The organism is Rhodococcus sp. P4_B6 (assembly GCF_056402215.1).
In genome coordinates this window covers 1-45,095 of sequence record NZ_JBFUHV010000101.1, presented here as the reverse complement: position 1 = coordinate 45,095, position 45,095 = coordinate 1, and the positions used below count along the sequence as shown (strand labels likewise).

The following is a 45,095-nucleotide window of genomic DNA, read 5'->3' as shown; positions in this document are numbered from 1 at the left end:
AGATACCGCAGCACTTGACCGGACGCTGCCGTCCTCACAGGTACTGGGACCCGCGATCGAGTATGCGCTCGAGACAGTCGATCTCTCCTGGAGTGTCGGCGGATTCGCCATCGTCAGCGATGTCGGACTCCGTGTCCGGCGTGGCGAGTTTCTCACCGTTATCGGGCCCAACGGGGCCGGCAAGAGCACGTTGATGAATCTCCTGTCAGGGGTGTATCGCCCCTCATCGGGTTCAGTCCACTTCGATGGTCAGGACATCACCAGAATGGGAGCCGCACACCGTGTCCGGCGCGGCTTGGGACGGACGTTCCAGACGTCGAGCCTGTTTGCTGGACTGACGGTCCTCGAGAACGCACGGTTGGCGGCCCAGGCTGCGCTGGGCGGGAGCATGAACCTGTGGGGCAGGCCATCGGCCCACGATCGAGCCACGGAGCGTGCACGAGAGCACCTCGAAGAGGTCGGCCTGCACGACATGGGCGGAAACATCGTGTCCGACCTACCGTACGGAGACAAGCGCAAGCTCGAGATAGCCCTCGCGTTGTGCGCGCGCCCGCGCGTGTTGCTCTTGGATGAACCGACGGCCGGTGTCTCCGCCGAGGATGTCCACGCGCTGATCGACGTCGTACGGGCGGTGCACGACACGGGCCGTACGGTGGTGATGGTCGAGCATCGAATGGATCTCGTTCTGGACGCGTCGGATCGTATTGCCGTCATGCAAGACGGCGGTCTTCTCCTGTGCGACGAGCCGAACGCAGTTATGTCCGATCCGCGGGTCCAAGCCGCCTACCTCGGGCCGGAGTTCTGATGTCCGACGGCGACGCTGCCCTGTCCGTGCGAGACCTTCAGGTGCACCGCGGGGAAGCACATGTTCTGGAAGGTGTGTCGTTCGAGGTACGTCCACGTCGTGTCACCGCACTACTCGGTCGCAACGGTGCTGGGAAGACGACAACGTTGATGACAATTCTCGGTTTGCTCGAGGGCAGCGGCAGCATCAGGCTCTACGGTGACGAGATCTTGGGCGTGCCCACCCACCACCTGGTCCGCCGAGGTATCGGATACGTGCCCGAGGACCGCGAGGTCTTCAGCACGTTGACTGTCGCCGAGAATCTTCGATTGGCTGCGCGGACACCGGAGGCGACCCAACGTCTGGATCTCGTGCACGAATTGTTCCCAGACTTGCTGCGTCGGAGCGCTCAGCGGGCGGGAGCGCTGTCCGGCGGCCAGCAGCAGATGGTGGCAATCGCGCGTGCCATCCTGAACCCGAACCGCTTGCTCCTCATCGACGAGCCGAGCAAGGGATTGGCGCCCATCGTGGTCGGCCAGGTAGTCGAGGCTCTGGCGAAGGCCGCCAGTGCCACCACAATCCTGCTCGTCGACCAGAACATCCGAGTCGCGCAGCGCCTGGCTACCGATGCGATCGTGCTGGACCACGGCGCAGTTGTTTTTACCGGTTCGATGGAGGATTTGGCCGCAGATGCGGACCTCACGCAGCGCTACCTCGGTGTCGCGCCGTCTTCCCGTGGCAGCAACACGATCGGGACCGAAAAGGGGTCTGCACAATGACAACTCTTATCGTCCTCACTGCTACGAGCCTCGGACTCGCGGGCCTGTATTTCCTCCTCTCTTCAGGGCTTTCCCTGATATTCGGCTTGATGGACGTCCTGAATGTTGCGCATGCCGCGATCTTTGGGGTGGGCGGATATGCGGCCTGGGTCGTCATGGACCGGTTCGACTTGATAGATTCCCTCGCTGCACGTTTCGCTGTCGCCATAGTTGTGGCGGTCATATTCGGATGCGTTCTAGGATATTTCGTAGAGCGGACGCTGATAGCGCGCAACTACGGTGATCACCTCACACAGATCCTCATCACGTTGGGGCTCGCATTCGTCATGGAGGGGCTCATCGGCGGTATTTTCTCGTATTCGCCGCAATCGATCGCACAGCCGGCCTGGTTCACCGACGTCACGGTGATCCTCGGTGGACGCATTCCCAACAGTAGAATCCTTATCTTCGGCATATCAGCCTTGGTGCTGGTGAGCTTGCTGTTCTTCATGAAGAAGAGCAAGTATGGGTTGATCATCCGCGCAGGTGTGGAGAACAGGCGGATGGTTCAGGCGCTGGGCATCGATGTCGCGCGGAGCTTCACCTTCGTGTTCGTACTGGGCGCTGCGTTGGCCTGCCTGGGTGGCGCGCTGGGCGCGGTCTACTTCACGGGAATTACCCCTGCCCTCGGTCCGAATCTGTTGATCTTCGCTTTCATCGTGGTGATTATCGGCGGACTCGGATCAATCGGCGGCACCGCCATCGCTGCCGCTCTCGTCGCCTTCACTCAGCAAATCGTGAACTTCTACGTGAGCACTGGGCTGGGCGACATCGCGGTCGTCGGTCTGCTTGCGGCTGTGCTCCTACTGCGCCCACAGGGCTTGCTCGGAAGGGTTGCGTCAGCATGATTCCGTTATCCAGTACCCAGACACGGTTGCCCGTCGACCGGAGTCCGGGAAAGCTGCACCCGAGGCGGATTTCCGTCGGGGCGCGAGTGGGCCTCACGGTCATTCTCGTTTTGGCTGCTCTACCGATGTTGGATGTTCCGATTCCGATCCTTCTCCCCGGACAGTTGTCGAGTTCCGGTTCTCTGCTCATCTTGTCGATCGGCCTTGTATTCGCTGGTGTCGCGATATCTTTCGATGTCGTATTCGGATACACCGGCCTGCTGAGCGCTGGTCATGCCCTGGTTTTCGCTCTGGGAATCTACGCAACCAACCTGCTGATGCACGCAGGCCTGGGGTATTTTTCCGCTGCAGCGCTTGCCATCGCGCTGTCCGGGCTGGTCAATACCGCGCTGGGAGCGATCGCCCTTCGCGTGAAGGCGGTCGCCTTCACGATGGTCACGCTGGCGTTCGGCGAGGCCTTCTACATTTTGCTCCTGGTTGATCCTGCGGGGATTTTCGGCGGCGAGGAGGGCCTGCCTGTTGCCTTCGAGCAGATCCCCGATCTGCTCGCCAGCGCCCGCGACGTCCGCTGGCTCTACTGGCTATCGCTCGCATTCGCCGTGGTCGCCTACCTTCTGGCCTGGATGGCGACGCGGTCTCGTTGTGGCCAGGTTTGGCAAGCGATCCGCGAGAACGAGGATCGGGTCGAAAGTCTCGGGTTGTTCTCGTACAGCTACAAGCTGGTTGCATATGCTTTCGGCGGCGTGATCGCGGCGGCGGGCGGGGCGGTGTATCTCTTGGTTGCGCGGGGCGCCAATCCGTCTAGCGCATCAGTGCATTTCAGTCTTGCATTGATCGTCATGGTGGTTTTGGGCGGCCGCGGCCGGATCTGGGGTGCAGCGATCGGTGGCCTCGTATACGGAATCCTCACTTTGAGGCTGCCCGAGCTTTCTACGTCCGGCGTGCTCGACGGCCTACCCGAATGGGCAAGTCGCACAGTGTCCGAACCGCTCGTCGTCCTCGGGTTTCTGTTCATCCTGATTGTGCTGTTTTTTCCGGATGGCATAGTCGGTCTTGTCGACCGTACCAACTCCTGGCTCCGGACAATGCGACCGCGGAACATGAATGAAAATGCGCGAATTCTGTCTCCGGATGAACGGATTGGAGCGGATGAGATCAGGAAGAAGCATTAGGAGAAGGCAGGTTCAGCGCCATCTTCCCGTCGTCCAATTTGCTCGCAGTCCCGAAAGGAACGCACATGGAATCACCGAACGTCTATCACTACGGAATTCTCGTCAGAGACATCGACAACGCAATCACGCTGTACGGGAATCTTTTTGGGCTTACCTTCCATGAGCCGACCGAAGTGCATCTCAATAGACTGGCCGATCCCGACGAACACGAGTTCGACCTGCGAGTTACATATTCTCAACAAGGACCCCCTTATATGGAACTGCTCGAAGCCAAGGGTGACGGAGTTTATTCCGCTGGTCACGGGGAGGGCCTGCATCACATCGGCATGTGGGACCCGAAAATCGATGAAAACAAGAAGCGGTATCTCGATTCAGGAGTGGAATCGGATGGCGAGGTTTTGAACCCCGATGGAACCACGTTTGCGTGGTACACGAACCCAAAGACTACCGGCGGGGTTCGCTTCGAGTTCGTCGATGAATCCGCAAGGGAAGATCTCGAGAAATGGATTCAAACCGGGATAATGGGGCCGGGAGGTTTCGTCGTCTGAGGCCAATGGCTTCCCCGATCGTGACGTAAACACGCTGGCTGGTCGAGCGCCGCCGAATTGGCCGATGCTCGACCAGGTCCRCACGGGCTCTCGGGTCCCGAGACCGGGGTCGTGGACCACGAGTTCTTCGTCCGCATTGGCTTCTTCGTCCGCATTGGCCCGGACTCCTCCTGGTTCACTTCGGATCGCCCTCGACTGCTTTCCGTTGCCGGCGGCGTCAGGTAGCCACGGTGATGAGGACCGCAACTCGCCTCACGTGGCCTCGGCCCATATGCGGGGTCACACGGAGAATCTTCCGTCGGACCGCTGAGAGTGGCGACGCGGTCCGGTGCCAATTGGACACGTGATCCTCGCGCTCGATTGCCGCGATGGGACGACAACCTGATGGCGATCCAAGTCGGGCGCGTGCGATGTTCGTACCCGTCGCAGCGCGCTGGGTCGCAGCGGAGGTGATCGTCGCCGTGTTCGGCCCCAAGACCACCGGCGCGCCGCTGGAAGACTGACGACCTTCACGACCATCCGGTAGCGGCGGATGGGAAACCAGACCCACGTCCCGATGGTTGATCCCACCCTGGTGTTCGCCGAAATCAATTGACGGCGATTGGTGCCGCCCCTTGCCCCGTCGCGACGACTGTAGAAACATTTCCGTAGGCGGACACCGACCCGCGACTCGAGGTCGCGCGGTGCCGGACTGCGACGTGCTCTCCCCGACCGCGCCGACGTGGTCGATCGGCGTGAGAGCGCCACGCGTGCGAATCCCGGTGATCGGTGGCCGACGCTACCGATCGGAGAAATCGTGACCAGCGAAACCAGACCAGCCTCGATGCAGCGCGAACCGGAGCTGGCCGCACAGACCGTCGTCCTCATCGGCGGCAGCGCAGGCATCGGGCTCGAGACAGCGCGACGCGCCCGGATGGAGGGTGCCGACGTCATCCTCACCGGGCGCAACCCCGACCGGCTCGAGGCCGCAGCGGCAGACGTCGGCACACAGCGCACCGCAGCGTTCGACGCCACCGACCCGCCAGCATTGCGGAGGTTCTTCGAGGACCTGCCGACAACCATCGACCATGTGCTGGTGACGGCCGGCGGCCCGCGTTACGCTCCCCTGCTCGAGATGGACGCGGACGAGGTGCGCCGGCAGCTCACCGAGCACATAGTGCTGGGGCTCGAGGTCGCGCGCAATGCGGCGAACAAGATGCGGCCCGGGGGCACGCTGCTGTTCATGGGCGGCACCGGCGGCCGGCGCATCGGTCACGGCCTGGGGATCGCCTCCGCCGCCACGGCCGCACTGCCCCCGTTCACGGCGGCCCTCGCTCTCGAGCTCGCGCCGGTTCGCGTCAACCTCATCGCCGCCGGCTTCGTCGACACCCCACTGTCGGCATCGCTGCTCGGTGATCGGCTCGACGAACGGCGGAACGAGTTGCGGACGAAGCTTCCGATCGGCCGGGTCGTCGGCCCTGCCGACGTCGCAGCCCTCGCCGTCCACATCATGAGCAACACGGCACTCACCGGCGCGACGTACGACATCGACGGCGGCCARCAATTCGTCTTCTGACCACCGCACGACGACAGACGCAGCGATTCGCACGACCTGTTCGATCGATCCCCGACACATCGCGAGAGGAAACCCATGAGCACCAACGAAGTTCACACCGATGAGGCAACCAGCACCACGAATGTCCCGACCGTCGACATGAAGCTGGAGGTCATCGTCCTCCCCATCTCGGACGTCGACCGCGCCACCGAGTTCTACACCAGACTCGGCTGGAGACAGGACGTCACACCGCCCGACTCCGGCGTCGTCCAGTTCACCCCGCCCGGCTCCGACGCCTCGATTCACTTCGGCGCAGACCTCACCACGGCCGCACCCGGTTCGGCCAAGGGATATCTCATCGTCTCCGACATCGAGGTCGCCCGTGACCAGCTGGTCGCTGCCGGCGTCGCGGTCAGCGTGTTCCACCGCGGCGCGGACGGGCCTGCAGACGGGCCGGACCCCGACCGCCGCAGCTACTCCTCCCTGGCGTCGTTCAGCGACCCCGACGGCAATTCCTGGCTGCTGCAGGAGGTCACCACCAGGCTTCCCGGGCGGATCGACACGGCCACCACGTCGTTCGGCTCCGCACGCGACCTGGCGACCGCGCTCCGCCGGGCGGCGGCCGCCCACGGCCGGCACGAAGAGCGCACCGGCGAGGAGGACCCGAACTGGCCCGACTGGTACGCCGAGTACATGGCCGCCGAGCAGTCCGGGGCGGAGCTACCCACGTGAGGAGCGGCGACCGGTAGCGGAGCGAGTGTCATTCTCCGGACAGGTCGGCCGAAAGGTCACGGACCTCGATGCCGGCGGGAATCTCGACCTCGGCGATCAACTCCGGCCGGTCGTCGAATTCGAGGCGAAGGGCCCGGCACATCGTGGCGTGCATGTCGTAGAGAGTGGTGATGTAGGTCAGCTGCAGAATTTCGGGATCCGTCAGATGGGCCTTCAGGACCGCGAACACCTCGTCCGGCACCCGGCCGCCGTCGTAGACGAGGCCGTCCGTGTAGGCCAGGACCGCCCGCTCGAGTGCGGAGAAGCAGTCGCTGACCTGCCAGTGCGGAAGGGCCGCGATCTTTTTCTCCGGCGCCCCGAGGGATCGCATCTGCTTGCAGTGCTGGGAGAAGACGAACTGGCTCCCGCGTGCGTACCCGGCCCTGGCCTGCCCCAGTTCACGCAACAGGGGGTCCAGGGCGACGTTCCGGTAGAGCGAGAATCCGCGGACGGCGTGCCGGAACACGTCCGGTGACTGGGCGAACACGGTCCACCAGTCGCCGGGGGTGGCGTGGATGGTGCCGTGATCGACGGCGGGATCCTTGTCGGGTCCGAACAGTCGGTCGTAGAAGAAGAGGATCTTCTCGTCGGTGACTTCGGCGCGGGGTACCTCACKGAGACGGGGCACGGCATTTCCTTTCGGGCGGTGGCGGTCAGGATGCGGTGGGTACGCGCCGGTCGGCGGCGGTCTTCGGTTCGTGCGAGACKTCGACTTCGGTGAAGATTCGCGTCCAGCAGGCGAATTCGAGCAGTACGCCGTCCGGGTCCTGGAAGTAGAACGAGCGCACGAAGGTGCCCGGGTGCACGTGCCGGGACACGCCGGCGGAGCTGTCGTCGTGGTTGAGGACCCGACTGACCTTGATTCCCTCGGCCTGCATGCGGGTGTAGTACTCGTCGAACTGTTCCGGGGGCACCGCGAACGCGACGTGATTCATCGACCCGACCGCACTCGCGAGTTCACCCTCGTCGGGGAGCCCCTTGGGGGCGGCGAGACCGGGCGCGGCCTCGGGGGAATCGGCCAGCCAGAAGAACGCGATGGTGTTGCCGTTGCCGCAGTCGAAGAAGAAGTGCTGGCCCAGATCCCCCGGCAGCTCGATGGTCTTGATCAGGGGCATGCCCAGGACGCCCGAGTAGAAATCAATGGTGCGTTGCATGTCCGAGCACACCAGCGCAAGGTGGTTGATACCCCGAAGTTCGTACTTGGAGTTCGGATTGCTCATGGCGGTCCTTCCGATGTGGTGAAGTCGTCGCGAGAAGCGAACAAAAATGACTTGACAGTCATGTCATCTATTGGGAGAGTTTGTCTGTGAGCAAGTCATCTGTCAATACCCCGTCCACGCCGGCCACTGTCGACACCCTGACCGCGCGTGGCCGCAAGACACGCGACGCACTGCTCGACGCCGCCCGGAAGGTGTTCGAGACGGTCGGATTCCCCGACACCCGGGTCGAACACATCGCCCAGGAGGCGAACGTCTCCTACGGCACCTTCTACCGCTACTTCGAGTCGAAGGAAGAAGTGTTCCGGGAGCTGAGCACTCGATTGTTCGAGGACATGCACCGCCGCGAGCCGACCGACGGCGACCTGTCTCCGGCGGAGAAACTGGTCGCGTCGAACCGCTCGTACTATCAGTCCTACCGCCGGAACGCCCCGCTGATGGCGATCGTCGAACAGGTCGCGACGTTCAACGACGAATTCCGCGAACTCCGTCACGAGCACCGCCGTCAGCTGATCGACCGGACCTCTCGCGCGATCGCACGCTGGCAGCAGGACGGACTGGTCACCGCCACTCTCGACCCGGTACTGGCGGCCCGCGCGATGGCCGCCATGGTCGACCACACCCTGTACCTATGGTTGATCCAGGGTGACGACGCCGACGAGGCGGCCCTGCTCGACACCCTCGACCAGATGTGCCTCGGCGCACTCGGTCTCGACCGGAACTGAGCGCCGCGCGCTCCCCCACCGAGAACCGTGCCGGGTCACGATCCCGACGGTGCGCTCCTGCACACCCCTCACCATCGACTGAGCAACGGCCGACCGATCGATCTCGTCGACTCGGCCGTTGTTCCGATCTCCCCGAAGGCACGCACAATGACAACGCACCCACCGTTCGCGTCCCCTACCACCGACACACCGCAGGGAGCGCTCGACGGCCTGCGGGTACTCGAACTGGGCACCCTCATCGCAGGCCCGTACTGCGGGCGCCTCCTCGGTGACATGGGCGCCGACGTCATCAAGATCGAAGCCCCCGATCGTCCCGACCCCCTGCGGGACTGGGGCCAGGCCGAGGGCGGTCACCAATACTTCTGGTCGGTGCACGCCCGCAACAAACGGTGCGTGAACCTCGACCTGCGCACCGAGGCCGGCCGGCGGATCTTCCTCGACCTCGTCGCCACCGCCGATGTCGTCGTCGAGAGCTTCCGGCCCGGCACCCTCGAGCGCTGGGGCGTCGGCTACGACGTCCTCCGGGAAATTTCCCCGCGGCTGGTCCTGGCCCGGGTCTCCGGATACGGCCAGACCGGTCCGTACGCCGCGCGTCCCGGATACGCGTCGGTGGCCGAGGGCATCAGCGGCTTGCGGCACCTCAACGGATTTCCCGGCCAGGCGCCCCCGCGGATCGCGCTCTCGCTCGGCGACAGCCTCGCCGGGATGTTCGCCTTCCAGGGTGTCCTCGCCGCGCTCATCGCGCGCGAACGCACCGGACGGGGACAGATCGTCGATGCCGCGCTCACCGAGGCCGCACTCGCCATCCAGGAGTCCACCGTTCCCGACTACCACAAGACCGGCCACGTCCGGCAACCCTCCGGCACCCGCCTCGACCGCGTCGCACCGTCCAATCTGTATCGGACGCAGGACGGGCTGTGGGTGATCATCGCGGCCAACCAGGACACGCTGTTCGCGCGTCTGTCCGCTGCGATGGGCCGCCCCGACCTCGCCACCGATCCGCGCTACGCCACCCACACCGCGCGCGGTGATCACCAGGACGAGCTCGACACCCTGATCGCCGAATGGGCGGCCGGCTTCCCCGCGGCGGAGCTGATCGAACTGCTGACCAAGTTCGAGGTGGTCACGGGCCCGGTCAACACGGTCGCCGAGGTGATGGCCGATCCCCAGTTCAACGCCCGCGAGATCTTCGTCGACCACGTCGACCCCTCCCTCGGGCCCGGCGACACCGGATTCGATCCGGAGCCGGTGAAGGGAGTCGGGGTGATCCCGAAACTCAGCGAGACCGCGGGCGGGGTTCGGTGGGGCGGGCCCAGCCGCCCGGGCACCCACACCGACGAGGTGCTCGCCGAAATCCTCGGCTACGACGCCGACCGGCTCGCCGCACTTCGCGAGCAGGGCACGATCTCGTGACCGCGACTCCACCCGAGGTCGACATCCGGGAGGTAGGGCCCCGCGACGGACTGCAGATCGAGAAGCCCATTCCCACCGCCGCCAAGCTGGAGCTGATCGACGCGCTCGCCGCGACCGGTGTCCGGCGCATCGAGGTCACGTCCTTCGTCTCCCCGCGGGCCGTCCCGGCGCTGGCCGACGCCGAGGCCGTCGCCGCCCGACTCGGCCGCTGGCCACACGTCACCTTCTCGGCGCTGGTCGCCGGACTCGGCGGCGTCGAGCGAGCACTCGCAGCGGGTCTGACCCGCCTCGAATACGTCGTCTCCGCGTCCGACGGGCACAGCCGGGCCAACGTCGGCCGCAACAGCGAGGAGTCGATCACGCTGATCACCCCCGTCGCCGAACTGATTCACCAGGCGGGCGGCACACTCGAAGTGATCGTCGCCATCGCGTTCGACTGCCCGTTCGACGGGCCCACCCCACCGGACCGCGTGGCCGACATCGCGCGTCGTGCAGTTCTTTCGGGTGCGGATGCGGTGTCCGTCGCCGACACCATCGGGACCGCGACGCCGCTGCGCACCACCGACGTGCTCACCCGGGTGCGCGCCGCCATCCCGGGCGTCGACCTCGGCCTGCACCTGCACGACACCCGCGGCCAAGGACTGGCGAACGCGTGGGCCGCATACACCTCGGGCATCCGCCAGTTCGACGCCTCCGTCGGCGGGCTCGGTGGGTGCCCCTTCGCGCCGGGTGCGAGCGGCAACATCGCCACCGAAGAACTGGTCTACATGTTCGAGGACGGCGGCATCACGACCGGCATCGACATCGACAGGGAACTCGACGCGGCTCGACTGGCCGAGCGCCTGCTCGGCAAATCCCTCACAAGCAGACTGCTCTCGGCCGGGGGCCGACCGGTTCCCACCGGCACCGCCTGCAATTGACCACCTCGCTGCCGACACCGCGACGGAACACTCCGCCGCTCCGCGCGCAGCACCACACGGAAGAGACGGATTTTCGCATGAACGAGCTGGCTGATCGCTTCTTCGCCGCCGTCGGTGACGGCGACGAAACGACACTGACCGAGCTGTACGCACCGGACGCTCGGATTTGGCACAACGACGACGGACGCGAACAGACGGTCGCCGAGAACCTGACGGTGCTGCGCTGGCTCTCGCGCACTCTCGAGGACCTGCGCTACGAGGACATCCGCCGCCACGAGTTGCCGGAGGGCTTTGCCCAGCAGCACGTCCTGCGCGCCACACTGCCCGGCCACGGACCGCTGGAGGTGCCTGCGTGCCTGTTCGTCCGCGTCGACGACGGCCGGATCACCCGTATCGACGAATACGTCGACTCCGCCGCCACCCTGCCCCTGCGCGCGCAGGCCGGCCGGCGACGGGAGCGCTGACATGCCCGAAACCCGTTCCGCCGTCCCGCTCCCCGAACTGTGCGCGCGGATGCGCTCGTTCATCGACGACAGCGTCATCCCCGCCGAACCCATCCTGGTGAACGAGGACGGCCCAGCTCACGTGGCAATCGCCGAATTGCGTGCGAGGGCCATGAAACTCGGTTTGTGGGCGCTCGGCCATCCCGCCGAACTCGGCGGTGGCGRTGTCCCGTTCCTCGACTTCGTGCATCTCAACGAGATCATCGGACGCTCGGAGTTCGGCCAGTTGGCCGTCGGCTCGGTGTCCATGCAGGACACCCTGATGCTGCACAAACACGGCACTCCCGAGCAACGGCAGCGATGGATTCCCCCGCTGGTCTCCGGGGAATTCCTGCCGTCCGTCGGGTTGACCGAACCGGACGCGGCGGGATCCGATCCCACCCTCATCGAGACACGCGCCGACCTCGACGGCGACACCTGGATCATCAATGGACACAAATGGTTCACCACCGGAGTCCAGGACGCCGGCTACTGCTCGGTCTTCGCCCGGACCGAACCCGATACCGCCCCGAGGCACGAGCGAATCAGCGCGATCATCGTGCCGACCGACACCCCCGGATTCGAGATCGTCCGGTCGATCCCGACGATGGGGCACGACCCGAGTGATCACTACGAGGTCCGGCTCACCGATGTGCGTGTCCCCGCCGCCAATCTCCTCGGCGAACGCGGCAAGGGCTTCGCGGTGGCCCAGGACCGGCTCGGCCCCGGCCGCATATTCCATTGCATGCGGTGGCTCGGGCAGGCTCAGCGCGCATACGAGTTGATGTGTGCCCGCGCGAACACCCGCTACACCCACGGCTCGCTGCTCGCGGAGAAGGGCGAGGTGCACCGCTATATCGCCGAATCCGCCGCCCAGATCCACGCCGCCCGGCTCATGACTCTCGATGCCGCTCGCGCGATGGACGCCGGGGAGGACGCCCGCGTACGCATCGGGCTGGTGAAATTCTGGGGCGCCCGCATGCTCCACGACGTCGTGGACCGGGCCATCCAGATTCACGGGGCGCTCGGCCTGACCGCCGATACCCCACTCGAGCGGATGTACCGGCAGGCGCGGTACGCCCGCATCTACGACGGTCCCGACGAAGTGCACCGCATGTCGACCGCCCGCCGGTTGCTGCGCGATCCCGAGGCTGCCCCATGGCGATGACCGACGCTCCCGTAGCCCTCGCGGACGGCATCCGCGCCGTCCTGACCGCCGCCTACGGCATGGACGCCACGGTCGGGGAACCCCGGCAGCTGACCGGCGGCGCCAGCCGGCAGGTGTGGGCCGTCGACGCCGACGGCCCGGACGGGCAACCCCTGCCCGTCGTGCTGCGCCGCGACCCGCCCGGGCACGGCGACGCCGCCCGGATGCGCGCGGAGGTGGCGTGCCTGCGGGCCACCGCCGCCGCGGGGGTTCCGGTGCCCACCGTCCTCGCTTCCGGGGACACCGCGCCCGGCATCGACGCCCCGTACCTGATCATGAACAAGGTGGAGGGCGAATCGCTCCCCCGGAAACTGCAGCGGGACCCCGCCTTCGACGAGGTGCGCAGCCGTCTCGCCGAGGACATGGGTTTCGTCCTCGGCCTGATCCACCGCACTCCCCTGGACTCTCTCGCCGTGCTCGACACCACCGACCCGGTGGACGCGCTCGAGGCCACCTACCGCGACCTCGGCGAACCCCGGCCCGCGGTCGAGGTGGGTCTGCGATGGTTGCGTGACCACCGTCCACCGTCGCGACCGCAGGCTTTGGTACACGGCGACTTCCGGATCGGAAACCTTCTCGTCGACGGAACCGGCATCCGCGGAGTGCTCGATTGGGAACTCGCCCACCTCGGTAACCCCGTCGAGGACCTCGGCTGGCTGTGCGTGCGGGCGTGGCGGTTCGGCGCGGATGAGCCCGTCGCCGGAATCGGCGCCCGCGACCAGCTCCTGGACGGCTACGAGAAGGCCACCGGGACGAGGCCGTCGTTGCCCGAACTGCACTGGTGGGAAACGTTCGGAACCGTGAGATGGTTGGTGCTGAGCAGGTTTCAGGCCGAACGTCACCTCGGCGGGGCCGAGCGGTCCCTCGAACTGGCGGCCATCGGACGCCGGGTCTGCGAATCCGAATACGACCTGCTCGACGTCCTCGGACTGCTCGACGACGCCGCAACCGCTCCCCCGCCGGCGCCACCCGGGCGCACCGTGCACGACAGGCCCAGTGTCCCGGAGATCCTCGACCTCGTGGCCGGCACTTTGGCCGACGACCTCGGACCGGCCCTCGACGGAACGCACGAGCGGGAGCGGTATCTCCTGCGGATCTGCGTCAACCTGTTGCGCACCGCGGGGCGTGAACTCGATGCCGGGAACGGCGCCGATTCCCTGCTCGACGGCGCCCTCGGTGCGCTCGGATGCGCGTCCGAGGCCGAGCTTGCCGCACGGATTCGCGCGGGGGCTCTCGACTACCTCGACGACGCCCGGCGGATTCGTCCGCCGGGCACTTCCCGTTTCGAGCCCACCACAGATCGTCAGTGGGAGGCGACCAGCTCCCGCGGATCCTCGTCGACCGAAGACACAGCCCGCCTGTGTCGGCGAGCGCCGGGGATCTTGCTCACCAGCGGCCCCAGCACCCACCGGATCACACTGATCAGCCCGTACGGGATCACGAAGATGAAGACGATCAACGCCGCACCGTACGTGATGCCCGCCGCCGACTGATTGATCTCCGCTGTCCACTGCGGCACGTACTGCACGAAGAACGCCCCGAACACCACACCGGGGACGGTGCCGAGGCCACCGATGACGATCATGGTGATGAAGGCGATCGCCAACGGGAGCCCGAATGCCTCGGGGCCGACGTACTGGACCACGAAGCTGTAGAGCACGCCGCCGATGCCGGCGAAGGCCGCGCTGAGCGCGAACACCGTCGTCTTCGTGCGGGTGGCCGGGACGCCGAGCGTGGTGGCGACGGCCTCGTAGTCCCGGATCCCGATCAGTGATCGACCGATCCGGCCGGTGGAGAGTCGCCGGACCACGAAGAAGGYGATCAGCGCCACCACCAGGCACAGGTAGTACACCCACTGGTCGCGTTCGAGTCCGCTGAATGCCGGGGGTTCGGCGCCGGCGATGTTAATTCCCGCCTGGCCGTCGGTGACGTGCTCGAACCGTTTGATCACCGCCGGGGTGACCAGTGCCAGCCCTAGAGTGGCGAGCGCCAACTGAAGTCCGTGGAGGCGCAGGGCGGGCAGGCCGAACAGGTACCCGATCACGAAACAGACCGCGAACGCGACCGGAAGGAGCAGCAGGTACGGGACGTCGTGATTCTCGACCAGCACGGCACTGAGGTACGCACCGACGGCGAAGAAGAAGCCGTGGCCGAGAGAGATCTGACCGGTGTTGCCGGTCAGCAGGTTCAGTCCCAGCCCGACCACCACGTACACCAGCACCATGGATCGATCGAAGTTGACGTACGGCGCCGACACCAACGGCGCCACCGCCGTCACGAGGAGCACCACCGCAACCGTCGCTCTCGCCAGCCACCGTGGTGGATCGAGTTCGGCGCGGGGACGGCGAAGCAGTTCGACGATTCTCATACTCGGGCCACCTTCCGTGCACCGAACAGACCCTCGGGTTTGAGGAGCAACACACCGAGGATCAGGGCCAACGCCACGGCCTGTTTGAAGTCGTGGCCGATCCAGGAAATGTAGGTGCCGGCAAGGTTTTCCGCGACACCCACGCACAACCCGCCGACGAGTGCACCGACCGGGCTGTCGAGGCCGCCGAGGACGGCGGCGGCGAAGGCGTAGATCAGCGAGGCGACGAGCATGTTCGGTTGCAGGAACAGCTGCGGCGCCGCGAGGGAGGCGGCGAGGGCTCCGATGGTCGCGGCGAGACCCCAGCCGATCATGAGCATCCGGCCGACGGGCACGCCGATCAGCTGCGCCGAGTCCGGGTTGTCTGCCGCCGCCCGCATCGCCCGCCCGACCTTCGTCCGCTGGAACAGGACGAACAGCAGCGCCGCGACCACGACGACGGCGGCGACGATGACCAGCGACTGCTGGGAAACCGCAACCGGACCGAGCGTGAGTACCGGCCCGGACACGATCGCCGGGAACTCCTTGCTCTGCACGCCCCAGATCCAGCCGGCGGCGCTGTTGAGCACCAGCATCAGGCCGAGGGTGATGATGACCAGCGGCATGTGGTTCGGCGACGATGCCAGCGGCCGGATCAGTACCCGTTCGGTGGCGGCTCCGCCGACGAAGGCGACCGCCATCGCGCCGAGGACGGCGAGGTACAGCGGCACACCCCATGCGTGGAACTGCCAGGCGAAGAACGCCGAGAACATCGCCATCTCGCCCTGCGCGAAGTTGACGATTCCCGATGCGCGGTAGACCAGGACGATGCTCAGCGCGAACGCGCCGTACAGGGCGCCCCACATGAGCCCGTCCACCAATTGTTGGAGAAATACATCCATGACCACTCTCCTGTGCTCAGTAGCCGAGGTAGGCGCGTCGCACCGACTCGTCGTGCGCCAATCCGGCGGCGGGGCGTTGGGCGACGACTCGGCCCGCGTCGACGAGAACCGCGGACGTGCCGATCTCGAGGGCGAGGTGCGCGTTCTGTTCGACCACGAGGATCGTGGTCTCGGTCTCCTGGCTGATCCGGCCGAGCGCACGGAAAACCTCCTGCGTGATGCGCGGGGCCAGGCCGAGGGACGGTTCGTCGAGCAGCAGCAGACGCGGCCCGGCCACCAGCGCGCGGGCGATCGCGAGCATTTGCTGTTCACCGCCGCTGAGCCCGCCCGCCTGCTGGTTACGTCGCTCGCGTAGTCGCGGGAAGAAGTCGTACCAGTGCTCGACGGCCCGGTCGGTGATCGCCGCCGACGTCGTGAATCCCCCGACGCGAAGGTTCTCCTCCACCGTCAGGGTGCCGAAGGTGCCGCGGCCCTGCGGAACATGGGCCACACCGAGCCGGGCGATCCGGTCGGTGCGCATGCCGGTGATGTCGCGGCCGTCGAGCCTGATGCACCCGCTGGTGCGGACCATCTGGCAGATCGATCGGAGGATGGTGGTCTTGCCTGCGCCGTTCGCGCCGAGTACCACGGTCACCTCCCCTGCCGGTACCTGGAAGTCGATGCCGTGCAGCACTTCCGCACGGCCGTATCGGGCATGCAGGTTTTCCACGGTGAGCAGGTTCATGCCGCACCGCCCAGGTACGCCTCGATGACCTCGGGGTGAGCAGCGACCTCTGCCGGGTCGCCCTCGGTGACCTTCTGCCCGAAGTTCAGTACCACCACCCGGTCGGAGATCGACATCACCATGGCCATGTGATGCTCGACGAGCAGCACCGAGAATCCTCGCTCGTCGCGCAACCGGCGGACCGTCTCGGCGAGTTCGAGGACCTCCTCGTGGATCAGTCCGTTCGCCGGTTCGTCGAGCATCAGCAGGCGAGGTCGTTGCATCAGTGCCCGTGCGAGCTCGACCCGTTTCAGGGTGCCGTAGGGCAGGTTGCCTGCCGGTTCGCGGCCGACGTGCGCGAGATTCATCGACTCGAGCAGAGCCCAGGCCTCGTCCCGTTCGCCTGCCTCCTCCCTGCGGGTGCGCGGCAGTCCGAGAGCGGTGGCGAGGAAGCCCGCCCGGGTGCGCGAGTAGGCCCCGGTGAGGATGTTGTCGAGCACCGAGATCGTCGGGAACAAGCCGATGTTCTGGAAGGTGCGCGCGATCCCGGCGTCGGCGACCCCGTCCGCCGACAGCGCGAGCAGGTCGGTGCCGCCGAACGTGATCTGTCCCGAATCCGGTTCGTAGAGTCTGCTGATGCAGTTGAACAAGGTGGTCTTCCCGGCGCCGTTCGGGCCGATCAGCCCGACGATCTGTCCGGGCTCGATCGTGAACGACGGTCCGTCGAGGGCGACGACTCCTCCGAACCGCAACCGGACGTCGCTGACTTTCAGCGTGGGCACATCCGGTGGCCGGGCGGTCATCGTTCGGCGCTGCGCGTGACCACAGCGTCGTAGTGCCAGCTGCCGTCGCGGAACGTCATCGGCGCCATCGACGTGATTGCGTACGGGTAGTCCGCGCTCGTGTCGAACGTGACGCCGTCGATGGACAGGTCGGTGGTGACCGCGTGCAGATTCCGGACGGAATCGAGCAGATCGGCGCGGGTGCACCCCTTCATCTGTTCGAGTGCGGCCACCAGCAGCTGAGCGGTGTTGTAACCGGTGGCGGCGATGGTGTCGGAGGACTTGAACGCGCCGGCGTGCCGATCGGCGAAAGCACGCCATTCCTGCACGCCCGCCACCTGGTCGTGGTCGGTGCTGCTGACGTCGTAGATCCAGTAGAACGAATGCACGCCCTCGGCGGCGTCGAGGCCCGCCGGTGCGAGGACGAAGTTGGTGTCGGTCGCGCCGGAGTAGATGTACGTCTCGGGCTTCCAGCTCAACTCGTGGGCCTTCTTCAGAGACTGCGTCACGAAGCCGGCGGTGGCGAAGTTGACGAACACGTCGGCCCCGGAGTTCGCGAGGTTGACCACCTGCGAGTCCACGGACGGTGTGGTCTGTTCGTACGACTGCTCGGCAACGATCTGCGTGCCGCTGCCGTCGAGGGCGGACTGCAGGGCGTCGAGACTGCCGTTGCCCAGACTGTCGTTCGAGTACAACACTGCGACCTTGCCTTGCGGGTGATCGCGAAGGATCTGTTTCGCCCGCTCGGCGACCTCCCAGCCGGTCTGCGGGTTCACCGCGCCGGCGACCACGGGCCGTTCGTCGAGGGTGGCGAGCAGTTCGTCGGTGCCGGTCATGGGGAACACCAGCGGGACGTTCTTCTGGGCGAGGTAGTCGACGACGGCGAGGGTCGAGGCGGTGCCGATCAGGTTCTGGATCGCGAAGACGTGTTGCTGTTCGACCAGCGATCGGACGTTGCCGACCGTGCGCGCCGGGTCGTATCCGTCGTCGAGTGCGGTGTAGACGATCTTGCGGGACTTGCCATCACCCATCGCGACGCCGCCGGCGGCGTTGATCTCGTCGAACAGGGCGGACGCCGCGGTCGCCTGGGGTCCTGCGATCGACTGGACCAGGCTGGTGCCGAAGTGGATCTCGGTGTCGGTGATGCCGGGGTCGCAGCCGCCTGCGGCGGTCGCGGTGTCATCTCGGCCAGAACAGGCGGTGAGGGCCGCGGTGGCGCACAGGGCTGTCAGGCCCGCGGCGAGGATACGTTTCATGGTTACTCCGTTAGAGGGAAGGAACAGGGACGGAAGACGTTCCAGCGGGGTTGTTTTCGGCAGCGCGCAGCGGGCGGCGACGAGAATCGTCGCCGCCCTGCGCGGTGAGAGGGACTAGACCGTGGTGTGGGAGAAGCGTTCGCGCAGATCGCGTTTGAGGATCTTCCCGGTGACGTTCCGGGGCAGGGTGTCGACGAACTCAACCCGGCGGGGCACCTGGAATCCGCCGAGCTGTTCCCGGCAGGCGGTGATGATGTCGTCCGCGGTGGCGGTGGCGCCGTCGCGGAGAACGACGACCGCACAGACCAGTTCGCCCCAGGTGTCGTCCTCGACGCCGATCGCCGCGGCCTCGGCGACCGCAGGGTGACGGTAGAGGGCCTGTTCGACGGACAGAGAGGCGACATTCTCGCCGCCACTGATGATCAGGTCCTTCTTCCGGTCGACGATGTAGACGAAGCCCTCGTCGTCGCGTCGGACCAGGTCACCGGTGTGGAACCAGCCGTCGGTGAACGCGGCCGCCGTCGCGTCCGGATCGCGCCAGTAGCCGGTCATCACCTGGTCGCCGCGGACCACCATCTCCCCCACCTGACCGGTGGGCACGTCGCGCATGGCGTCGTCGACGATGCGGATGTCGACCAGGCGCATGGGTTTTCCTGCGGCAGCAAGTAATCCGCTCTCACTACCGGCAGCGCGCCGATGCGCGTCGTGGTCGAGGTGGAGCACGTTGCCAGCGAGTTCCGTCATTCCCATGCCCTGATAGAAGTCGCAGCGGAGACGTTCGAGTCCTTGCCGCAGCACCTGCGCCGGGATCGCCGACGATCCGTACCCGATCGCTTGCAGGGTGCTGAGATCGTGGTCGGCAAGGGCCGGATCCTGGAGCAGGAAGTTGATCATCGTGGGTGCCAGCCCGGTCTGAGTGACCTGCCATTGCTCGACGAGACRCAGGAACGTCGCATTGTCGTAGGCGCGGACGATGCCGACGGTGCTCCCCATCAGGTGGTTGAGCAACGTCACGTACCCGCCGACATGGCACAGCGGGAAACAGAACAAGAAGACCGTGTCCTCCGGCAGAGCCCACTGCAGCGCCGAGGACGTGATCCCGCTGACCAGGTTGCGGTGGCTGATCATCACACCCTTCGGTGTCCCGGTCGTGCCGGACGTGTAGACCAGCCATGCGATGTCGTCCGGTGCCGGCCGAACCGTCGGCGCCTGCGCGGGTCCGGCACCGACGAACTCGTCCCAGCCGACGGTTCCCGGGGTGGCCCCGATCGAGACGACCGTGTGCACCGACGGGATAGAACCGCGAATCTGGTCGACGGCGCCGGCGAACTCTTCGGCCACGATCAGCACGGTGGCACCGGAATGCTGGATCAACGCGGCGATCTGGTCGGGATGCAGACGGAAGTTGAGGATGGTCAGGGCCATCCCGGCCATCGGCACACCGTAGTAGCAGTCGAAGTATTCGGTGCAGTTGGTGGACAGGATCGCGACCCGGTCCCCCGGCGCGGCAACACCGAGCAGTGCGCCGGCGAGCCGTCGGCTGCGATCACGCAGCTCAGCATAGGTCACTGCCTCGTCCTCGAATCGCAGCGCGATCCGATCGGGATGCTTGCGCGCGCCGTACTCGACGATGTCGCTGACCAGCATTCAGTTTCTCCTTGGTCGGGAAGAGGTGGTGGTGGACTCGGCGCTCACCGGATCGCGAGCGGGTTGATCGGCGACCCGACCCCGCGGGTGAACTGGAGAGGCGGTCCGGCATAGAAGAAGTCGTACAGGCCGTCGGCAGCGCAGGCGGCGGACAGCTCCTCGAAGTCGAGCAACTCGGCAAGGGTCATGCCCATGTCGCGGATCAGCACCATGTGAAGCTCGAACAACGCCCCCGGATTCTCGCCGGGCATCACCTCGACCGCCCAGTTGTCCGAGCCCACCACCGCGACGTCGCGCTCCCGCAGCCACGTGGCGCACGACAGACTCAAACCCGGCTCACCGGCCATGAATCCTGCCGGATCGTGGTCGGCGAGAAACTTTGCTCGCCAACCGGTGCGGATCAGCACGATGTCGCCCGGACCGACCTCGACGTTCTGTGCGGCGGCGACGGCGTCGAGTTCGTCCGGAGTGATCGCCGTCCCGGCCTCGAGCCACTCCACACCGCGCGCCCTGGCGACGTCGAGCAGCACGCCGCGACCGGCGATCCCCTTCGCCTGAGTGTGAATCCCGCACTTGTCGGCACCCTTGACGGTGACCCCCGTACCGGGATGACCGTTGTAGAGCTGATCGTCGTAGTGCACATGGGACAGGGAGTCGTACTGCGAGCCCGCCTGCAGCGGCATGAAGACGTAGTCGTCGGCCCATTTGAAGCCGCCGGGGAGCACCTGCTCCTGCCCGTTCTCGGCCATCAGCCTGATCGGGTTGATCCGATTGCCTCCCGGCTGGGGCCCGTCCCCGTCGAGTGGGATGCCCAATTCGAATATCGTGCCGGTCCGAATCAGCGCAGCGGCAGCCGCCACACGCTCGGGAGTGATGAGGTTCGTGGTTCCACGCTCGTCGTCGGCACCCCAGCGCCCCCAGTTGCTCAACCGCCGGCCCAGTTCTCGCATGTCGGATATGGACGTGGTCATCCTGCCTCCTCGGGCAATCGAACAAAGTATGACGTGACAGTCATGTCAACTTCGTGAATTGTGACCCCCGGCACCCCCGGTGTCAATACCGGACATGCGCGAGCTCGGAAGAGGCGCCCCACAGCCTGCGTCAACCCTTGTCAGGAGTTCCGCCGAGGGTCTTGACTGGAACGTGGGTCTCGATCGCTCACGATGACAGACAGGAATGATGCAGATGCCAACCCATCAGGCAGTTCACGTCCAGGCCCCCGGCGAGCCGCTGACACTCGTCGACGTCGAAACGGAATCGCCACCGCGCGACCACGTTCGCATAGCCGTCTCCGCGTGCGGCGTGTGCGGCACCGACCACGCGTTCGTCAGCGGCGCGTTCCCCGAGATGTCGTGGCCGTTGACACTGGGTCACGAAATCGCCGGAACCATAGCCGAACTCGGTGCCGGCGTCGACAACTATGCCGTTGGCGACCGCGTCGGGGTGGGCTGGTTCGGCGGGCACTGCAACCAGTGCATTCCGTGCCGCAAGGGCACCTTCATCTATTGCGAGAAATTGCAGGTGCCGAGCTGGCAGTACCCCGGCGGATACGCGGAGTCCGTGACGGTTCCCGCCAACGCGCTCGCCCGGATTCCGAGCGAACTGTCCTTCACCGAGGCCGCACCCCTGGGCTGCGCCGGGGTCACGACGTTCGACGCGCTGCGGAAGACACGAGCAGTTCCGGGCGACCGCGTCGCCATCCTGGGCATCGGCGGGCTCGGCCACCTCGGGGTGCAGTTCGCCCGGGCGATGGGCTTCGAGACGATTGCCATCGCTCGTGGCGCCGACAAAGCCGACGACGCTCGCCAGCTGGGCGCCCATCACTACATCGACTCCACCGCCGGCGACGTCAGCGAAGCATTACGTGCACTCGGTGGCGTGTCGGTGGTTCTGGGTACCGCGGCGAATTCGAAGGCGATGGGTGCCGTGGTCGGCGGGCTGCTTCCGCTCGGTGAGCTCACCGTCGTCGGTGTCACGCCCGACCCACTGCCGATCAGTCCCCTGCAGCTGATCACTCCCGGCGTCAACGTCACCGGCCACCCCTCCGGCACCGCCCGCGACGTCGAGGAGACGATGCAATTCGCGGTCCTGTCCGGCGTGCGCGCCCGGATCGAGGAGCGGCCCCTGAGCGAAGCCGCGGAGACCTACGCCGCGATGGAGGAAGGGCGGGCACGCTATCGCATGGTCCTCACCATGTGACCGTTCTCGGGCTGATCGACCGGCTTCAGCGGAGTTCGTTGCCGCCCCGCCGCTCGACGCCCCAGGTGACGGAAGGTCCGTGAAGCTTCTCGTACGCCGCCTTTTCGGCGTCATGACGGGACGCCTTCTTCGGGTTCTCCAGATCGGGCGGCAGCCCGTGCCTCTCGAGGCGTCGAGATCGGTTCTGCGCCATATACGACACCGCATAGAACACGGCGAGTAGCACTCCGAGCAGGACCATGGAGGCTCGCAGCCCGAGCGGACCCGGGAACAGAAAGAACGCGGCGAAGACCGGAACGAACGGGACCATGCTGCGAACGAGGTGCCGGGGAACGGCCCAGTCACCGACCAGGTCGTTGCGGACCCAGTCCTGCATGGAGTCGGGAAGTGTGCGGCCCACCGCGTAGCCCAGCCACTGCAGGGGGCCGGGCCGGGTTCGTTGCGTCTTTCGCGACATGACAACAACCTGTTCATGTTGTGCTGGAATCGAATTCGACATGTTTTCCCTCATTGATCGAGCGCGCCCGCTCTGAGCGCAGCCTGATTGACGCGGGTGAGAACGTCGTGAAGTTCCTCGAGTTCGGCCAGGCTGACACCGAGCTTTTCGATCACGGCGGGCGGAATCTTCACTGCTTCCGCCCGCAGCGCAGCACCGGCTTCGGTCAGCTCGACATCCAATTGCCGCTCATCGGCCCGGCTGCGGGTGCGCGTGATCAGTCCAGACGCCTCGAGGCGCTTGAGGAGCGGCGAGAGGGTGGGTGAATCGAGTTGCAGCGCGGTCCCGATCTCCTTGACCGCCATCGGGGCCTTTCCCCAGAGAGCGAGCATCACCAGATACTGCGGATGAGTCAGCCCCATCGGTTCGAGCAAGGGGCGGTAGACGGCGAGCACCGCCCGGTTCGCGATCGCGAGTGCGAAACACACCTGCCGGTCAAGAGCAAGTAGATCGTCGCCGGCCTCACTCTGCTGCACGTCTGCGGTCATGCGACCAGGCTACCAGATTAATTCGTGCAATAACTAATATTGCACGAATCAATCTGGAGGCGCTCGACGATCGTCAAGGCAGACGCGCAACGAGGGTATCGAGGCCGGTTCGCGGGCCGGAGAAAAAGGGCGTTTCCAGCCGAACGTGCCGGCGCGCGTCGGTGGCGCGAAGGTCTCGCATCATGTCGACTATCCGGCTCGGGTCCGGAGCCTCGAAGGCGAGGATCCACTCGTAGTCGCTCAATCCGAAGGAACTCACGGTGTTGGCACGCACATCCGGGTAGGCACGAGCCGCTCGGCCGTGCTCGGCGAGCTGCCGTSGCCGTTCGACGTCCGGCAGCAGATACCACTCGAGCGATCGGTTGAACGGGTACACGCACACGAACTGCCCCGGCTCCTCATCGGCCACGTATGCAGCGATATGGCTGCGATTGAATTCGGCCGGCCGGTGGAGCGCGGCCGCACTCCAGACCGTGGTACACGCTCGCCCGAGTCGGCAGCGCCGAAAGCCCGAGTAGGCCGCCTGCAACCCTTCGACGGTGTCGGCATGCGTCCAGATCATGAAGTCGGCGTCTGCACGCAGTCCTGCGACGTCGCAAATTCCGCGGAGCACGACACCGGACTCGGCGACTCCCTCGAAGTAGGCACGTGCATCCTCCACGACCTCGGCGCGCACACCGGGAAGCACGCCGGGGACCACCTGGAACACGGTGAACATCATGAACCGCACGCGTTGATTGAGTTCGACGAAGCGAGAGCCGATCAAGGCAGGTCACCTCTCGACCGGGACGCCGACCAACGAGCCGTACTCCACCCAGGAGCCGTCGTAGTTCCGGACCTCGGGGTAGCCGAGCAGTTCGTGGAGCACGAACCAACTGTGCGCGGATCGCTCGCCGATTCGGCAATAGACGATGATGTCCTTCGTGTCGTCGAGACCGGCATCGGCATACAGGGCGCGGAGTTCGCCCTCGCCGAGGAAGGTGCCGTCGTCAGCGGCAGCCTTGGACCACGGCACGTTGACAGCGGTCGGGACGTGCCCCGGAACCTGGGGTTGTTCCTGCGGGAACTGCGCCGGAGCGAGGATCTTGCCGGAGAATTCATCGGGCGACCGGACGTCGACGATGCTCTTCGTTCCTATCTGCTCGATCACCTCGTCGCGGTGCGCGCGGATACCCGACACGGGCTCGGACGCCACGTAGTCGGTAGCCGGTCGGGCGACAGTATCGCTCGACAACGGCCGGCCGTCGAGCTCCCACTTCTTGCGTCCGCCGTCGAGCAGCCGGACGTCGCGGTGACCGTAGAGCTTGAAGTACCAGTACGCGTAGGCCGCGAACCAATTGTTGTTCCCGCCGTACAGGATCACCGTGTCGCCGTTGGCGATTCCCCGCTCGGACAGGAGTTTCTCGAACGATCGCCGGTCGATGAAGTCGCGGCGTACGGGATCTTGAAGGTCGCGTTTCCAGTCGATGCGGACGGCACCGTCGATGTGGTTCTTCTCGTACTGGGTGGTGTCCTCATCCACCTCGACGAGGACGACGTCGGGGTCCTTCCCGTGTTCGACGACCCAGTCTGYGTCGACCAGAAAATTGCTTCTGCTCATGGTTCATCCTTCACTTCGCGAAAAATCGAGGCGTGCACATATTATTAATGCACGATCTATTCGCCTACGCTACAGTTTGGCCCACACAGTTTCGACAGGAGCACCGGATGACGACACCGACGACCCGTCCTGCCCGAGCGAAGCCCCAGCGCCCAGAGGGGCAATGGGCACAGGGCGATCGCGAGCCACTCAACGTGAACGAGAAAGTCAAGCAGGATGATGACGGCCTCAACGTGCGCAAACGGATCGAAGAGGTGTACTGCCGCACCGGTGTCGCCGGCATCGACCCCACCGATCGTCGAAGCCGGTTCCGCTGGTGGGGGCTCTACACCCAGCGCGCACCCGGCATCGACGGCGGCCGAACCGCCACGTTGCCACCGGAAGAGCTCGAGGACGAGCACTTCATGCTCCGCATCCGCATCGATGGAGGAGCACTGACCACCGAACAGCTGCGCGTCGTCGGCGAAGTCTCCCGGCAGTTCGCCCGCGACACCGCGGACCTCACCGACCGCCAGAACATTCAGCTGCACTGGATCAGGGTCGAGGACCTACCCGACATCTGGCGGAGGCTCGAGGGGGTAGGCCTCACCACAGCCGAATCCGCAGGTGACACCCCGCGCGTGGTCCTCGGCTCGCCGATGGCAGGCATCGCCGTCGACGAGGTCCTCGACGCCACGCCCGCACTGCGCGAGATCACCCGCAGATTGATCGCGAACCCCGAATACTCCAACCTGCCGCGCAAGTTCAAGACCGCCATCTCCGGACTCCAGGACGTCGTCCACGAAATCAACGATGTCGCATTCATCGGCGTCGAACACCCGGAACACGTTCCAGGACTGGATGTCTGGGTAGGCGGCGGCCTGTCGACCAATCCTCGCATCGGCGAACGATTGGGCGCATGGGTTCCGCTCGAGGACGTGCCCGACGTGTGGATCGGCATCGTCTCCCTCTTCCGTGACCACGGTTATCGACGCCTGCGGGCGAAGGCACGCCTGAAGTTCCTGGTCGCGGACTGGGGTGTCGAGAAGTTCCGCGACGTGCTCGAGAAGGAGTACCTCGGACACCCGATGATCGATGGTCCCGCGCCCGAGCCGCTCGACGAACCACGCGACCACGTCGGAATCCAGCGGCAGAAAAACGGTCTCAACGCCGTGGGAATCGCACCTGTCGTCGGCAGAGTCGGAGGCACCATGCTCATCGACCTGGCGAGCGTTGCCGAGTCCTCCGGATCCCGACGGGTCCGCATCACCCCGATGCAGAAGCTGGTCGTCCTCGACGTGCCCGACGAACAGATCGACCCACTCCAATCCAGTCTCCACAGTCTCGGATTCCCGTCGCGTCCGTCACCCTGGCGACGGAGCACCATGGCATGCACCGGCATCGAATTCTGCAAATTCGGGATCGTCGAGACCAAGGCGCGGGCCGCCACCGTCATCTCCGAGATCGAGGACCGACTCGCCGACGTCCAGGATCGACTCGAGCACCCGATCACGTTGCACCTCAACGGGTGCCCCAACTCGTGCGCACGCATTCAGGTCGCCGACATCGGCCTCAAGGGCATGATCGTGACCAACGCCGACTCCGAACAGGTCGAGGGATTCCAGGTTCATCTCGGCGGCAGCCTCGGCCTGGACACGAGCTTCGGGCGCAAACTGCGCGGCCACAAACTACCCGCCACAGACGTGGCCGACTACGTCGAACGCATAGTTCGACGCTATCTGGCCGACCGTGCTCGCTCCGAGAAGTTCGCGAACTGGGTCCACCGCGCCACCGACGCCGACCTCACATGATCCGACACCGCCCCGGCATCCTCGAGATCGACAGCTACGTTCCCGGCGACTCCGGATCGTCCATGAGACCAGCAGCGCGGCTCGCTTCGAACGAGTCGCCCTTCCCGCCGGACGACAGGGTGGCGGCGGCGATCCGCGCGAGCATCACCCGGGCCAATCGGTACCCGGACTTCGACAGCAGGGAACTGACCGAGGCCCTCGCCAGTCGGTGGCACCTGTCCCCCGATCAGGTGAGCGTCGACAGCGGATCCAGCAGTCTCCTGCGCAACATCGTCACGGCATGCGCCGGCCCGGGAACTGAAATCGTCTACGGATGGCCTTCGTTCTCGAGCTACGAGCACACCACGCTGCTTGCGGGAGCGACACCGATTCGCGTCGCGCTCACGCCCGACCACCGCCTCGATCTCGCTCGCATCCTCGCCGCAATCAACGACCGCACTCGGGTGGTACTTCTATGCCTGCCGAACAACCCGACCGGCACCACTGTCGACCACACCGCGCTCGAGGCCTTCATGGAGGCGGTACCCGAAGACCTGCTGATCGTCCTCGACGAGTGCTATCGCGAGTTCGTCACCGATCCCGACGCTGCGAGCGGCCCCAGACTCCTCGGACGATTCCCGAACGTCGTCGTGCTCGCGTCGCTGTCGAAGTCCGCGGGATTGGCGGGACTGCGGATCGGTTATGCCCTGTCGTCCCCCGATGTCGGCTCCTTGCTGCGCGCCGTACGCATCCCCTTCTCCGTCTCCACGGTGGCTCAGGCGGCAGCCCTCGCGTGTCTCGAACCCGCGGTGACGGCTGCCCTCGAATCTCGCATCACTGCAACGGTGTCCGAGAGGAGGCGTGTATACGACACTCTGACAGGTGCGGGGATCGAGGTAGTCCCCAGCCAGGCGAACTTCCTGTTCCTTCCCCACCATCACGCCGCACCGGAGAAGGTACGACTCCTGGCGCAGCTCGGTGCACTTGTCCGGCTGGCGGGACCCCGGGAAATCAGAATCTCGATAGGCAACAGGAGGGAGAACGATCACCTACTCTCGTGCATCGACCCCCTGACCGTAGGGATACGGAAGTCGCCACCCTTCGAAGCCCACCTCACATGATCGGCTCGTCACGCCATCTCGGGGACGTGCAGATGAGCGATCGCCAATTCGAACTCCCCCACCTCGAGGAGCCGAGCGCCGGACTCGCACATTTCCGACGTTCCGACATTCTCGGCCACTTCACCGGTACCACCGCCCGCAGGCGGGGCCTTGTCGAAGGTCATCGACGACACCACACGACCGGCGGCCGGATCGACGAGCAGACTCGCGCTGCAGAATCCCTCGAGGTCGTGCATGGCGGGCAGCGAGGACATCTTGTACACGTCGATCACACGGTCCAGGTGCCCCGGCTCGACCTCGAGCCACGCGACCCGCACCCAGGCGCCTTGATGTGAGCGGTGGTCACGGTGCAGGGCCGCGATGTCCCACCGCGACACGGTCGCGGTGGCGTGGAAAACCTCGGCCATGCGGTCACGCAGCTGTCGAACAGGTGCTTCGCTCGCGCGCAGAGCCTCGTCGTCCGTCCAGGAGCTCGTGGCGATGCACCGGCCGGAGCCTCGATCGACCAGCAAGGACATTCCGGCGGACCCTGCGATGTCGGCGAGCGCGGGCATCACGGTGTCGCGCACGTGCTTGATCCCCTCGTCGATGAACGACGGGTGCGCATCAAAGGTGGAAGAGCGTGCATACACGATGGCATCCTTCTCCTCGGGCGGCGCCCCGCGGCGCCGACGGCCAATCCCCATCTCCCACACTCCTCCCCCTACGCGGGCGAGACAATGATCGACAGCGAAAGAAGAATCTCGGACGCCTACTCGTGCCGCGTGGAGGGCTCGCCCTCGGCGTATACGGAGGGCTCGCCCTCGGCGTACATGGAGGGTTCACCCTCGGCGAGCGCGGTCGCGTGGTCGATGACCACACGCTTCCACCACGAATCGAGCGGGCTCGGGTCCGGCCATACGACCGCGTCGGGGGTGAGCGACGACGTGGTTTCGCGCAGGTGGCCCGATTCCGTTCCGCTGATCTCGTCGGGATCGGCCTGAATGCCGCCCACCGCCCCCTGTTGCGTCAACTTGCCTGAGCGTGTCGGCGGGGAGGGAGCTGGGCGACCAACTGCTCCCACTCGTCGAATCGGGCGGTGTCGGTCCTGCGCGGCCGGGAGGAGGGGCCGGCTGCCAGCTCGACCAGGCTCCGGGCGGCGCCGAGGACGGTCAGGTGATGGCGTCGTGCGACGTCGAGAAGTTCGTCGAACGCCTGGGCGTCAGAGCAGCCGCGGCCTGCAATCAGAATGCCCTTCGCCGTGCCGAGCAGTTCTCGGCCATCGGGGCGCCTGCGCGGAACCAGGCGCGTCGGGCTGGGGACTGGAGTGAGGGATGGTTCGGTGCTGTCCTCGATCATTCCGCAGTACTCCTTCGCTCTCGTGCATCTGCCGCCGGTGTGCCGGCGATCCCGTCCGGACGCAAAATGTGAGTCACGTCACTGTCGATGCACGATCAGTTGTAGCGGACCGAGCCGCACCTGTCATCTAGACACATGTCCAGCTCCACGGCTGTTTGCCCTGGTGACGCGGCACGCGGCGCGATTCCCGGCTAACATCGCGATACCAACTTGTGACCTGTACCACACAGTAGCGTTATCTCGAGGCGAGATTGCACCGGCTTGGACACCATGCCGACCCACGATCACGACACGGTCACGCGACCGGGGACGGCGTTAACGGACGCCATCAGATAGTGGCCACCAACAGGTCCTCGCCGCTCGACGGCCGCAGGCCGTCGGTGCGGTCGGCGAAGTAGCGTTCGGCGAGCGAGGCCCCCGACACGTGCCGGGGGCTGTCGAAGCCGGAGTCGCGGGCCAGTGCCAGCATCTCCTGCGGGGTGTAGAAGCTGACGAACGGCGTTCCGGACGCCCGCGCGCCGTTCTCGGACACCTGGAGTCCGGCGCGATCGGCGACGTCGACGAGATCGGTGGGCAGCAGGAACGTCATCGCCAGCGTCGAACCGGGAGCGAGACCGGCGAGCTGGCGCAGGGTGGCGGCGGTGGCTCCTTTCGTGAGGTACATGGTGACGCCGGTGGAGACGACGACCGCGGGCCTGCCAGGATCGAAGCCCGCCGCGACAAGCCGCTCCGACCACGACTCGTTCGCCTCGAAATCCACCGGCACCATCCGAAGCCATTCCGGGACACCGAAACCCACGTCGGTCAGCCGTTGCCGCTTCCACGCCTGAGGGCTCGGCTGGTCGACCTCGAAGACCCGCATGCRGGCGGCGATCTCCGTCCTGCGCTGGGCAAACGTGTCCAGGCCCGCCCCCAGGACGACGTACTGGACGACGCCGCGGCCTGCCTGCTCGGCGACCAGATCCTCGATGAAGCGAGCACGGGCGACGATGGCCGCCCGAAACCCGCTGGTGCCGGTCGGATCCATGTCCGGGCGATCCCGCCAGCCCTCGTCCGGGGCCGCCAGCTGCAGGCCGATCTCGTCGACGAAAACGTGCGGCGGCGGGTCGACCAGCACGTGCATCGCCCGCCACAGGGCGACTCGAACCGCCGTGCTGTCCGGTGTCCCGGCCTGCTCGTCTGCCGTCGCCATGACGTTCTCACTCCTTCGCCGTCCGTTCTGATCCGGGGCGCACGGCCCGATCTCCGTCGTAAGGCCCAGAAACAGACAAACCTTCACCCGAAATGGCGTCCATCCCTCGAACCATTGTTCAGATCAAAATGGACGGTTGTCAAATTTCAATATGTGAGAAAATTCCGGTTTGGTGAAACGCCCCGAGATCGCGAACGCGATAAATGAAGTAAGCGGCGATCGACGATCCCGTGGATTTTCATCACCAACAGAGGAGTGAATTCTGATGGGTTCTGCAGGAATCGACTTCAACGTCGCATTCGAGGCGTTCCTGAAGTGGCTCAGCCTCACGTTCGGCGGCGGAATCGGACTCGGCTGACCAGCGGAGAGATCCGACACGCGATGGCCAGGCTCACCTGGGGCCAGCCTGGCCATCACTCTGATCTGTACGTATGAATACCTCGGCGGCGGAACACGCCGTCGAAGAACTCGGGCGGAATAATCCGAAATGCACCATTACTGCGCATCGGAAAATTCGACCGTGACGGTTAGCGACTTCGAGCGCGATCGCTGGGTATTCCGGCGCCACCAAAAGCTGTCTGTTCTTTTCATTTCTCCGCGAAAGGGGACCTCGCCCGTGGCGTGACGCTAGCGGGCCCTCCCCCGGACCTACACCGCCGACGGTGCGAAGTGCCGGCCGAGATATGCGGCGGTGGCGGAGTCGGCCGTCTCCGCGACAATCGCCGGCTGACCCGAGGCGATGATGCGGCCGCCGTTGTCTCCGCCGCCGGGCCCGAGATCGATCATCCAGTCCGCTGAGGCGATCACCGACATGTCGTGTTCGACCAGGACGACGCTGTTCTCCGCCGCGACGAGACGGCGCAGCACCACCATGAGTCGGTCCACATCGGCGGGGTGTAATCCGGTCGTGGGTTCGTCGAGCACGTAGAGCGTGTGCCCGGATCGGACGCGCTGCAGTTCGCTGGCCAGCTTGACGCGTTGCGCCTCCCCACCCGACAGCGTAGTGGCGGATTGGCCGAGCCGCAGATATCCGAGACCCACCTCTACCAGCATGTCGAGGCTCTTCTTGGCGGCCGGGACATGGTTCAGGAAGTCCCGGGCGTCGTCGACGGTCATCGCGAGGACGTCGGCGATCGATCGGCCGTCGACCAGGATCTCGAGAGTCTCGGAGTTGTAGCGTGCGCCGGCGCAGGCCGGGCACGGCGCGGAGGCCTCGGGGAGAAACAGCATGCCGATGGTGATCGCGCCGGCACCCTCGCACTCGTCGCATCGGCCACCGGTGACGTTGAACGAGAAACGGCCGGGACTGTATCCGCGTTCGCGGGCGGTGGGGTGTGCAGCGAAGAGTTTCCGGATCACGTCGAACAGTCCGGTGTAGGTCGCGAGATTCGAGCGCGGCGTCCGCCCGATCGGGGTCTGGTCCACACGCACCAGCCGGTCGATGTGTCCGAGCCCGTGGGACGACACCACGGTCGGTTCGGCGATGTCCCGGCCGTCGGCCAGGACAGCCGTGGAGTCGTCGGCGTCGTCGCCCACGGTGTCGGGGCCGGGTTCGTCGTCGACGCCGAGGTGCCGGCCGACGACGTCCGTGAGCACACGGCTGACGAGTGTGGATTTGCCGGAGCCGGACACGCCGGTGACCGCGGTGAGCACCCCGAGCGGGATCCGCACACTCAGATCCTGCAGATTGTGCATCGTGATGCCGGAGAGTTCGATCCACCTGCTCGGCTGTGCGGGCTCGGGGCAACTCTCCAGTGGTTCGAAAAGGTATCGGCGGGTGACGGATTCGGGAATCTTCGCGAGACCGTCCACCGTGCCGCTGTAGAGGACCCTCCCACCGTGCTCCCCGGCATCGGGGCCGACGTCGACGATCCAGTCCGCCGCCCGGACGACGTCGAGGTTGTGTTCGATGACGAAGACGGAGTTGCCTGCGGCGCGAAGCCGCCGCACGGCGGCGACCAGCGCCTCGGTGTCGGCGGGGTGCAGGCCCGCGGACGGCTCGTCCAGGACGTACAGCACGCCGAACAGGCCCGACTGCAGCTGGGTGGCCAACCGAAGGCGCTGAAGCTCTCCCGGCGACAGGGTGGTGGTCGATCGGCCGAGACTCAGGTATCCCAGCCCGAGCTCGGACAACCCTCGGAGGCGTCCGAGTAGGTTGTCCACCAACGCCTCCGATGCTCGAACGGTGGCGTCGTCTGCGGAGGCATCGTGTGAGGGGACCGCGGTTTCGAGAACCGTGGCCAGCTCGGCCAGTGGCAGTTCGGTCGCGTCGGCGATGTCGAGGCCGGCGAACCGCACCGCCAGTGCCTCGGGTCGCAGCCGCTTGCCGTCGCATGCGCCGCAGGGGCGGGAGACCAGATATCGCGACACCTTCGCCCGCTGGGTTGCGCTCTTCGTCGTCGCGAAGGTGTGCAAGACGTAGGTGCGGGCGCTCGAGAACGTTCCCTGGTAGTCGCGCACCATCTTGCCCGGGTCGCGGATCGGTGACACCGTGACGGTGGGCTGCTCATCGGTGGTGAGGATCCACTCACGTTGATCTGCAGGGAGTTCCGACCATGGGCGGTCCACATCGATGCCGAGGGTGTCGAGGATGTCGCGGTAGTTCTTCCCCAGCCAGGCGCCGGGCCAGGCGGCGACGGCGCCGTCGCGGATACTGCGGTTCGGGTCCGGCACCAGGGCGTCGACGTCGACGTCGTGGGTGCGTCCGAGTCCGTGGCAGGTCGGGCATCCTCCTTCCGGTGTGTTGGGCGAGAAGGCGTTCGAGTCGAGGATGGGGGCGTCCGGCGGGTAGGTGCCGGCCCGGGAGAACAGCATGCGCAGCACGTTGGAGATGTGGGTGAGGGTGCCGACCGACGATCTGGCGGAGGTGTGACCGCGGGCCTGCTGCAACGCGACCGCGGGTGGAAGCCCCGTGATGTCCCCCACCCTGGGTGCTCCGACCTGATCCATCAATCGGCGCGCGTACGGGGTGACGGACTCGAGAAAGCGTCGTTGCGCTTCGGCGTAGATGGTACCGAAGGCCAACGACGACTTGCCCGATCCCGACACCCCCGTGAACGCGACGATGCAGTCCCGGGGAATGAACACATCGACGTGGGCGAGGTTGTGTTCGCTGGCATCGACCACTTCGATGCCGGCGAATTCCCGGGCGGGTGGTAGTGCGGCCGGCGGTCCGGGATCGAAGGTCGGCACAACTGCTCCAGGTGTCGGTTCGTGCTCGGACAGGTCGGGCCCCAGTCTTCCTCGAGGGATGGAACCGCAGTCCCGGTGGTGCGTCCGGTCAGACGATGTTCGTCTCGCCTGCGCCGATGCCGGTCTTCGCGAAGCGGCGCAGAGCAAACGAACTGATGTCGTAACCGGGCTCCCTGCTGTGGTAGAGGTCGCGCACGATCTCACCGGTCGCCGGTCCCATCAGGAAGCCGTGGCCGGAGTAACCGGTGGCGATGAGCAGGCCTTCCACCTCGGTGGATCGGTCGATGATCTGGTTGCGGTCGGGAGTGACCTCGTAGAGTCCGGCCCAGCCGGTGCTGATGCCGTAGTCCAGAACGGCAGGCACCCGGGTCTCGGCGATCGCGCCGAGACCCATCAACCAGTCCTCGAGTTCGAACCTGAGGTTGAATCCCTCGGGCTCGTTCGGGTCGGACCAGCCGAGCAACAGGCCCTTGCCTTCGGGATGGAAGTAGAAGTTCGAGGGAAAGTCGATGGTCAGCGACGGCGAGAACTCGGGCAACTCGGACAGCGGCTCGGTGAACGCGATCTGACGGCGGACGGGGACCACGGGGATGTTCACCCCGACCATGGTGCCGATCTCCGCCGACCACGCCCCGGCGGCGCAGACCACGGTGCTCGTCGTGATACGTCCGTGTTCGGTGACGACGGCGGTGATGGTGCCGCCCGTGCTCTCGATGTCGGTGACCGCGCAGTGCCGGATGATGCGGGCGCCGCGGCGACGGGCGGCCGCGGCGTACCCCATCACCACCGATTCCGGTGTCGCCTTGCCGTCCTGGGGGGACCAGGAGGCAGCGAGGAGTCCGTCGGTACTGATGAGCGGCGAGATCTTCTTCGCCTCGTCGGGAGTGATCATCCGGCTCGGAACACCGTGCCGGTTCTGCAGCGCCACGCTTTCGGTGAAGATGTCGACGTTGGTCTGGTCCGAGAGAAGGTAGAGGTAGCCGTCGCGGCTGAAGTCGATCTCCTGACCGTAGTCCTGGGCGAACCGCGAATACACCTCGAGGCCGCGCAGACCGATCGCGATGTTGGCCTCGTTGCTGAACGACGCACGGACGCCGCCTGCGGCCTTACAGGTCGAGCCACAGGCCAACTCGTCCTTTTCCAGGAGGACGACATCGGAGACCCCGGATTCGGCGAGGTGGAACGCGATACTGGCGCCGATGACGCCACCACCGATCACGACGACGGATGCCTGCTCGGGGAGTTCCTTGCTCATGTCGCTTCTTCTTTCCTGAAGAGTGATTATGTTATGCCGAACCGTCTTCTAGAGCGCTGCGTTCCGCGGAGCCCGTCCACGCAACACCATGGCTTCGCGCACGCGGTCCTGGGCGGTGCTGCGCGCCACCTCGTGGGTGGTACGACCCTGAGCCTTCGACGCATCGAGGGTGTCGATGGTGCTGGCGCGCAGCTTGTTCGAGATGTTGGCGAACACCGCGGCGGGTTCCGGACGGATACCGGAGTAGCGCGCGTCCATGGCCACCGCTGCGGCCACCACGCCGCCGGCGTTGGCGATGAAGTCCGGGACGACGGTCACGCCGCGGCCGTGCAGCACCGACTGCGCCTCGGGGCTGCTCGGCAGGTTCGCGCCTTCGACGACGATCCTGGCGGGCAACGTCCGGGCGAGATCGGCGTCGATGACGTCCTGCAATRCTGCCGGGATCAGGACGTCCGCCGTCACCGAGAGTTCTTCCCCGGCGGCGAGCGGCTTGGCGTCGGAGTACTCGTCGACCAGTCCGTCACCGTATCGTTCGCGCAGGTCGAGCAGGGTGGCGACGTCGAGGCCGTCCGGGTTGTGGATGCCACCTCGCGACGTCGAGACCGCGACGACGGTCGCGCCCAGTTCGGCAAGGCGTTTCGCGCTCGCCGCGCCGACCGCTCCGAAGCCCTGGATGGATACGCTCAGCGAACCGGTGGACAGGCCGATCGCCTGCGCGGCGGCGTCGGCCGACTCCGCGACTCCGTGGCCGGTGACGCCGAGTTGGTCGTACGGGAGTCCGCCGAGCGCGTGTGGGGTGCCGACGGCGCCGCCCCGGCCACCGACCTCGTCGAGCATGATCGCGGCGTCCTTCTCGGTCAGTCCGACGTCGAGCCCGAAGACGTATTCCTCGGGGACCTCGTTGCGCAGGGCTCGCACGAACGCCCGCAGGACCGCTTCCTTCGACTCGGCGTTCGGGTCGGCCCAGATCCCGGYCTTGGCGCCGCCGTAGAAGAGGTCGACCCCGGCCCATTTCCAGGTCATGTTCCGGGCCAGCCGGGCGACCTCGCCGACACTGACGGTGGTGGACATGCGGGTGCCGCCCTTGCCCATTCCGCGGGCGGTGTTGTCGATGACCAGAACGCCGCGCATGCCGGTGCGTGCGTCGGAGACACACACGACCTTCTCCGGGCCCCATTCGTCGATCAATTCGAACATCGTCGTTGCTCCTCGTGCGATTCGAAGGGGTTTCAGGCGAAGTTGACGCCCTGAGCCAGGGGCAGCTCACGGGAGTAGTTGACGGTGTTCGTGGCGCGGCGCATGTAGGCGCGCCAGGCGTCGGAGCCGGATTCGCGGCCGCCGCCGGTGGTCTTCTCGCCGCCGAACGCGCCGCCGATCTCGGCGCCGGACGTGCCGATGTTGACGTTGACGATGCCGCAGTCCGAACCGTCGGCGGCGATGAATCGCTCGGCCTCACGCTGGTCGGTGGTGAAGATCGACGACGACAGACCCTGCGGGACGTCGTTGTGCAGGGCGATCGCCTCCTCGAACGTGTCGTAGGTCAGCACGTAGAGGATCGGTGCGAAGGTTTCGTCCTTGACGATCTCGCTCTGGGTCGGCATCCGCACGATCGCGGGCTCGACGTAGTACGAATTGTCGCTGCTCGGCCGGCGCTGACCACCGGCGAGGATCTGCCCGCCCTGCGCGACGGCTTGGTCGAGGGCTTCGGTCATGTTGGCGTGGGACTTGCCGTCGATCAGCGGGCCCACCAGGGTGCCGTCGGCGAACGGGTCGCCGATCGGGAGGCGCCGGTAGACCTCGGTGATGCGGTCGAGGAGTTCGTCGGCGATGTCCCGGTGAACGATGATGCGGCGCATCGAGGTGCAGCGCTGACCTGCGGTGCCGGCGGCGGCGAAGACGATGCCGCGGGTGGCGAGATCGAGGTCCGCGGACGGGGTGACGATCGCGGCATTGTTTCCGCCGAGTTCGAGGATCGCCCGGCCGAAGCGGGCGGCGACGCGCGGGGCGATCTGCTCCCCCATTCGCTCGGAACCGGTGGCGGAGATCAGCGGCACCTTCGGGCTGTCGATCAGGGCCTGCGTGTCGGCCGCACTCGCCGAGACGAGGACGTTCAGGTTGGCCGGTGCGCCCGATTCCGCTGCGGCGCGGTCGAACAGCGCCGAGCATGCGGCGGCGGTCAGGGTGGTCAGCTGTGCCGGCTTCCAGATCACCGCATCACCGCAGACGATGGCCAGGGCGAGGTTCCAGGACCACACCGCGGCCGGGAAGTTGAACGCGGAGACGACACCGACGACACCGAGCGGGTGCCAGGTCTCCATCAGGCGGTGGCCGGGGCGCTCCGAGGGCATGGTGCGGCCGTCGAGCTGGCGGGACAGACCGACCGCGAAGTCACAGATGTCGATCATTTCCTGGACCTCGCCGAGGGCCTCCGAGCGGATCTTGCCGACCTCGATGCTGATCAGGTTGGCGACGTCTTCCTTGTGCGCGGTGAGCAGTTCGCCGAGGCGCTTGATCAGGAATCCGCGGACCGGGCCGGGAACGGTACGCCACTGCAGGAACGCGTCGTGGGCGGCGTCGATCGCGGCCTCGACGTCGGCGGCGCCTGCAGCCGGGTAGTCGAACAGGCTCTCCCCGGTGACCGGGGTGCGGGCGGTGATGGTGTTCTTCACCCCGGCGGTGTCGAGGACGGCCGGGTCGACCCCACATCGCTGCAGGCTGGTGCGTGCGAGGGTGCGCAGTTCGTCGGTGGTGGGCAGGGTGATGGTGTCGGCGACAGCGGTGCTCATTTACTTGACTCCCTGGGTAGCGATGGGTGGGGTAGCGATGGGTGCAGGTACTTCGATGGGTCCGCGGATGTGCAGTTCGGTGGCCACACGATCGAGGGATGCGCGGCGGATCCCGTCATAGAGCGCGTACGGGTCGTGCAGGGGACAGCCCAGAACTCCCTCCATCCAGGCGGCGTCGACAGCRGCTGTCGACTGGGTGGTGTCCTTGCGACCGTCCGACGTCAGGTTCGACTGGAAGATCCCCGCAGCGGACTTCGGCAGGAAGTCCTCGTAGACGATCGGCTCGGGGCGGACCCAGCCCTGGTCGATCAGATCGGGCAGCGACCTGGACGGCGCGTGCCCGCCCCGCTGCTTGCCGGTGTTCACGGTGTAGGTGAAGTAGGCGAGGTCGTGCAGGGCCAATCCCTGCTCGGTGGCAGGCATCTGCTGATTCCACAGCTCCGCGGCGATCTGATTGCGTACCTCGGCCGACACCGGCGCGGCGGCGGCCGCCTCCCGGACCGCCTGCTCGGTCTCGACCGTCAACCGGTCGTAGACCTCCCGTCCGCGGACGGTGGCGGCGATGCCGCGGGCTTCGACCTCACCGAAACGCACTCGCAGCGAACCCTTCTCGACGCTGCCGTCGGCCTCGCGGAACACCCGCGGTTCGGCGAGGGCCCGGAACGAGGTCTGACGCAGCAGCAGATCCGGGCCGGCCCACCGGGGCGGTCCCTGGATCGTGTCGATCATGTCGATGCTGCGACGCTCCATGCGGGCGTAGAGATCGTCGATGTCCAGTACACGCGGGGTCAGGTGGTTGATGTGGGTGCTGGTGACGCCGCCGATGTCGGCGGCCACCGAGGACACCTGCTCGAGTTCGTGGTACCAGGCGCGGTCGACGGCCTCGGTGGAAAGCTTGAACGCCGCCGTCGCGAGAGTCAGGAACATCTCGGCGTCGCCGGAAGTCAGCCCCCGGTACTCGCTCGCCCGGTCGGCGAGGACCAGCAGTTCGGTGGTGAACAACGTGCGCCTGGCGAGGAAACTCTCGAGGCGCCGCTGCAGATCTGCGCTGAAGAAGCGGCGGTCCGCGGGAACGAGCATGGACGTGAACACCCGGAAGGGGTTGCGCGCCAGTTCCTCCGGGTCCGTGGGCCGGAAGGCGGTCGAGACGACCGGGACGGAACTGGCAGCCGCCTCGCGCAGGTCGTACAACCCGACCGGGTGCATGCCCATGGCCGAAAACACGCGTGCCACCTGCGCCATCTCCTGTGGGGTGCCCACGCGGATGGCTCCGTGGCGTTCGGCGGTGACGCGAGCGATCGAGCCCAGCCGTTCGGCGTCGGAGCCGGGGCGCGACAGCACGGCGTCGTTGACGGCCTGCGACACCTCGAGCAACGTGGTGTAAGCGGGAACTTCCTTCCCGTACATGTGCGAGAGGCGGCGAGCGAACTCGGCGCGAAGTTCCCACTGCGGGGTGATCGGCATGCGTGCAGCTCCAGGGTCGATGGGCTCGGGTGAGAGCGAAGTCGTGGTGTGCCGGAGGTTTTCGAACAGTGCGCCGGTTCGACGATTCGTTCCCGCTCGTTCATCGTGGTCTGCCGGATCGAATAGCACCAGCGAAGAAAACTAGCCGCAACCGTTTAGGATCCCTATATGAATATAAGTCTGGCCCACCTCGTCACGCTCCGGGAACTGGCCCGGCGCGGAACGATGGTCGCGGTCGCCGAAGAACTCGGCTACACCGCCGGCGCCGTATCGCAGCAGATCGCAGCGTTGGAGAAGGCCGTCGGCTCGCAACTCGTCACCAAGATGGGACGCAACGTCGTCCTCACCGATTCCGGCGTCGTCCTGGCCGAACACGCCGTGAAGATCCTGGGCGCGGAACAGACCGCCCTCGACGCGCTTCGCGCAGTCCACGACGACGTGGCCGCGCCCCTTCTGCTCGGCACCTTCGGCAGCACCGCCGCCGCGCTACTGCCGCCGGTCGTGGCCGCCGCGCAGCGCGAGTACCCGCTCCTCACCCTCAGCAGCCGGGAACTCGACGTCGACGAGGCCGCCCTGGCGGTCCAACGCGGACAGGTCGACGTCGCCTTCGGGCTGGACTATCCCAATTCGCCGATGCCCCGCACTCCGGATATCGAGATGATCACCCTGCGCAGCGAGCGATTCGGGCTCGCCGTCTCCTCGGGGGCCTACGGCATCCGCACCGAGTGCACGATCGATCTGCGCGAGGCGGCGGAGTGGAATTGGATTCTGCCGCCCGCGGAAACCCAGTTCGGTCGCGCCATCCGAATCGCGTGCCGGCAGGAAGGTTTCGAGCCGATCGCACGACATGAAATCGTCGACACCGCCGTCTCCTTGGCGCTGGCCGCGAAGGGGCTGGGCGCGGCTCCGGTCACGGACATGATGATCAGGCTCAACAGCTCGGTACCGATCATCCGGGTCGACCTCACCCAGGAGATCGGCAGGCGGATCGTGCTCCTGCGCCTCGCCGGCTCGGAGACCCGGCCCACCGTGCGCGCCGTCACCGAGATCGTGCGTGCCGTGGTGAACACGGCCGAGACGCGGTGAGGACTCCTCCGAGAGGAAGTCAGTTCTCCTGTCCGATGGAGGTGTCCCGTACACCCTGGTGCTCGAAGATGAAGCGTCCCAGCGTGAGACCGACGTGTAACTCGAGTCGCTGCGCGCCCACCGACAGGTCGAGGCCGGAGACCTCCTCGATCTTCGCGAGCCGGTAGTACAGGGTCTGACGGTGGATGCCGAGGATCGCGGCGGTGGCGGCGGTATCGCCCGCCCGGTCGAGATACGTCCGGGCGGTGGCGAGCAGGTCGACGTTGCGGTGGTCGAGCAGGGCCCGCACCGACGGCGTGAGTACTGCATCGGCGAGGGCGCCGGTGGGCCCGCACGACGCCAGCCGGTAGATGCCGAGTTCTTCCCAGTAGGCGATCGGTTCCGTCGACTCGTCGTGCCGGGCGACCCGGACACCCAGCTTGGCTTGCTGCCAACTCCGCCGGGCCGAACGCAGTCCCCGATACGAACCTCCCACTCCGACCAGAGCACCGGCACCCGCACCGCTTTCGGCAACGGACCGGACAGGGTCGACGGCGCCGTCCGCCGCGGGCACCATGACGGCGGTCAGCGATCCGATCGGCGCCAGCAGACTGCGCGTGCCGGGGGCGGGCAGGAGCCCGTCGACGGCCAGCACGGTCAACGCGCCACCGTCCGGAAAGAGCCCGGAGTCTTCGATGCGAGTAATCGCACGGGCGAAAGCCTTTCGGTCGCCTTCGAGGAGGTCTGCGACGGCGACCGCCATATCGTCACGACCCCGGGCGGTGTGTGCGAGTTGCGCGCCGGCCTGGCCGGCCAGGGACATTGCGGCGGTGAGATCGCCGTCGGACACGGCGCTGTTCTCATTCGGCAGGACGAACAGATATCCGTACGCCGCGCCTGCATAGCGAGCCGGAAGACAGATCCGCGACGACGCTTCAATATCCGGATTCTCTGGCGTGATCACCGGGCGTGCGGTATCGGCAATCCCGAAGCTTTCGTACCACGCGCGCGCTTCCGGCGGGCAGCTCCGGGTGAGGATCGACTGCACCCGATCCCTGTCGACACCCGGCGACTGGGTGCTGTAAGCCATCAGCGAGAACGCCCGGTCGACCAGGACGACTGATGCCGACAGTCGTTCGGCCACCTCGGTGACCACTTCGTCGAGAGTCACTTCATCATCTCCGTGAACAGCGTGTTTCGTGGGCGATACGTACGGCGATCATTCCGCGTCGGCCATACAAGTGTCTGACTGACGGGGCGAAAAGTTCTGACACTTGTCCCTAGCATGCTACGTGTTGCGCCGTTACGTTGGTCACACACGAACGGAAGTTCGCCACCTCGCCAGGCCCCGCCCTCGGCACTTCCTCTGTCAGAGCGTCCCACCACCGCGGAACGGATCGCGCCTGACGCCCTCGTGTCCGACTCGACCTTTGGAGCGTGTGATGTCCACTCTCGAACAACCGCCCGAGACGTTGCAGAAGTCTCTGAAACAACGGCACCTCACCATGATCGCGATCGGAGGTGTCATCGGCGCCGGCCTCTTCGTCGGTTCGAGCGCCCTGCTGCACACCTCCGGCCCTGCGGCATTCGTGTCCTACGCCATCACCGGTGTCGTCATCGTCCTCGTGATGCGCATGCTCGGCGAAATGGCCACCACCAACCCGTCGACCGGATCGTTCGCCGGATATGCCCGCAAGGCCTTCGGGGGGTGGGCCGGCTTCACCACCGGCTGGCTGTACTGGTTCTTCTGGGTCGTCGCGGTCGGCGCCGAAGCCGTCATCGGCGGCAAACTGCTGCAACGCTGGATCGACCTGCCCTCCTGGACGATGGCCACCGTCCTGCTGTTGGCCATGGTCGCCACGAACATCCGCTCCGTCCGCAACTTCGGCGAGTTCGAATACTGGTTCGCTGGGATCAAGGTCGCCGCGATCCTGCTGTTCCTCGCCCTCGGTGCCGCCTACGTCTTCGGCCTGTGGCCGAGCCATTCCGCCGACTTCTCCAACCTCACCGATCACGACGGCTTCACCCCCAACGGCTGGACCGTCATCCTCTCCGGCGTCGTCGTCGCCGTCTTCTCCATGGTCGGACCCGAAATCGCCACCATCGCCGCCGCCGAATCCGCCGAGCCGGAGAAGGCCGTCGCCAAGGCCACAAACTCCGTGATCGCCCGCATCGGGTTCTTCTACATCGGCTCCGTGCTGCTCCTCGCCATCATCGTCCCCTGGACCGACGTCAAGGTCGGCCAGTCGCCGTTCGTCGACGCCCTCACCCACATGGGCATCCCCGGCGGACCCGACATCATGAACGCTGTGGTGCTCGTCGCCGTACTCTCCTGCCTGAACTCCGGCCTCTACACCTCCTCGCGGATGCTCTTCACTCTCGCGCACAAAGGCGATGCTCCACAGAGGATCGCAAAGCTGGACAAGCACGGCGTCCCCCGCAACTCGCTGCTCCTTGCAACCCTCGTCGGCTTCGCCTGCATCGGCCTCGACTACCTCTCCCCCGAAACCGTGTTCGCCTTCCTGCTCAACGCCTCCGGCGCCACCATCCTGATGGTCTACCTCATGATCGCGATGTCGCAGATCAAACTGCGCGGCCTGATGACCCGCGACGAAGTCGCCCAACTCCGCCTGAAGATGTGGCTGTTCCCCTACCTGTCCATCCTCGCCGCCGGCAGCATCCTCGCCGTGCTGGTGTCGATGTTCTACGTCGAATCGTCGCGCTCGCAGATCTCCCTGAGCGTCGGGGCCCTTGTCGCGACTCTGATCGCCTACCGACTCCGCCGACGCCTCAACCCACCCGTCACCACTCACCCCGCACCCGTCACGAACTAGCGCTCGGGGCGGCGGCAGGCGAGACACACCGTCTCCTGCCGCCGCCCCTTGTCGTACGCGCATCCGAGGTCAGTCCCGTCTGCGCGCACGGTCCGCGTCGAGCTGCGCGGCGAGCAGCTGCGCCAGGTGGTCGCCGCGGCGATCGGTCAGATCAGCGAGCTGGGTTCGGCAGGAGTATCCGTCCGCGAGGATGGTGGTGTCGGCATCGGCTCCGGCCACGGCGGGGAGAAGCTGCTGTTCTGCGACGGCCACCGACACCTCATAGTGCCCCTTCTCGACGCCGAAGTTCCCGGCCAGGCCGCAGCATCCACCCAACCGCTGCACCTGCGCACCGGCCTTCTCGAGGAGCTGCGCGTCCGGACTCCACCCCATCACCGAATGGTGGTGGCAGTGCGGCTGCGCGACAATGGATTTGCCTTCGAGTGACGGCGGTTCCCACCCTCGGTCCGTCAACAGTTCCGCCAGGGTGCGGGTGGCCTCGGCGACCGGGTCAGCGGTCGCCCTGCCCAGCAGTTCCGCGGCGTCTGAACGCAGGACCCCGGTGCAGGACGGCTCCATTCCGACGATCGGGATTCCGGCCGCGGCGCTGCCGGACAGTGCGTCGACGGTGCGTCCGAGGATCTTCTTCGCCGCGGTGAGTTGACCGGTCGAGATCCAGGTCAGTCCGCAGCACTGCTGCGTGTCGGTCAACTGCGGTCGGTAACCGGCGGCCTCGAGCACCCGCACGGTGGCGTGCCCGACCTCGGGGGTGAAGTAGTTGGTGAACGAGTCCACGAACAGCAGCACCGGGTCACCGGTGGTGGCACGGTCGTTCTCGGTGGCCTTGAACCAGGATCGGAACGTCTGCTTCGCGAACGGGGGGATGGTGCGGCGCCTGTCCACTCCGGCCGACGACAACGCCAGCGGTCCGATGCCGGGAACGCGCATCATGGCGTTGACCGGACCGGGGGCACGGCTGGCGATCTTCGCCCAGCGCGGAAGCCACCCCAGCGAGTAGTGGGAGGCAGGGCGGATGCGACCCTTGTAGCTCTGGTGCAGCACTTCGGATTTGAACGCGGCCATGTCGACCCCGGTCGGGCAGTCCGAGGAACATCCCTTGCAGGACAGGCACAGGTCGAGGGCGTCGTGGACCTCCGGCGAACGCCAGCCTCCGTCGACGGCGGTGCCGTTGATCATTTCCTGCAGGACGCGCGCGCGGCCGCGGGTGGAGTCCTTCTCCTCCCGTGTCGCCTGATACGACGGGCACATCACACCCCCGGTGGCGGTGTTGTCGGCCCGGCACTTTCCGACGCCGGTGCAGCGGTGCACGGCCTGGGTGAAGTCGCCGTCGTCGTTGTGATAGGCCATCGCGAGTTGGCGGCGCACGAGCGGGGCGGCGGGGATGCGCAGGTCCGCATCGACCGGGCGGGGGTCGACGACGACACCCGGGTTGAGGATGTTGTCCGGGTCGAAAACGTGCTTGACGGCGGCGAAGAGTGTCATCGCGTCCGGTGAGTACATCAGCGGGAGGAGTTCGCTGCGGGCGCGGCCGTCACCGTGCTCACCCGACAGCGAACCGCCGTAGCCGGCGACCAGTGTGCTTGCCGCCACCAGGAACTCCCGGAAGATGCCGCTGCCGCCGGGCTCGTCGAGCGGCCAGTCGATGCGCACGTGCAGGCAACCGTCGCCGAAATGCCCGTACGGCAGGCCGGTGACGTTGTATTCGTCCATCAGCGCATCGAAATCGCGGAGGTAGTTGCCCAGCATCGCTGGTGGCACTGCCGCGTCCTCCCACCCCGCGTGCGCGGGCAGTCCGGCGGGGCTGCGCCCGGCGAGCCCGGCCCCGTCGGCCCGGATCCGCCACAACTCGGCCGTGCGGGCGGCGTCGGTGACGACGAGGCTGTCGACGGCTCCGCAGTCGCGTCCGACCTGCTGGGCCCGGGCGATCGTCTCGTCGAGGTCTTCGCCGACCACCTCGACGAACAGCCAGGCCGCCCCCGTAGGCAGTGGCGGCACCGCGCCCTGGCCGCGGCGTTCACGGACGACGTCGACGATCCGGGAATCGATCCCCTCGCAGGCCGTCGGATCGAACTTCAGCACCAACGGGGTCGCGTCCCCCGCCGACGCGATGTCGGCGTATCCCAGAACGACCAGAACGCGGTGGGCGGGCTCGGACACCAGCCGAACCGTGGCCCGGGTCGCCACCGTGAGCGTGCCCTCGGTGCCGACCAGCATGCGGGT

At 66.4% G+C, this 45,095-nt stretch carries 41 protein-coding genes and 1 pseudogene; 18 read left to right on the top strand and 24 right to left on the bottom strand.

What is annotated here, in order from left to right; genetic code table 11:
- The 7 genes from AC1DWT_RS33365 to AC1DWT_RS33335 form a co-directional block, all read left to right on the top strand.
- Positions 1–805 (top strand): ABC transporter ATP-binding protein (locus AC1DWT_RS33365; protein WP_477923942.1); only part of this gene is annotated, 805 nt, incomplete at its 5' end.
- Positions 805–1,563 carry an ABC transporter ATP-binding protein gene (locus tag AC1DWT_RS33360; protein ID WP_206012540.1) on the top strand — a complete coding sequence of 253 codons (759 nt, stop codon included), beginning with the start codon at positions 805–807 and terminating at the stop codon, positions 1,561–1,563. The genes AC1DWT_RS33365 and AC1DWT_RS33360, both read left to right, overlap by 1 nt.
- On the top strand, positions 1,560–2,450 hold the full coding sequence (locus tag AC1DWT_RS33355) for a branched-chain amino acid ABC transporter permease (RefSeq protein ID WP_206012541.1): 891 nt from the start codon (positions 1,560–1,562) through the stop codon (positions 2,448–2,450). Before AC1DWT_RS33360 ends, AC1DWT_RS33355 begins: the two co-directional genes overlap by 4 nt.
- A gap of 86 nt (positions 2,451–2,536) precedes the next feature.
- The gene (locus AC1DWT_RS33350) at positions 2,537–3,622 is read left to right on the top strand and encodes a branched-chain amino acid ABC transporter permease (protein WP_477923941.1); all 1,086 of its coding nucleotides are present in this window, start codon (positions 2,537–2,539) and stop codon (positions 3,620–3,622) included.
- A 65-nt stretch (positions 3,623–3,687) separates the two neighbouring features.
- On the top strand, positions 3,688–4,170 hold the full coding sequence (locus AC1DWT_RS33345) for a VOC family protein (RefSeq protein ID WP_206012543.1): 483 nt from the start codon (positions 3,688–3,690) through the stop codon (positions 4,168–4,170).
- A 796-nt stretch (positions 4,171–4,966) separates the two neighbouring features.
- Complete coding sequence (locus AC1DWT_RS33340; RefSeq protein WP_206012544.1) at positions 4,967–5,725, top strand: SDR family oxidoreductase; 759 nt, start codon at positions 4,967–4,969, stop codon at positions 5,723–5,725.
- A gap of 75 nt (positions 5,726–5,800) precedes the next feature.
- Positions 5,801–6,436 carry a VOC family protein gene (locus AC1DWT_RS33335; RefSeq protein WP_206012545.1) on the top strand — a complete coding sequence of 212 codons (636 nt, stop codon included), beginning with the start codon at positions 5,801–5,803 and terminating at the stop codon, positions 6,434–6,436.
- Positions 6,437–6,464: 28 nt separating this feature from the next.
- Here the strand turns inward: AC1DWT_RS33335 and AC1DWT_RS33330 are convergent, their stop codons facing one another.
- Both AC1DWT_RS33330 and AC1DWT_RS33325 read right to left on the bottom strand, forming a co-directional pair.
- Positions 6,465–7,103: a carboxymuconolactone decarboxylase family protein gene (locus AC1DWT_RS33330; protein ID WP_477923938.1), complete on the bottom strand. Its 639-nt coding sequence runs from the start codon at positions 7,101–7,103 to the stop codon at positions 6,465–6,467.
- A 25-nt stretch (positions 7,104–7,128) separates the two neighbouring features.
- Positions 7,129–7,695 (bottom strand): VOC family protein, encoded by a 567-nt coding sequence (locus tag AC1DWT_RS33325; RefSeq protein WP_477923936.1) that lies wholly within the window; start codon positions 7,693–7,695, stop codon positions 7,129–7,131.
- 86 nt (positions 7,696–7,781) lie between these two features.
- On the opposite strand from AC1DWT_RS33325, the gene AC1DWT_RS33320 reads away from it, so the two are divergent.
- The 6 genes from AC1DWT_RS33320 (at position 7,782) to AC1DWT_RS33295 (ending at position 13,932) form a co-directional block, all read left to right on the top strand.
- Positions 7,782–8,417, top strand: a complete 636-nt coding sequence (locus tag AC1DWT_RS33320; protein ID WP_095863802.1) for a TetR/AcrR family transcriptional regulator — start codon at positions 7,782–7,784, stop codon at positions 8,415–8,417.
- Positions 8,418–8,564: 147 nt separating this feature from the next.
- Entirely contained in the window at positions 8,565–9,830 is a 1,266-nt protein-coding gene (locus AC1DWT_RS33315; RefSeq protein WP_206012547.1) for a CaiB/BaiF CoA transferase family protein, read from the top strand.
- Positions 9,827–10,750: a hydroxymethylglutaryl-CoA lyase gene (locus AC1DWT_RS33310; RefSeq protein ID WP_206012548.1), complete on the top strand. Its 924-nt coding sequence runs from the start codon at positions 9,827–9,829 to the stop codon at positions 10,748–10,750. Before AC1DWT_RS33315 ends, AC1DWT_RS33310 begins: the two co-directional genes overlap by 4 nt.
- Before the next feature lie 77 nt (positions 10,751–10,827).
- On the top strand, positions 10,828–11,214 hold the full coding sequence (locus tag AC1DWT_RS33305; protein WP_095863800.1) for a nuclear transport factor 2 family protein: 387 nt from the start codon (positions 10,828–10,830) through the stop codon (positions 11,212–11,214).
- Position 11,215: 1 nt separating this feature from the next.
- A complete protein-coding gene (locus AC1DWT_RS33300; protein ID WP_477923933.1) occupies positions 11,216–12,400 on the top strand; it encodes an acyl-CoA dehydrogenase family protein in 1,185 nt (394 codons plus the stop codon).
- Positions 12,391–13,932 (top strand): phosphotransferase, encoded by a 1,542-nt coding sequence (locus AC1DWT_RS33295; protein WP_477923931.1) that lies wholly within the window; start codon positions 12,391–12,393, stop codon positions 13,930–13,932. The genes AC1DWT_RS33300 and AC1DWT_RS33295 overlap by 10 nt, the downstream gene beginning before the upstream one ends.
- A 5-nt stretch (positions 13,933–13,937) precedes the next feature.
- Here AC1DWT_RS33295 and AC1DWT_RS33290 read toward each other — a convergent pair.
- From AC1DWT_RS33290 to AC1DWT_RS33260, 7 genes and pseudogenes are all read right to left on the bottom strand, one after another.
- Positions 13,938–14,663, bottom strand: a pseudogene (locus AC1DWT_RS33290) (branched-chain amino acid ABC transporter permease); the annotation flags it as partial.
- Positions 14,664–14,803: 140 nt separating this feature from the next.
- Complete coding sequence (locus AC1DWT_RS33285) at positions 14,804–15,688, bottom strand: branched-chain amino acid ABC transporter permease (protein ID WP_206012550.1); 885 nt, start codon at positions 15,686–15,688, stop codon at positions 14,804–14,806.
- Between the two features lie 16 nt (positions 15,689–15,704).
- Entirely contained in the window at positions 15,705–16,412 is a 708-nt protein-coding gene (locus tag AC1DWT_RS33280; RefSeq protein ID WP_072941411.1) for an ABC transporter ATP-binding protein, read from the bottom strand.
- Entirely contained in the window at positions 16,409–17,194 is a 786-nt protein-coding gene (locus tag AC1DWT_RS33275; protein WP_206012551.1) for an ABC transporter ATP-binding protein, read from the bottom strand. Before AC1DWT_RS33275 ends, AC1DWT_RS33280 begins: the two co-directional genes overlap by 4 nt.
- A complete protein-coding gene (locus tag AC1DWT_RS33270; protein WP_206012552.1) occupies positions 17,191–18,429 on the bottom strand; it encodes an ABC transporter substrate-binding protein in 1,239 nt (412 codons plus the stop codon). The genes AC1DWT_RS33275 and AC1DWT_RS33270 overlap by 4 nt, the downstream gene beginning before the upstream one ends.
- A 114-nt stretch (positions 18,430–18,543) precedes the next feature.
- The gene (locus tag AC1DWT_RS33265) at positions 18,544–20,076 is read right to left on the bottom strand and encodes a long-chain-fatty-acid--CoA ligase (RefSeq protein ID WP_477923928.1); all 1,533 of its coding nucleotides are present in this window, start codon (positions 20,074–20,076) and stop codon (positions 18,544–18,546) included.
- Between the two features lie 44 nt (positions 20,077–20,120).
- Positions 20,121–21,047 (bottom strand): cyclase family protein, encoded by a 927-nt coding sequence (locus tag AC1DWT_RS33260; RefSeq protein ID WP_206012554.1) that lies wholly within the window; start codon positions 21,045–21,047, stop codon positions 20,121–20,123.
- Between the two features lie 214 nt (positions 21,048–21,261).
- On the opposite strand from AC1DWT_RS33260, the gene AC1DWT_RS33255 reads away from it, so the two are divergent.
- Entirely contained in the window at positions 21,262–22,275 is a 1,014-nt protein-coding gene (locus tag AC1DWT_RS33255) for an alcohol dehydrogenase catalytic domain-containing protein (RefSeq protein WP_206012555.1), read from the top strand.
- 25 nt (positions 22,276–22,300) lie between these two features.
- On the opposite strand, the gene AC1DWT_RS33250 is transcribed toward AC1DWT_RS33255, so the two are convergent.
- From AC1DWT_RS33250 to AC1DWT_RS33235, 4 genes are all read right to left on the bottom strand, one after another.
- Entirely contained in the window at positions 22,301–22,732 is a 432-nt protein-coding gene (locus AC1DWT_RS33250; RefSeq protein ID WP_095863792.1) for a DUF5313 family protein, read from the bottom strand.
- A 50-nt stretch (positions 22,733–22,782) separates the two neighbouring features.
- Positions 22,783–23,259, bottom strand: a complete 477-nt coding sequence (locus AC1DWT_RS33245) for a MarR family winged helix-turn-helix transcriptional regulator (protein ID WP_072941543.1) — start codon at positions 23,257–23,259, stop codon at positions 22,783–22,785.
- Positions 23,260–23,332: 73 nt separating this feature from the next.
- Positions 23,333–23,980 carry a hydrogen peroxide-dependent heme synthase gene (gene hemQ / locus AC1DWT_RS33240; protein WP_477923944.1) on the bottom strand — a complete coding sequence of 216 codons (648 nt, stop codon included), beginning with the start codon at positions 23,978–23,980 and terminating at the stop codon, positions 23,333–23,335.
- A 51-nt stretch (positions 23,981–24,031) separates the two neighbouring features.
- Positions 24,032–24,859, bottom strand: coding sequence for a sulfurtransferase (locus tag AC1DWT_RS33235; RefSeq protein WP_477923924.1), 828 nt, complete (start codon positions 24,857–24,859; stop codon positions 24,032–24,034).
- Between the two features lie 107 nt (positions 24,860–24,966).
- On the opposite strand from AC1DWT_RS33235, the gene AC1DWT_RS33230 reads away from it, so the two are divergent.
- The gene (locus AC1DWT_RS33230) at positions 24,967–26,649 is read left to right on the top strand and encodes a nitrite/sulfite reductase (RefSeq protein WP_206012556.1); all 1,683 of its coding nucleotides are present in this window, start codon (positions 24,967–24,969) and stop codon (positions 26,647–26,649) included.
- Entirely contained in the window at positions 26,646–27,749 is a 1,104-nt protein-coding gene (locus AC1DWT_RS33225; RefSeq protein ID WP_206012557.1) for an aminotransferase class I/II-fold pyridoxal phosphate-dependent enzyme, read from the top strand. Before AC1DWT_RS33230 ends, AC1DWT_RS33225 begins: the two co-directional genes overlap by 4 nt.
- Before the next feature lie 8 nt (positions 27,750–27,757).
- Here AC1DWT_RS33225 and AC1DWT_RS33220 read toward each other — a convergent pair whose 3' ends face one another.
- The 9 genes from AC1DWT_RS33220 to hglS form a co-directional block, all read right to left on the bottom strand.
- Complete coding sequence (locus tag AC1DWT_RS33220) at positions 27,758–28,435, bottom strand: hypothetical protein (RefSeq protein WP_095863788.1); 678 nt, start codon at positions 28,433–28,435, stop codon at positions 27,758–27,760.
- A gap of 65 nt (positions 28,436–28,500) precedes the next feature.
- Positions 28,501–28,761: a hypothetical protein gene (locus AC1DWT_RS33215; RefSeq protein ID WP_143548923.1), complete on the bottom strand. Its 261-nt coding sequence runs from the start codon at positions 28,759–28,761 to the stop codon at positions 28,501–28,503.
- The gene (locus AC1DWT_RS33210) at positions 28,758–29,087 is read right to left on the bottom strand and encodes an ANTAR domain-containing protein (RefSeq protein WP_095863786.1); all 330 of its coding nucleotides are present in this window, start codon (positions 29,085–29,087) and stop codon (positions 28,758–28,760) included. Before AC1DWT_RS33210 ends, AC1DWT_RS33215 begins: the two co-directional genes overlap by 4 nt.
- A gap of 328 nt (positions 29,088–29,415) precedes the next feature.
- Positions 29,416–30,279 (bottom strand): class I SAM-dependent methyltransferase, encoded by an 864-nt coding sequence (locus AC1DWT_RS33205; RefSeq protein WP_477923921.1) that lies wholly within the window; start codon positions 30,277–30,279, stop codon positions 29,416–29,418.
- Between the two features lie 648 nt (positions 30,280–30,927).
- Positions 30,928–33,471, bottom strand: a complete 2,544-nt coding sequence (locus AC1DWT_RS33200) for an excinuclease ABC subunit UvrA (RefSeq protein ID WP_206012558.1) — start codon at positions 33,469–33,471, stop codon at positions 30,928–30,930.
- 88 nt (positions 33,472–33,559) lie between these two features.
- A complete protein-coding gene (locus AC1DWT_RS33195) occupies positions 33,560–34,726 on the bottom strand; it encodes an NAD(P)/FAD-dependent oxidoreductase (RefSeq protein WP_095863784.1) in 1,167 nt (388 codons plus the stop codon).
- Between the two features lie 48 nt (positions 34,727–34,774).
- The gene (locus tag AC1DWT_RS33190) at positions 34,775–35,923 is read right to left on the bottom strand and encodes a Glu/Leu/Phe/Val family dehydrogenase (protein WP_477923920.1); all 1,149 of its coding nucleotides are present in this window, start codon (positions 35,921–35,923) and stop codon (positions 34,775–34,777) included.
- 32 nt (positions 35,924–35,955) lie between these two features.
- On the bottom strand, positions 35,956–37,512 hold the full coding sequence (gene amaB / locus AC1DWT_RS33185) for an L-piperidine-6-carboxylate dehydrogenase (RefSeq protein ID WP_206012560.1): 1,557 nt from the start codon (positions 37,510–37,512) through the stop codon (positions 35,956–35,958).
- The gene (gene hglS, locus AC1DWT_RS33180; RefSeq protein WP_206012561.1) at positions 37,513–38,976 is read right to left on the bottom strand and encodes a 2-oxoadipate dioxygenase/decarboxylase; all 1,464 of its coding nucleotides are present in this window, start codon (positions 38,974–38,976) and stop codon (positions 37,513–37,515) included.
- Between the two features lie 168 nt (positions 38,977–39,144).
- Here hglS and AC1DWT_RS33175 point away from each other — a divergent pair, with 168 nt between their 5' ends.
- Entirely contained in the window at positions 39,145–40,062 is a 918-nt protein-coding gene (locus AC1DWT_RS33175) for a LysR family transcriptional regulator (protein ID WP_206012562.1), read from the top strand.
- A gap of 19 nt (positions 40,063–40,081) precedes the next feature.
- Here the strand turns inward: AC1DWT_RS33175 and AC1DWT_RS33170 are convergent, their stop codons facing one another.
- The gene (locus tag AC1DWT_RS33170; RefSeq protein WP_206012563.1) at positions 40,082–41,212 is read right to left on the bottom strand and encodes a PucR family transcriptional regulator; all 1,131 of its coding nucleotides are present in this window, start codon (positions 41,210–41,212) and stop codon (positions 40,082–40,084) included.
- Positions 41,213–41,483: 271 nt separating this feature from the next.
- On the opposite strand from AC1DWT_RS33170, the gene AC1DWT_RS33165 reads away from it, so the two are divergent.
- The gene (locus AC1DWT_RS33165; protein WP_095863778.1) at positions 41,484–42,875 is read left to right on the top strand and encodes an amino acid permease; all 1,392 of its coding nucleotides are present in this window, start codon (positions 41,484–41,486) and stop codon (positions 42,873–42,875) included.
- Positions 42,876–42,944: 69 nt separating this feature from the next.
- Here AC1DWT_RS33165 and AC1DWT_RS33160 read toward each other — a convergent pair.
- Positions 42,945–45,095 (bottom strand): FAD-binding and (Fe-S)-binding domain-containing protein (locus AC1DWT_RS33160; protein ID WP_477923918.1); only part of this gene is annotated, 2,151 nt, incomplete at its 5' end.

Bases quoted from the DNA above. Each gene is read 5' to 3' on its own strand.
- AC1DWT_RS33225 (WP_206012557.1), top strand. From the start codon at position 26,646: ATGATCCGACACCGCCCCGGCATCCTCGAGATCGACAGCTACGTTCCC.
- AC1DWT_RS33250 (WP_095863792.1), bottom strand. From the start codon at position 22,732: ATGTCGCGAAAGACGCAACGAACCCGGCCCGGCCCCCTGCAGTGGCTG.
- AC1DWT_RS33255 (WP_206012555.1), top strand. From the start codon at position 21,262: ATGCCAACCCATCAGGCAGTTCACGTCCAGGCCCCCGGCGAGCCGCTG.
- AC1DWT_RS33220 (WP_095863788.1), bottom strand. From the start codon at position 28,435: ATGGGGATTGGCCGTCGGCGCCGCGGGGCGCCGCCCGAGGAGAAGGAT.
- AC1DWT_RS33280 (WP_072941411.1), bottom strand. From the start codon at position 16,412: ATGAACCTGCTCACCGTGGAAAACCTGCATGCCCGATACGGCCGTGCG.
- AC1DWT_RS33175 (WP_206012562.1), top strand. From the start codon at position 39,145: ATGAATATAAGTCTGGCCCACCTCGTCACGCTCCGGGAACTGGCCCGG.
- AC1DWT_RS33275 (WP_206012551.1), bottom strand. From the start codon at position 17,194: ATGACCGCCCGGCCACCGGATGTGCCCACGCTGAAAGTCAGCGACGTC.
- AC1DWT_RS33305 (WP_095863800.1), top strand. From the start codon at position 10,828: ATGAACGAGCTGGCTGATCGCTTCTTCGCCGCCGTCGGTGACGGCGAC.
- AC1DWT_RS33270 (WP_206012552.1), bottom strand. From the start codon at position 18,429: ATGAAACGTATCCTCGCCGCGGGCCTGACAGCCCTGTGCGCCACCGCG.
- AC1DWT_RS33345 (WP_206012543.1), top strand. From the start codon at position 3,688: ATGGAATCACCGAACGTCTATCACTACGGAATTCTCGTCAGAGACATC.
- AC1DWT_RS33195 (WP_095863784.1), bottom strand. From the start codon at position 34,726: ATGAGCAAGGAACTCCCCGAGCAGGCATCCGTCGTCGTGATCGGTGGT.
- AC1DWT_RS33165 (WP_095863778.1), top strand. From the start codon at position 41,484: ATGTCCACTCTCGAACAACCGCCCGAGACGTTGCAGAAGTCTCTGAAA.
- AC1DWT_RS33335 (WP_206012545.1), top strand. From the start codon at position 5,801: ATGAGCACCAACGAAGTTCACACCGATGAGGCAACCAGCACCACGAAT.
- AC1DWT_RS33245 (WP_072941543.1), bottom strand. From the start codon at position 23,259: ATGACCGCAGACGTGCAGCAGAGTGAGGCCGGCGACGATCTACTTGCT.
- AC1DWT_RS33285 (WP_206012550.1), bottom strand. From the start codon at position 15,688: ATGGATGTATTTCTCCAACAATTGGTGGACGGGCTCATGTGGGGCGCC.
- AC1DWT_RS33355 (WP_206012541.1), top strand. From the start codon at position 1,560: ATGACAACTCTTATCGTCCTCACTGCTACGAGCCTCGGACTCGCGGGC.
- AC1DWT_RS33315 (WP_206012547.1), top strand. From the start codon at position 8,565: ATGACAACGCACCCACCGTTCGCGTCCCCTACCACCGACACACCGCAG.
- AC1DWT_RS33295 (WP_477923931.1), top strand. From the start codon at position 12,391: ATGGCGATGACCGACGCTCCCGTAGCCCTCGCGGACGGCATCCGCGCC.
- amaB (WP_206012560.1), bottom strand. From the start codon at position 37,512: ATGAGCACCGCTGTCGCCGACACCATCACCCTGCCCACCACCGACGAA.
- AC1DWT_RS33260 (WP_206012554.1), bottom strand. From the start codon at position 21,047: ATGACCACGTCCATATCCGACATGCGAGAACTGGGCCGGCGGTTGAGC.
- AC1DWT_RS33230 (WP_206012556.1), top strand. From the start codon at position 24,967: ATGACGACACCGACGACCCGTCCTGCCCGAGCGAAGCCCCAGCGCCCA.
- AC1DWT_RS33210 (WP_095863786.1), bottom strand. From the start codon at position 29,087: ATGATCGAGGACAGCACCGAACCATCCCTCACTCCAGTCCCCAGCCCG.
- AC1DWT_RS33360 (WP_206012540.1), top strand. From the start codon at position 805: ATGTCCGACGGCGACGCTGCCCTGTCCGTGCGAGACCTTCAGGTGCAC.